A 48592-nucleotide genomic window follows, 5' to 3' on the forward strand; every position below is an offset into this window, starting at 1 on the left:
GTTCAGGGGCGGGGAGGGGACAGGTCATGAGGTGGGATGAGATGGGCGAGTCGCCCGGATGGGACAGGTCGGTGTCGCGGGACGCGAGCGTGGACGGTGGGACGGCTCGCGGTGGGCGGGGCTCCGTCCTCGCGGTGGTGGCGGAGAAGCCCGCCGTGGCGCGCGACATCGCCCGGGTGCTCGGTGCCACCGAGCGCGGCGAGGGCTTCCTTCGCGGCAACGGCTACGTCGTGACGTGGGCCATTGGCCACCTGGTGGGCCTGGCCCAGCCGCATGAAATTCGCCCCGAGTGGAAGAAGTGGCACCGCTCGCAGCTGCCCATGCTGCCGGGGGACTGGCCGCTGGTGGTGTCGGACTCCACGAAGGGGCAGTTCGAGGTCGTCCGTCGCGTGATGAACGCGCCGGAGGTGTCCGCCGTGGTGTGCGCCACGGACGCCGGGCGCGAGGGCGAGCTCATCTTCCGGTACATCTACGACGCCGCCGGATGCCGCAAGCCGGTGCGGCGGCTGTGGGTGTCGTCGCTCACCGAGCGCGCCATCCGCGACGGCTTCCAGCACCTCAAGGACGGCAAGGCCTACGCGCCGCTGGCCGCCGCCGCCATGGGACGCAGCCGCGCGGACTGGCTCGTGGGCATGAACCTGTCGCGCCTCTACACGCTGGCGAGCGGGACCTACGGCAACATGCTGTCCGTGGGGCGCGTGCAGACGCCCACGCTGGCCATGGTGGTGGAGCGCGAGCTGGCCATCCGCGACTTCGTGCCCCGGGACTACCTGGAGGTCGTGGCTACCTTCTCGCCTCGCGGCAAGGGCGCGCCCGTGGGGGCCCGCTACCAGGGCACGTGGTTCCGCTCGGGGCCGGACGGCAAGCCGGTGATTCCGCCGGGCTACGACTCCGTGCGCGAGGCGCGCCGGCTGGACGCGGACGGCGTGGAGGCGGGCCGGGTCATCGACCGCGTGCGCGGCGGCAACGCGGTGGTGGAGTCGCTGGACGCGGAGACGAAGCGGATGCCTCCGCCGCTGCTCTACGACCTCACGGAGCTGCAGCGCCACGCGAACCGGCTCTACGGCTTCAGCGCGCAGCGCACGTTGGAGGTCGCGCAGGCGCTCTATGAGAAGCACAAGCTGCTGAGCTACCCGCGCACCGCGAGCCGGCACCTGTCGGAGACGGTGGCGGACACGCTGCCGGAGGTGGTGCGCGCCATCGCCACGCCCTACCAGGAGGACCTGGCGCCGGGCACGGGCGAGCGCCCGCTGGGCAAGCGCTACGTGGATGACTCGAAGGTGACGGACCACCACGCCATCATCCCCACGCCCATGCCGGCGTCGGGCGTGCGGCTGTCTCCGGACGAGCAGCGCCTCTATGACCTGGTGTGCCGGCGGCTGCTCCAGGCGTGGCACGAGGACCACGTCTGGAAGGTGACCACGGTCATCACCGCGGTGACGTCCAAGGGGGACGCGGGGCCCGTGGTGGACCGCTTCCACAGCGCGGGCACGCAGGTGGAGAAGGTGGGCTGGAAGGTCCTGGACGTGGGGGGCGGGCAGAAGGCGCCGCGCCTCAAGCCAGAGGGCAAGAAGGGCGGAGACAAGGACAAGGAAGAGGAGCCGGACGACGAGCCGCAGGACCTGCCTTCGGGGCTCGCGCGCGGACAGGCGCAGACGGTGGAGGACGTGGAGGCGGTGAAGAAGCGCACGCGTCCGCCGCCGCGCTTCACGGAGGCCACGCTCCTGACGGCGATGGAGTCCGCGGGGCGCACGCTGGATGAGAAGGAGCTGGTGGACGCGATGCGCGACACGGGGCTGGGCACGCCCGCCACGCGCGCCGCGACCATCGAGTTGCTGCTCGAGCGCGAGTACCTGACCCGCGAGGGCAAGCGCCTGGTGGCCACGGACAAGGGCATCCACCTCATCCAGGTGGTGCACCCGGACGTGAAGTCCCCCGTGATGACGGGGCAGTGGGAGGCGTGGCTCCAGCGCATCGAGCGCGGGCAGGGCGCGCTGGATGCGTTCATGAGTGGAATCGAGGCGTATGTGCGGGAGGTCGTGGGCCAGGCGCCCACGTCGCTGCCGCCCACGCCGGTGGCCGGCTCCGCGCCCCGGAACGAAGCCTCGGCTGCGAGCGGGCGATTTGAATCATCCCGTCCCCATCCCGCGCAGGGGCCTGCCGAGGAACTCTTCCGGACCCGTGAGGCCGCGACCGCCACCGTCCGAAGCGCCGCCCGTGCCAACTCCGCGCGCAATGAGGTCGGTGCCTCCGCGAGCATGGCGGGAGATGGCCCCCGCGCTTTCGGCCACGGCGCTGCCGGCGACGCACGTCACATAGCGAGCCCTTCCGCCAATGGTGCCTCCGGCGGAGCTGCCCACGTCGGTGACGCACGTCACGCAGGGACATCCGCCCACGGTGGCGCCGACGTCCACGGTTCCTCGCGGTTCGCGGCGGGCGCTCCGGGGCACGGCCTCCACGGTGGAGCCGATGGCCATGCGGGAGCCGCCGCACAGGCCGCGTTTCCCCGCGTGCAGGAGCGTCCTCCCACGATTCCCTCCGCGGAGGTGCGCACCGCCTTCGTGCAGGCCTCCTCCGAGGGCTTCGGCCGGGCCAAACGACAGCCTCAAACCGTGAACATGGGCAGCACCCGACCGGAGCGCGTGCACCGCGCGCCCACGCCTCCGGACAAGCTGCGCGGCCTCCTCAAGGAGGCCTTCGGCTTCAACGACTTCCGTCCCTACCAGGAAGAGGTCTGCCGCGCGGCCACGTCCGGCGAGGACCTGCTGCTGGTGATGCCCACGGGCGCGGGCAAGTCGCTCTGCTACCAGCTGCCGGGCCTGGCTCGCGCGGGCACCACCGTGGTCGTCAGCCCGCTCATCGCGCTGATGGAGGACCAGGTGCTGCGGCTCCAGTCGCTGGGCTTCGCCGCGGACCGCATCCACTCCGGCCGCGACCGGGCCACCTCCCGGCAGGTCTGCGCCGAGTACCTCGAAGGGCGCCTGGACTTCCTCTTCATCGCCCCGGAGCGCCTGGGCGTCCCCGGCTTCGTGGAGCTGCTGGCCCGCCGCACGCCCTCGCTCATCGCCATCGACGAGGCGCACTGCATCTCGCAGTGGGGCCACGACTTCCGTCCGGACTACCGGCTCCTGGGCTCGCGCCTGCCGCTGCTGCGTCCCGCCCCCGTGGTGGCGCTCACCGCCACCGCCACGCCGGACGTGCAGAAGGACATCGTCCAGCAGCTGGGCCTGCGCGGCTCACGCGGCGGCGCCGCGCACACCTTCATCCACGGCTTCCGTCGCACCAACATCGCCATCGAGGTGCGCGAGCTCAACCCGGGTGCCCGCGGCGACGCCATCCTGTCCCTGCTCCGCAACCCGGAGCACCGGCCCGCCATCGTCTACGCGTCCACGCGCAAGCACGCGGAGCAGTACGCGGACCTGCTCGCGCACGACTTCCACACCGCGCCGTACCACGCGGGACTCCAGCCGTCGGAGCGCGACCGCATCCAGGCCGCCTTCCTCAAGGGCCACCTGGAGGTCATCGTCGCCACGACCGCGTTCGGCATGGGCATCGACAAGCCGGACGTGCGCACCGTCATCCACGCGGCGCTGCCGGCCAGCCTGGAGGGCTACTACCAGGAGCTGGGCCGCGCGGGCCGCGACGGGAAGGACTCGCGCGCGGTGCTGCTCCACGCCTTCGTGGACCGGCGCACCCACGAGTTCTTCCACCGCCGCGACTACCCGGACCCCTCCCTCCTGGAACGCATCTACCAGGCCACCTCCAACGAGCTGGAGCCCAAGGCCTCCATCCAGGCCCGCGTGCGCGGCGACCCGGAGATCTTCGACAAGGCCCTGGAGCAACTGTGGATCCACGGCGGCGTGGAGATGACCCCGGACGAGGACGTGCGGCGCGGCCGCGCGGGCTGGGCCGTGGCGTACATCGCGCAGCGCGAGCGCAAGCAGCTCCACCTGGAACAGATGGGCCGGTACGCGGAGGCGCATGACTGCCGCATGCGCCACCTGGTCGCGCACTTCGGCGACGTGCAGGACTCCGGCGCCGCCTGCGGCCTGTGCGACGTCTGCGCCCCTGAGTCCTGCGAGGTGGTCCGCTTCGAGGAGCCCTCCGCCCTGGAGGCCCACGCGCTGGGCCGCATCCTGGAGGCCCTCCACGCCCGCGACGGCCAGGCCACCGGACGGCTCCACCGGGAGCTCTTCGGGGAACAGCTCCACCGCCGCGACTTCGAACGGCTCGTGGGCGGACTGGTGCGCTCGGGGCTGGTGCGCCTGGACTCGGACTCGTTCGACAAGGACGGCCAGGTCATCCTCTTCCAGCGCCTGTCCCTCACGGACACCGGCCGCCGCGCCCGCGTCATCGCCCCCGGACAGGTGGTGCTCCCCCAGGCGCGTGAGGTGCCCGCCAAGAAGCGCAAGGGCCGCACGGCCGCCGGCACCACGAAGCGCACGCCCCGCAAGCGCGCCGCCTCCACCGCGGCGGCCTCGCCCCGGGGACGCGGCAAGAGCCGCCGGGGGGGCTCGGAGTCCTGGGCCCCGCGCGGCGCCTCCAACGACGCGGACTTCAGCCAGGAGTCCTTCCCCGCCGAAGCCCCTCCGGCCCGCGGCTGGAAGGCGCGCGCCACGCCGGAGGCGTCGCCGGGCCTGGGGGGCCGGGCCTCCTGGAACGCGTCCCGCAACGCGGCGCCGGACTTCGACCTGCCTGCTGCGTCCCCCGCCTTGGTGGCCACCCTCAAGGAGTGGCGCCTCACCGAGGCCCGCAAGCGCAAGGTGCCTGCCTTCCGCATCCTCACCGACCGCGTGCTGGACGCCATCGCCAGCGCAAGGCCCTCCAGCGGGGCGGAGCTGATGTCCATCCACGGCGTGGGCCCCACCCTCGCGGAGCGCTACGGCCCGCAGATCCTCTCGCTCGTGTCCCGCAGACGCTGACCGCGGGCGGATCCGCGTGTCGCCCGGTGGACAGGTGCGCGTGGATCCGCTCCTCCAGGGCAGCGGCGTGCCCCCAGAGGCGCTGCCCGGGGGACAGCGTGGATCCGCCGCGGGGCATGCCGTCCGCCTCGAACCGCCTGACAAGGGAAAGCCCTTTCCTGGGCCGCAGGCGCGGGGGGCTACCGGCCAGGCGTGAAGCTTGTTTCCCAAGCTTGTAGGCAAAAGTCCGGGTGCCACCTTCTCGTCCACACGCGCATTGGGAGCGGCGTGAGGGGTTCAAGGGGGCGCGCAATGGAGCTGGGTTTCGAGACGATTGGCAACGCCACACTCATCTGTCACGACAACGGACCGGTGCTGGTGACGGACCCCTGGACGGACGGGGACGCGTACTTCGGCAGCTGGACGCTGTCCCACGAGATTCCGGAAGAGCAGCGCCAGTCCATCCGGGACTGCCCCTACGTGTGGCTGTCTCACGGCCACCCGGACCACCTGAGCATGGCCTCGCTGGAGAAGCTGCGCGAGCGCACGCTGCTCGTTCCCAACCACGTGGGCGGCCGCATCCGCGACGACCTGCTCGAGGCGGGCTTCAAGGTCCAGGTGCTCCAGGACCGTGAATGGACGCGCCTGTCCCCGCGCATCCGCGTGCTGTGCATCCCGGACGTGAACCAGGACGCGGTGCTGCTGGTGGAGGTGGGCGGCCGGCTCATCGTCAACCTCAACGACTCGGGTGACCGCGGCCAGGGCCGCTTCGTGCGCCGGGTCATCAAGGAGTACAGCGAGACGTACCTGCTGGCCCTGTCCGGCTACGGCGACGCGGACATGATGAACTTCTTCACCGAGGACGGGCGGCGCATCCTCCCGTACGCGGCGGCGAAGACGCCCGTGGGACAGACGATTGCGCGCATGGCGGAGACGTACGGCGTCCGCTACTTCGTCCCCTTCAGCTCCATGCACAAGTACCAGCGCGCCGACAGCGTCTGGTGCTCCGAGTACACCACCACGCTGCCGGACTACGCGCGGGGCTTCGCCTCCAACACCTGCGAGATGCTCCCGGCCTTCCTGCGCCACGACTTCACCAACGACTCCTCCGTCTCCATCAACCCCAAGGAGCGCACCATCCGGCCGCTGGACCCCAAGGACTTCGGGGACGACTGGAGCGAGCGCCTGGAGGCGGACGAGGTGAAGCAGCTGGAGCAGTACTTCCGCGCCGTCGAGCACCTGGGCACGGTGATGGACTTCCTGCGCTTCCGCGTGGGCGGCCAGGAGCACGTCATCGAGTTCAACAAGCGCCGCTTCCTCAAGGGCATCACCTTCGAGGCGCCCCGCAACTCGCTGATGACCGCCGTGAAGTACCAGGTGTTCGACGACCTGCTCATCGGCAACTTCATGAAGACCACCGTGCACGGCGGCTTCGGCAAGGGCAGCCTCTACCCGGACTTCAGCCCCTACGTGGCCAAGTACGCGGACAACGGCAAGGCCCGCACGGAGGCGCAGCTGCGCAACTACTTCAACGAGTACCGCAGCCGCGACATGGTGGGCTACCTGCGCCACCAACTGGATGCCCACTGCGTGCGCCCCCTCCAGATCCAGTCCGCGGAGCTGCTGCGCGCCCTGCTGCCCCCGGGCTCCAACACCTTCCGCATGGCCAAGGAGACCTATTGGAAGATGCGCCGCGCCATCCTCTAGGGATTCCCTGAAAAGCCACGGTCAAACCTGACCGAAATCAGGACACCTCGCTGTCTCCTTCTCAGACAGCAAGAGCTGCCCGAGGAAACCCCAGTCTTTCTCAGGACTTGGGGATGTAAACGTCACGGGAAGTGACGGTTGACGTGGGGAGGGCTGGAGCGGGAGCGCTCCAGCTATCCCCGCGTTTCCTGTTTTTCTCCTGGGGAGCGCCGTTGGCCCGGCAGTTGCTCAATGGCCCGGCGCGCGGCGGACCGCGACTGGCGGGAAGGCCAGGCGGTGGCCGCGCATCCCTCGAAGCACCCAGGAAGAATCTCCCCAATGCTCAAGTTCCGCTCTGTTGCGATGCTGGCCGGCGTTTCGCTGATGCTCGGTGCGTGCGGTGGCCCCGAGTCCGCGCAGGAGTCCGAGGTGAAGCAGACGTGGGAGGAGTTCCAGGCGAACGCCTACCGCGAGCCGTGGGAGGGCGGGAAGATCATCGTCAACGGTGACGAGGCGCTGGAGTCCGAGGAGGAGCTCAAGGCCTACTTCCACAACGTCGTCGAGGCGCAGCTGGGCAAGTCGCAGGACGGCCTGGCCGTGTACTACATCGGCGGCGACATCAAGTGGAGCAGCACGCAGAAGACGAACCTCACCTACTGCATCAGCAACAACTTCGGCTCGAACAAGACGAAGATGGTGAACGCGATGGCCAGCGCGACGGCGGCCTGGCAGGCCACGGCGAACGTGAAGTTCGTCTACCTGTCCCAGTACGACGCGTCCTGCACCGCGTCCCAGACGGGCGTGCTGTTCGACATCCGCCCGGTGTCGGGCCAGTCCTACGTGGCGCGCGCGTTCTTCCCGAACTCCAGCCGCTCCGGCCGCAACGTGCTGGTGGACAGCAGCGCCTTCGGCAACCTGTCGCCCTGGACCCTGACGGGCATCCTGCGCCACGAGCTGGGCCACACGCTGGGCTTCCGTCACGAGCACACCCGCTCCACGTCGAGCGGCTGCTACGAGGACAGCCAGTGGCGCGCGCTGACCTCCACCTACGACCGCTCCTCCGTCATGCACTACCCGCAGTGCAACGGCACCCAGACGGGCGACCTCGTGCTGACGACCCTGGACAAGCAGGGCGCCCGCGCGCTGTACCCGTGAGCTGAGCTTCACGCTTGAGGGGGCAGGGGCCGGTGGGAGCGTCTTCGCGGACGCGCCCGTCGGCCTCGTGCCGTTTCTGGCGGCGGCTAGAAGCGGGCGGAGACCTCGTCGGCCTCCGAGGGGCGTTCGAAGAAGATGAGCGTCTTGCCGCCGCGCTCGCCAATCTCCAGGCACTCCAGCGCGCCCGTGTCTCCGTCCAGCTCCGCGTAGACGTGGTCCGGTTCGAGGATGCGGTGGGTGATGCGCCCGTCCTCGCGGCCCACGATGATCTGCACCGCGCCGGAGTCGCTCCCCTTCCTCTCCAGGGAGATGTCCACCAGGGGCAGGCGGTCGGCCAGGGGCTGGTCGCCCGTCTCCGCGTCGATGGACTCCACGCGCACCCACTGGGTGGCGTCCTGCTTGCTGATGCCGGCGAGGTAGCTCGCCCACTGCTCCCGGGGGATTTCCTGGTTGATGTGTGCCATGGGTCCGCCTCCGCGCGGCTGTCGTGTGCCTCAACCGTAAGGCGTCCGACTCCCGGGTGAAGGACAGGCCCGGCTGAACGACACTCCGGGGGCCCCGCGGACCGGGCCCCGGCGTGTCGGCTGCTTCAGCCGCGCTCGGCGTGCACGGCGTCGTCCTTGAGCACCAGGCGCACGGTGGCGGCCTTGCCATGGCCGAAGTGCTCGTAGGCGGCCTGCTCCAGCACGGGCGCCAGGGTGGTGCGCAGACCGCGGGCGCCCGTCTCGCGCTTGAGGGCGCGGGCGACAATCCACTCGCGCACGCCAGCGTCCACGGTGAGCTCCAGGCCCTCGTGGGCGAACTCGCGCTCCCAGGTGCGCAGCACGTTGTCCTGGAGGATGTCCCCCAGCGTGGCCGCGTCCAGCGGGTTGAAGGACACCAGCCGGTTGAAGCGGCCAATCAGCTCCGGGATGAAGCCGTAGCGGGAGAACGCGGTGGTGTTCTCCAGGTGCTCTTCCGTGATGCGCGTGGCGATGGACTCCAGGTCCTTCTGGCCGCCCTTGCCGGGCTCGCGGCCGAAGCCCATGCGCTCCACGTGGGCCATGGTCGCCGCCGTGCCCCGGAAGCCGCTGAAGGCGCCGCAGGCGATGAAGGTGATGCAGCCCATGTCCAGGGATTCGGAGCGGATCCGGCTGGTGAAGCCGAAGTCCGGCGGGAACGTGGCCTGCGCCGCGGAGAGCAGGTGCAAGAGGCTGCGCTGCACGCCGAAGCCGCTCACGTCCTTGGTGGTCTGCTGGCCGGAGAAGCGGCTGTCGGAGCGGCTGGTGGCGAGCTTGTCGAACTCGTCCATGCAGATGACGCCGCAGGCCGCCCACGACACGTCGCGCTCCGCGGCTTCGTAGAGGCGGGACAGCAGGGTGCTGACGTCGTCGCCCACGTAGCCCGTTTCGGAGAACTGGGTGGCGTCCGCGAGCACGGTGGGCACGCCCAGGATCTCCCGGAACATCAGCTCCACGAGGAACGTCTTGCCGGAGCCGGTGGGGCCCAGGAAGAGGGCGTTCTCGCGGGTGCCGGGCTCGGGCTCCAGCCCCTCCAGGTACAGCCGGCGGATGCGGCGCAGGTGGCGGTAGGCGAGCACGGAGGCGGCGCGGCGGGCCTCGGGCTGGCCCCGGTAGCCCAGGTCGCCCAGGCGCGCGTCGATCTCCTGGGGAGACAGCACCTCCAGCGCGGCCACGCGCTCCTGGATGGGCGGGCCTTCGGGGAAGGCGGAGGGTTCGGCGCCGGAACGGGGAGACATCGCGGTGGGCTCCAGAAGGGGCGGGCTCGGCGCCGCCCATCATCCGGGACGTGCCCGGGCGCCACAAGCCATCCCCTCTGGCGCAAGGGCGTGCGCTCCTCCGTCCGCCGGTCCGCACTCGTGGGCCCCGAGAGGTCGGCCCGTGAACAGCGGTGGGCCTTGGGGGCGAGGGGTGCTCCCCGGAGCCGCGCATGCGCATTAACACGGGCGCACATGGCTCAATCGATTGAAGCACGGTCCCAAGCGCCCCGGCTGGGTGCGTGGGTGGAGGGGTCCTCGGTGCGCTGGCGCGTCTGGGCGCCCGGCCACAAGGGCGTGGACGTCGTCCTCTACGACGCGGAGGACCGCGTCCTGCGCAAGGTGCCGCTCACCCCCGAAGCGGACGGCTGCTTCGGCGGCGCGCTGCCGGACCTGGCCGAGGGCACGCGCTACAAGCTCAGCGTGGACGGTGGCGACCCGTTCCCCGACCCCTGGTCCCGCTCGCAGCCGAAGGGCGTGCACGGCCCGTCGGAGGTGGTGGTCTCCGACCACGGCTGGACGGACTCGCACTGGAAGGGGCCGGATCCGCGGGCGATGGTCATCTACGAGGTGCACGTGGGCACCGCCACGCCGGAGGGCACCTTCGAGGCGTTCATCCCGAAGCTCGCCCACCTGCGCGAGCTGGGCGTGAACACGCTGGAGCTGTTGCCGGTGGCCAGCTTCCCGGGGGCCCGCAACTGGGGCTACGACGGCGTGGACCTCTTCGCGCCGCAGGCCACGTACGGCGGGCCCAGGGGCTTGCGCAAGCTCATCGACGCGGCGCACGCGCACGGGCTCGCGGTGCTCATCGACGCCGTCTACAACCACTTCGGACCGGACGGGAACTACCTGCGCGCGTACTCGCCGCACTACTTCACCGGCAAGCACCACACGCCCTGGGGCGACGCGGTGAACTACGACAGCGAGGGCAGCCGCTTCGTGCGCTCGCTGGTGCTCTCCAACGTGGAGATGTGGATCCGCGACTACCACGCGGACGGCCTGCGCCTGGACGCGGCGCACGCCCTGGTGGATGAAGGCCAGCCGCACCTGCTGGCCGAAATCGTGGAGCGCGCCCACGCCTCCGCCTCCGGCCGCCGCGTGGTCGTCATCGCCGAGGACGAGCGCAACGAGCGCAAGCTCGTCACGCCCGCGTCCGAAGGCGGCTATGGCCTGGACGGCGTCTGGGCGGATGACCTGCACCACCAGCTGCGGCGCGCCTTCGCGGGCGACCACGAGGGCTACTACCAGGACTACACGGGCAGCGCGGAGGACCTGGCCGCGACGCTGCGGCAGGGCTGGTTCTACACGGGCCAGAAGTCGAAGAACCTGGGCCACGCGCGCGGCACGGACCCGAAGGGGCTGGGGCCGTGGCACTTCGTCCACTGCATCCAGAACCATGATCAGGTGGGCAACCGGCCCTTGGGCAACCGCCTGTCGGAGGACGTGTCGCCGGCCGCCTACCGCGCCATGAGCACGCTGCTGTTGATGTCGCCCTTCACGCCGCTGCTCTTCATGGGGCAGGAGTGGAACGCGCGCACGCCGTTCCTCTACTTCACGGACCACAACGCGGAGCTGGGCAAGCTCGTCACGGAAGGGCGCCGCAAGGAGTTCGCCGGCTTCTCGCGCTTCAAGGGCGAAGAGGTGCCGGACCCGCAGGCCCGCGACACCTTCACCCGCTCCACGCTGGACTGGGGCGAGCTGGACAGCGCGGAGGCCGCGGGCGTGCACACGCTCTACAAGGAACTCCTGCGCCTGCGCGCCACGGAGCCCGTGCTCACCAGCCGTCAGGGCACGCACGACGCCCGGGCGCTGGGGCCGGACGCGGTCGTGCTGGAGCGCCGCGCGGAAGGGGACACGTTCCTCATCTTCGTGAACCTCAAGGGCTCGCTGGTGCACACGCTGAATCCGCACGCGAGCGCGGGCATCGTCATGTGGAGTGAGAACCCGCGCTACGGCGGCACCGTGGAGGCGTCTCCGCTCACCGGCAACGTCGTGCGCCTGGAAGGCCCCTCCGCGGCGGTGGTGAGGCTGCGCGAGTAGCTCGCACGCGAAGACAGACACGGCTTCACGCGCGGCCCGTCTCCCGGAAGCAGGGGGGCGGGCCGCCGCTTCTTCCCTCCGTGAAACAGGCAACGACAAGGAATGCCCTCGGGGCCGGGCCGGTACTCGGCCGCCAGGAGGAAGCACCTTGTCTCAATCTCATCCATCGCCGTGGAAGCGGCACGTCACCACCGCGAGCGCGCTCCTGCTGCTCGGGGCCTCGGCACCGGCGCTCGCCGCGTCGGGCTTCACCGCTGTCACCGCCAGTGGGAATGACGGCAACCTTCCGTCCGCGACCATCGACGGCAACCTCACCACGCGCTGGTCCAGCGACGGCGTGGGGCAGTGGCTCCGGGGCGACCTGGGCAGCGTGAAGTCGCTGTCCGCGGTGGACATCGCCTGGCACCGGGGCAACGAGCGGACCAACACGTTCGTCCTCGCCACGTCCACGGACGGCACCACCTGGTCCACGGCCGTGTCCACGAAGTCGTCCGGCACCACCGCGAACTTCGAGCGCTACAGCTTCACCGCGCGCAACGCCCGCTACGTGCGCGTCACCGTCAACGGCAACTCCGTCAACACCTGGGCCAGCATCGCGGAGTGGGCCGCCATCACCGGCGCCGCCACGCCCACGTCCGGCAAGGACCGCTTCGGCGTCACCATGCTCTACGCCTCGAAGTCCGGGGGCGAGGCGTGGACGCTGGCGGACAACGCGCTGGCGGACTCGCGCTTCGACCCGCGGGACACGATTACCCGCAACAGCGACGGCTCCTGGAAGATGAAGGACAAGCAGGTGCGGATGAGCGTCTTCACGTCCACGGGCTACGACGACCGGAAGATTCCCACCTACGACCGGGACGTGCTCGCGAGCCGTGGCTACATGCAGGCGCCGAACGACTGGAAGAACATCGAGATGACCGGCTTCGTGAAGGTCAACGCGGTGGCGGACGTGAAGGACAACTTCGCGTGGTACGCGCGCGGCGGGAAGCACAACGACAAGTACTCCGGCTGCGAGGGCAGCAGCTACAAGGCGGGCCTGCACTACGACGGCCGCGCCCGCTGGGAGAAGGAGACCTGGCACGTCTCCTACGACCAGACGCCCTACGTCACCGCCACCTCCGCGCTGAAGGGCCGCTGGGTGGGCTTCAAGGCCGTCATGCGCAACGTCACCGTCAGCAGCCAGACGGCCGTGAAGCTGGAGCTGTACGTCAACGAGAACGCGGACAAGGTGACGTGGAAGAAGGTCTACGACCACACGGACGCGGGTAGGTGGGGCGGTGACGCCCAGCACTGCGGTGGCGCCGTGCCGGCCGCGCCCATTACGTGGGGTGGCCCCATCGCGGTGTTCCGCTGGGACAACGCGACGGACGTGGACTTCAAGTGGCTGAGTGTTCGCGAAATCCAGCCCTGAACCCCGCGTGAAGACGGGCTCGCGCCCGGTCTGACGCAGGATGGCAGGCCGCGCGCAGGGCGGGCGGGGAGGCCCGGGATGGCGTGTCCTGGCCCTCGGGAGGCGGGGCTTTCCATCGACAGGGGGCGCCGGGGTGGGCAGCATGGCGCCGCCATGAACGTCGACCAAGCCCTCGCCTCGTCCGAGCGCATCTGGGAGCAGGAAATCCTCCCGGCGCTGGAGCGCTACATCCGCATCCCCAACAAGTCGCCTGCCTTCGACCCGGACTGGGTGAAGTCCGGCCACATGGAGCAGGCCGTCCAGCTCATCGCGGACTGGTGCCGCGCGCAGGCCACGCACCTGCCGGGGCTGACGGTGGAGGTGGTGCGGCTGAAGACGGCGGACGGCAAGGACCGCACGCCGGTCATCTACATGGAGGTGCCGGGCACGCGCGGTGACGACACCGTGCTCTTGTATGGCCACCTGGACAAGCAGCCGGAGATGACCGGCTGGCGTGAAGGCCTGACGCCGTGGACCCCCGTGCGAGAGGGCGACAAGCTCTTCGGGCGCGGCGGCGCGGATGACGGCTACTCCGCGTTCGCGTCGCTGTCCGCGCTGCGGCTGCTGAAGGAGCAGGGCGTGCCGCACGCGCGCTGCGCCATCGTCATCGAGGCGTGCGAGGAGAGCGGCAGCTACGACCTGCCCGCGTACATCGAGGCGCTGGCGCCGCGCATCGGCAAGCCGTCGCTGGTGGTGTGCCTGGACTCGGGCTGCGCGAACTATGAGCAGCTCTGGATGACCACCAGCCTGCGCGGAATGATCGCCGGCAACCTGCGCGTGGACATCCTCACGGAGGGCGTGCACTCCGGTGACGCGACGGGCGTGGTGGCGTCTTCCATGCGCATCATGCGGATGCTGCTGTCGCGCGTGGAGGACGAGGCCACGGGCCACATCAAGGTGCAGGCCCTGCACACGGAGATTCCCGAGGGCCGGCGCCAGCAGGCGAAGGCCGCCGCCCAGACGATGGGCGACGAGCTGTTCTCGAAGTTCCCCTGGGTGGAGGGCGCGCGCCCGGTGACGACGGACGGCGAGGAGCTGGTGCTCAACCGCACCTGGCGGCCGGCGCTGGCGCTGACGGGCGTGGAGGGCGTGCCGGGCCTGGCGAGCGCGGGCAACGTGCTGCGCCCCTTCACGACGTGGAAGCTGTCCATGCGCATCCCGCCGCGCGTGGACCCCAAGGCGGCCGCGAAGGCGCTGAAGGAGACGCTGGAGAAGGATCCGCCGTACGGCGCGAAGGTGTCGTTCGAAGGGGACAAGGCGTCGGTGGGCTGGGACGCGCCGCCCCTGGCCGGCTGGCTGTCGAGCGCGGTGGAGTCCGCCTCGAAGGCGTGCTTCGGCAAACCCGCGATGGCGATGGGCGAGGGCGGCACCATCCCGTTCATGGGCATGCTGGGCGAGCGCTTCCCGGAGGCGCAGTTCCTCATCACGGGCCTGCTGGGGCCGGGCAGCAACGCGCACGGGCCCAATGAGTTCCTGCACATCCCCACGGGCAAGAAGCTGACCGCCGCGGTGGCGAGCGTCGTCGCGGACCACTTCAAGCGGTAGTGCCTCACCGGAGGGACGGGGCCGCCTACGCCCCGTCCTTCTTTCCGAGCCTGGCCCTCTGGAGCGCCCCATGCCGAGCAAGCCCCGCCGCACCGGCCACGTCCGTTCGCAGCCCCTCATCGCGGTGCGCGACGTGGAGGCGAGCAGCCGGTGGTACCAGGCGGTGCTCGGCTGCGAGAGCGGTCACGGCGGGCCCGAGTACGAGATGCTGCTGAACAACGGCGAGCTCGTGCTCCAGCTCCACGCGTGGGACCTGGATGAGCACGCGAACCTGATGGGGCCGGACTCCGCGCCCAGGGGCCACGGCGTGCTGCTGTGGTTCGAGACCACGGACTTCGACGCGTGCGAGGAGGCAGCTCGGGCGCTGAAGGCCGAGTGGGTGGAGGAGCCGCACGTGAACCCGAACTCGCGCCGCTGGGAATTCTGGGCGAAGGACCCGGACGGCTACGTCGTCGTGGTGTCCGCGGAGTCGCGAGCGAAGCGCTCCTGACGCGCCTCAGCGCCCCGTCTTGATGCCCAGTGTCGACCCGGACGGCGGCTTCTTGGGCTGGGGCGCTGGCCGGGCCGCACGCTTCTGGAGCGCCACCGCCACCCCGGGCGCATCCGCCGCGGACACCTGCCGCGTCACCGGCTCGTAGCCGTTGAGCGCGAGCGTCAGCGCCACCGACGGCTCCCCGGGCACCAGCGGCAGCGCCACCGGCGTGATGCCGCGCTCCTCGCCCGCCACCTGCACCGTGGCGCCGGGCGGCTCGCTCGTCACCATCAGGCGCACCGGCTGGGGCGCCGTGTTCTGCTCGGGCGTCTCCGGCGGCGTGGGGCGCGAGGGCGTCTCCGGCGTGCGGCCCTGCACGTCCTCCGCGGGCCGCGTGGCCACGACCGGGGGCGGCGTCACCGGCTCGGAGCCGCGCCCCAGCACCACCGCCGCGCCGCCCACCACCAGCGCCACGCCGCCCACCACGAAGGGCAGCCATGCGCGCCGCTTCGGAGGCTCCGGCATCAGGGCCGCGGTGTTCCGCGTCTTCTCCGGCTCCACGCGCGTGGGCGGACGGGACGGCGGCCCCACCAGCTTCGACGCGCGTGACGAACTCTGCCCTCGCGCACCCGACGTGGGCATCCCGTCCCGCGACGAGTTGGACTGCGAGTCCAGGTCCACGTCCTCGGCCAGCTGATCCAACTTCGCCGGATCCGCTTCCGTGGCGATGCGGTCCGCGTACAGCTCCCGCAGGTACGCCGCCAGGTGCGCGCTGCTGGACGGCAGCCGCAGGTTGAGCGCCCAGTCCTCCAACGCCAGCCGGAACGCGGCGCAGTCCGCGTAGCGGCCCTCCGGCGTGGGCGCCAGGGCCTTGAGGACAATCTCATCCAGGCCCGGCGGCAGCTTCGGGTTGAGCTGCGACGGCGGCGGCACCTGGCAGTCGCGCACCAGCCGCAGCGTCATCAGGTCCGTGTCGCCCTTGAAGAGGCGCTTGCCGGTGAGCAGCTCCCACATCACGACCCCGAGCGCGAACTGGTCGCTCCGGCCGTCCACCGCCATCCCGTTGGCCTGCTCCGGCGACATGTACGGGTACTTGCCCTTGAGCACGCCCGTCGCCGTCTGCTGACCGCTGGTGGCCGCCTTCGCCACGCCGAAGTCGATGACCTTCACGCCCCCGTCGAACCCGACGAGCACGTTCTGCGGAGACACGTCCCGGTGCACCAGCTTCAGCGGCTGGCCATGACCGTCACCCGCACCGTGCGCGTAGGACAGCCCCGCCGCCGCGTCCGCGATGATGCGCACCACCAGACCCACCGGCAGCGGGCGCTCCTGCTTGCGCGCGAAGCGATCCAACCGGCGCACGTCCTCGCCCTGCACGTACTCCATGGCCAGGCAGTGCCGGCCCTCAATCTCCGAGAGGTCGAGGATGGTGATGAGGTTCGGGTGCGACAGCCGCGCCACCAGCCGCGCCTCGTCCAGGAACATCTCCAGGAACTCTTCGTCCTCGGCGAGGTGCGGAAGGATGAGCTTGAGGACGACCAGTCGCTCGAACCCCGTCCCGTGCTCGCGGGCGAGGAACACCTGTCCCATTCCGCCCGACGCGATTTTTCGAAGCAGCTCGTATTTCCCGAAGACCACCGCCATGGGTGTCCGAGAGGATACCGCGCTTTCTCATTGGGCGGGAAACAGCCGACCTCCAAAAAGACCAGGGCTCTGTCCAGCAGGGAGGGGCTCGCCTTCCTACCCGTGAAGGAGGCAGGCGAGCTACTGACGTCTAGGCCTTCATCTTGTAGCCAGAGCGCAGCACCGCGTAGGTGACGCCTGTCGCGACCGCCGCCGTCACCGCGAGGATGGCCCCACCCACCAGCGGTGAAAACAGGCCGCTGCCGAGCATGCCGTAACGCAGCCCCTCCACCATGTAGACCATGGGGTTGAAGAGGCTGATGTGGTTCCACGGCGAGGGCAGCTCGCGCACCGAGTAGAAGACGCCGCCCAGGAACGTGAGGGGCAGCATCACGAAGGTGGGGAAGAAGTTGATCTGCTCGAACTTCTCCGCCCACACGGCGGCGAGCATGCCCAGCACGCTGAACACGTAGCTGGACAGCAGGAGGAAGTAGAGCGTCGCCAGCGGGTGCTCCAGGCTGAAGCCGGAGAACACCGCCGCGACAATCCAGGTGAGCAGGCCCACCACCAGGCCGCGCACCATGGCGCCGCCGATGAAGCCCACCATCAGCTCACCGGGCCCCAGCGGCGCCACCAGCAGGTCCACCACCGTGCCTTGAATCTTGGTGATGAACAGCGACGAGGAGCTGTTGAGGAACGCGTTGTTCGCGATGCCCAGGAACACGAGGCCCGGCACGATGAAGTGCAGGTACGGGTGGCCCTCCACCTCGTGGATGCGGCCCGAAATCGAATAGCCGAAGACGATGAAGTACAGCGTGGTGCTGATGAGGGGCGATAGGACGGTCTGGCCCGGCACGCGCATGAAGCGCCGGACCTCCTTCGCGAACAGCGTCTGCATCCCGAGGACGTTCATGGGGTGTTTTTCGAAAGGGGCTGGGTTTCAGGCGGCCTGCGAGGGGCGGCCACGGAGGATTTCGATGAGCACGTCTTCCAGGCGCGACCGCCGCGTCTCCACCTCCGCGATGGGCAGCCCGTCCGCGTAGAGCGAGCGGAGCAGCTCACCGGAGGGCGCGCAGTTGTCGCGCTCCACGTAGGTGAGCGTGCGGCCATCGGCGGAGAGGCTCGCGGCGAAGCGCGTGCCCGCGGCGGGCAGGGCGGCCTGCGGTTCAGAGAACGTCACGACGAGGCGCTTCTCCCCGAAGCGGCGCAGGAGCGCGGCCTTGTCCTCGGTCATGAGGAGGCGGCCCTCGTTGATGATGCCCACGCGGTCCGCCAGCTCCTCGGCCTCTTCCAGGTAGTGCGTGGTGAGGACGATGGTGGTGCCCTCGCTGGCGATCTTCTTCACGTACGTCCACAGGTCGCGGCGCAGCTCCACGTCCACGCCCGCGGTGGGCTCGTCCAGGAACACGAGCTTGGGCTTGTGGACCAGCGCCTTGGCGATGAGCAGCCGGCGCTTCATGCCGCCGGACAGGGCGCGCGTGAGCGAGTCCTTCTTGGCCTGGAGGTTCAAGGCGGTGAGGACTTCGTCGATGCGCGCGTCGTCGCGGGGCTGGCCGTAGTAGCCCTGCTGGATGCGCAGGGACTCCGCGACGGAGAAGAACGGGTCGAAGTTGATCTCCTGCGGGACGAGGCCGACCTGGTAGCGGGGCCCGGTGGGGTCCTGGTCCAGGTCCTTGCCGAAGACCTTCATGGTGCCAGCGGACTTCTTCACCAGGCCGCACACACTGCCGATGAGGGTCGTCTTGCCGGCGCCGTTGGGGCCCAGGAGGGCGAAGATTTCACCGGGGCGGATGGTGAGGTCCACGGCGTGGAGGGCGGTGAACTTTCCGTAGGCCTTGGAGAGGCCCTTCAGCTCCAGGGCAGGGGTCGTGGGCTCGGACATGGGGCGCTTCCTCTAACACCTTCGAATTGGGTTCGCTGGTCAGCGAGCAGGCGTTTTCGCTCCTGGACGCGTGACGCGCCCCGTCCAACCGGACACGGCGCTGACGCAGGCGCCTTGAGCCGGATGGGGCTCCCTGCTATCCGCTGGCCCCGCTCACGTCTTTTCGGCGAATCCCAGGAGGCCTTCCGCCATGGCCCAGAATTTCATCTTCACGATGCAGGACCTGCGCAAGGTCAAGAACGGCAAGGACATCCTCAAAGGCATCTACCTGTCCTTCTTCCCGGGCGCGAAGATTGGCGTGATTGGCCCCAACGGCTCCGGCAAGTCCACGCTCCTGCGCATCATGGCGGGGGTGGACACGGAGTTCTTCGGCATCGCGAAGCCGGACCCCACGGTGAAGGTGGGCTACCTGGCGCAGGAGCCCCAGCTGGACACGACCCTGGACGTGAAGGGGAACGTGGAGCTGGGCCTGAAGGAGATCCGCCAGGCGCTGGACCGCTTCAATGAAGTGAGCGCGAAGTTCGCGGAGCCCATGGACGACGCGGCCATGGAGAAGCTGCTCGCCGAGCAGGGCAAGCTGCAGGACTTCATCGACGCGAACAACGGCTGGGAGCTGGACCGCACGCTGGAGATGGCGATGGACGCCCTGCGGCTGCCTCCGGGCGACGCGGACGTGACGAAGCTGTCCGGCGGTGAGAAGCGCCGCGTGGCGCTCTGCCGCATCCTGCTGGAGAAGCCGGACCTGCTGCTCCTGGACGAGCCCACCAACCACCTGGACGCGGAGAGCGTGGCGTGGCTGGAGCAGGCGCTGAAGGCATACACGGGGACCATCGTGTGCATCACGCACGACCGGTACTTCCTGGACAACGTGGCGGAGTGGATCCTGGAGCTGGACCGCGGCGAGGGGGTGCCCTGGAAGGGCAACTACTCCAGCTGGCTGGACCAGAAGCAGAAGCGGCTGGAGCTGGAGGAGAAGTCGGAGAGCCACCGTCAGAAGACGCTCAAGCGCGAGCTGGAGTGGGTGCGCGCTTCTCCGAAGGCGCGTCAGGCGAAGAGCAAGGCGCGCATCGCGGCGTACGAGGACCTGCTCAACCAGTCGCAGGAGAAGCGCGAGCCGACGGGCGAGGTGGTGATTCCGCCGGGCGAGAAGCTGGGCGGTCTGGTGGTGGAGGCGAAGGGGCTGCGCAAGGCGTACGGGGACCGGCTGCTCATCGACGACCTGAACTTCAAGTTGCCGCCGGGTGGCATCGTGGGCGTGATTGGTCCGAACGGCGCGGGCAAGACGACGCTGTTCCGGATGCTGACGGGCGCGGAGAAGCCGGACGCGGGCGAGTTGCGCGTGGGCGAGACCGTGAAGATGGCCTACGTGGACCAGAGCCGCGACGCGCTGAACGGTGAGCATACGGTGTTCCAGGAGGTGAGTGGCGGCCTGGATCACCTGGACCTGGGCCGCGCGGGCCAGATGCCCAGCCGCGCGTACCTGGCGGGCTTCGCGTTCAAGGGGCAGGACCAGCAGAAGCGGGTGAAGGACCTGTCGGGCGGCGAGCGCAACCGGGTGCACCTGGCGAAGATGCTGAAGGAGGGCGGCAACCTGCTCTTGTTGGACGAGCCCACGAACGACCTGGACGTGGAGACGCTGCGCAGCCTGGAGGACGCGCTGCTCAACTTCGCGGGCTGCGCGGTGGTCATCAGCCACGACCGCTGGTTCCTGGACCGCATCGCCACGCACATCCTGGCGTTCGAGGGTGACAGCAAGGCGTTCTTCTTCGAGGGCAACTTCGAGGACTACGAAGCGGACAAGAAGAAGCGCCTGGGCCCGGACGCGCTGGAGCCGCACCGGATCCGCTACCGTCCGCTGACGAAGAACTGAGATTGCGGTGTGCCGTGCTCCGCCCTGTGAGTGATTCCGGGGCGGAGGTGTCGTCGGGAGGAGGGTGCACGCGTGATCGAGAAGGTGCAGTTCCGCAACTTCAAGGCGTACCGCTCACTCGACCTGGAGCTGGAGCCCTTCACCGTGCTGGTGGGGCCGAATGCTTCGGGGAAGACGACGCTGCTGGAGGGACTGCGGATGCCAGCCATGCTTCATTCCCTCCAAATGCACCGTATTCCAGAAAGCTTTCGCTCGTTTGGAGCGAGCAAGCCATCCACCTTGCGTTTTCAAAGCCGCATTGACGGTTTCCCAGCTGAAGTGCTGGTTGAAGGCCCTGGTTCAACAGCGGTCCGGAATTTTGTTTACTCGGCTGTAGATGAATCGGCTCGCCAGGGAATCTTGAAAGTCAGTGAGGAGCTGCGTTGGATTCTGGCTTCAGCCGTCTTGTTGAGGCTTGATTCAAAAAAGCTGGCAGAGGCTTCGTATAGTGATGATCAGGAACCTGGGCTGAGTAGTGACGGCTTGGGTTTGGCATCTGCGCTAGCGTTCCTCAAACTGAGTCATGAGGATCTCTTTGAGGAGATTGAGTCGGCGTTGAAGCAGATCGTCCCGACTGTCCGGAAAATTCGAGTCGAACGTGCTGCTGTAGAGCGAAGCAGTCTGCGGACATTGGCCCTTGATGCGCAAACAACGCATGTAGCTGAGACGCGCACGCTCTGGGGAAACCGGATCGTGCTGGATATGCAAGGGGCGAAGGCCGTACCTGCCGATTCTGTTGGAGAAGGAACCCTGATGGCATTGGGGTTGTTGACCGTCCTTCTCGGAAAGCGGAGGCCTCGCTTTCTTCTCCTTGATGATATCGAGTTGGCACTCCATCCGGTGGCGCAGGGCAAGCTGATTGACTTGCTACGTGCCATTCAAAAGAACAGCCCCGGACTGCAAATCGTCGCTACTAGCCACTCGCCCTTCATCCTGAACTATCTGAAGCCGGAAGAGATTCGGATGACCTTCCTGGAGGAGAACGGGTTCGCTCGCTGCGAGAAGCTCACGGCTCATCCCGAATTCGAGAAGTGGAAAGACCTGATGAGCCCCGGCGAGTTCTGGAGCACCGTGGGCGAGAGCTGGATTGGCAAGGTGCCTGCGTCCGCGACTCATGAGTGAGCCCGCATACGACTTCGGTGTGGTCTGCGAGGCCCGTGCGGACAGGGACACGGCCTGCATGCTTGCCGACCGTGTGCTGGTAGATGACATCGATTGGCTCGACGAGGACTTGCTGGACACCCAGCGCCGTTGGCGAGGGCTGACGCCTTCAGAGCCCTTCCTTCGGTGGGCATCTGTACGAGAAGAAGCCAAGAAGGCCGGGATCAAAGGCCTCTTTGGGCACTTCGGAAACAAGCCTGCTGAGCCTGATGCCCTTGTAGCTCGGCGCGCCCTCTTGCTGTTCGTGGATTCGGACAAGAAGCCGCAATCAGTCATGTTGATTCGTGACAGCGATGCGGATGAAGGCCGACGCCTTGGACTGGAGCAGGCTCGCGGAGACAAGCCCTGGCCCTTCGCAGTCGTCATCGGAGTCGCAGAGCCCAAACGGGAGTGCTGGGTTCTTGCTGGCTTCGACGCCAAGAAGGAAGAAGAAGGCTCCCTGCGGAAGGTGGAACAGCGGCTCTCGTTCCATCCTGTTCGCGAGGCACACCGGCTGACAGCGAGTGAGCACGGTGCGAAGAACGACGCCAAGAAGGCACTGGAAGAGCTCACGTCCGGAAACCTGGAGCGTGAGCGTGAATGCCTGCGCGACACTCCGTTGGAGACGCTGAGGCAACGCGGCGAACGGGTCGGACTTATGCAGTTCCTGTCCGAAGTCAGTGAACGACTGGTTCCCCTGATGAAAGGTTCCCAGCGCGGTGCGAGGTAGACTTCAGATCTCTTCTTCGGCTGTCCCTATGAGTGGAACATATGGACCTTCACCCCAGTCTCATGAGCACTGTTGCCCTGATCAAGAGGGCCTTCCCTCAAGGCGTGACTGAGGCGGATTACCTGCCTCTGCTCACTGTGCTGTACCCGCATATGTCGGACAGGAATCTTGCGATTGTTGTCGGCCACTTCGTGGGGCAGCACTATCCGCTCGTCCTGAATGACATCTATGGCGTAGGCGGTGGCTCCAAGCCTGCAAGCCCGGACGCAGTGGACGCGGTTCAGGCCCGGCTTATCGCCGCGGGTCTTGAGGAATGGATCCGGGAAGAATGAGCCAGGAGGGCTCCCACAAAGATACGGGACACGACCTCCCGACTGCGTGGCCTTCAGGAGCAGTCATGACGACCGCCATGTTCCGAGTACTCCATATCCATTGGCTGCCCACCCTGGTTCGACGATTGCAGCGGTGGACATCTTGTCTGGAGTGGTAGTGCCTGGTGCGCGTGCCTGCGGGGTGGTGTCTGGCAGGCCTGTGGAGATGCTTGTTCGCTCCGTTGTGTTTGAGGGCGGACGCACGCAGGTGGATAGAACGGGAACGCTTCAAATCGAGTGGATTGGAGTGGCGCCGCTTGATGCTGTGGAATGAGCGGTCTTTGAAGTTCGCTAGCGGCGTCCGGAAGAGAAAGCCATGCGAGGGCGTTTACTCATCCGTGCAGTGGTCAGGCTCTTGACGCCTGGAGAGGGAGGCACCCAGGGACCGGTGGGAAAAGAGTTCAGGCCCAATTGGAACATTGGAAGCCGAACCGACGATGGCCAGATGGCATTGGATGGTGCTCTGGTCACGTTGGATGACGCCGGACCTCTTGTGCCGGGACAGGAGAAAGAAGCCGTCGTCGAGCCGCTTCTGTCCGAGCCTTGGCAGCACGTGGCTCAGGGGATGGAAATCCCAATGCATGCCGGGGCTCGAGTCATCGGTTCTGCTCGAATCCTGGAGATTGTGCGGATCCTCTGAGGGGCCTGCCGCGCGAGCCCGGGATATCCTGGGTTCAAATGACACTTCATTCCCTGCTTGTTAGTCATGCCCTGGCGCTCCTGTCCGGAGCGTCCCCCCTGGTCCACTCCGACGGCTGTGCAGCCCCGGAGCCTGGGCCTTCCTGGATGGTGAAGTACTCCTCTTCCGCCTCCGACTGTTCCATGGACTCGACCGTCCCTGGCCCTCAGTGGCTGCCTTTGGCGGTGCGGCGCATCCCGGTGGTGGTCCATGTCGTCGCGGACAGTGCGTGCACGAATGGCAATGTCTCGGACGCGCTGGTCCACAGTCAGATCGCGGTCCTCAACGAGGACTTCCGCGCGATGGCTGGCACCCCTGGGAGCGGTGGGGTGGACAGCAAGATTGAGTTCTTCCTGGCCACCGTGGATCCCTCGGGCAACCCGACCACGGGCATCCAGCGCTATTGCAACACGACCTGGTACCAGGACACCGGTAGCTACTGGCTCAGCACCGCCTGGGATCCGACGCGCTACGTGAACATCTACACCAACAGCGCTGGCGGCTCGCGCGGGTACGTGCCCTTCCTCCCTGCGGAGCCCACGGGCGCTGTCGGTCTGCCGCAGGACCGCGTGGTCATCAACTGGCTGGCATTCGGACGGGTGGGGCCCGTCGTGCCGTACCACAACGGGCGGACCGTCACGCACGAGGTGGGCCACTACCTGGGCCTGTTCCACACGTACTACTCGGGGTGCGGCACGGCCACCGCGCCGGACTGCTACACCACCGGCGACCGCATCTGCGACACCCCGCCCAACGCCACCTCCCACAAGGGGTGCACTGCGGGAATCACCAGCTGCGGCGGCGTGCCGGTCCCCATCCAGAACTACATGGAGCTGACGGACGACGCCTGCATGACGGGCTTCAGCGCGGAACAGGTGCAACGCATGCGCTGCACCCTGGCCACCTACCGCCCGGACCTGGCGCAGTAGCTTCGAGCCGAGGAGAGGCGTTCGGGCGCCTCTGTCTCACGGCAGGCATCGCGTCTTCAACCCAGAACCCGTTTTGGTAGACGAGGTTGGCGATGAGCCTTTCAGAGAGAACCTTCCGTGTCTGGGAGTTCCGGGTCAGCCATGAGCAGCTCCTTCTCCGGAGCCCACGGACTGCGCAGCATCCTCAAAACCTGGATGTCATCTTCGTAGGGGGGACTACCTCGAACTTCCAACCAAGCTCGGGGAGATCGAGATCACCAGCCCGATGGTGGATGATCTTCGTCGAGTTCATGCAGCGTTTCGCGAGGGCGTCGCCGAGCGGGATGTTCATGTCATCGTCAGCGGTGGACGGCGCTTCGTTGTCGTCGCGGCCGGGATGAAGATCATCAAGAATGACCTCGACCTCTTCGAGTCGAGCCTGGAGTCCTGATGAGCAACATCATTCTGGAGTTCCCTCCCGGCTTCGAGGACTCCGCTTGGGAGGTTGAGGCCAAAGGCTGGCTCCCCGGAGTCGTCGCGGTGATTCAGGAGCGTCGATACACGCTCACCGTGTACGACCCGGTTCGCTTGACCCAGGATGTTGGCGATGCGCTGAAGGGAGGCAGCGTGTTTCTTGAGAGGAATCTCGTGGTCGTCGCTTCCGTCACGAGGGAGCGCATCGCGTCCGCCCTCCAGGAAATCGTTCAGACAGGCAGGGTCGGCGGCCTTCGGCCCGACCAGGGGTAGGCCATCAGCTGCCGCTCCGGTCGCCCCAGTGCTTCTTGAACGGGTCCCGGTGCGCGGCCCACCCGTCGATCCCGCGATGCACACGTGGACGCACTGCGCGCATCCCTGGGCTTCACCGTGCCCCCGGCGGCATGACCCTGTAGGCCCGCTGCGCCCCCCTGGCTGAACACAGCTCGGTGAAGGGCCGCTCGGCCGCTCGACGTTCGGCTCCTGGAGCGGGGGCGTCCATGGGCGGGATGGGGCATCCCGAATCGCGACGCTGGGACCCGCTCGGCGCTTGGAACGAGACGGGCCGCGGCATTGGCCTGTGTCTTGCTGACAACCTTCCGTGTTCCTAGAGGCGCCGGGAGGGGGGCTCCTTGTAGCAATCCCCATTGCGAATCGGTTGAGCCCTGCCTGACCCAGGCGCACGCCGCGCGACCTCCGTTCCGTTCAAGAGCGAAAGAAAATCAATGACACGAAAACCACGCATCCGCGTGAGTGGGCGGAGCCTTGGCCTGTATGCGGCCATGCTGTCCACCTGCCTGTTCCTGACCGCAACCCTCGCCTCCTCGATTGGTTTTGCCGCGAATCCCACGAAACCGCCCCCGGATCAGGTCAGCGGCTGCCCGGACTGTCCGCCGCCGTCGGAGTGCGAGCCGGAGATTTGTGACGGCTTCGACAATGACTGCGATGGAAAGATCGACGAGGGATTGGTGCGCACCCTCTACCGGGACGCGGATGGGGACGGCTATGGCGCGGGTGCCAGCATTCAGGGGTGCCCCCTCGGCCTCGGCTGGGTGCCCAACAACCTCGACTGCAACGACTCCAACGCGTCCGTCTGGCAGGCCGGCAGGTTCTACCGGGACGCGGACGGGGACGGGGACGGGGCGCCGAACAACTGGATCGACAGCTGTGGACGCCCCGCCGGTTACGTGACGAACGGAACCGACTGCAATGACAACAACGCAGCCGTCAAGCCGGGCGTCATCAAGCAGTGCGGCGTGGGCGCTTGCGCCAGATCCGTCCAGGCGTGCGTCAACGGCGTGGAGCAGACCTGCACCCCAGGCACCCCCAGTCAGGAGGTGTGCGACCGCGTTGACAATAATTGCAACGGACAGGTGGACGACCTTCCGCCCATCACCTGCGGCACGGGCGCCTGTTTCCGCAGCGTTCCGGCGTGCACCAACGTCTGCGAGATGGTGGATGTCCGGGATGGAAAGCCACCCAAGGAGGTGTGTGAGTGGACCGGAAACGCTTGTACCCCCGGCACCCCAAGCGCCGAAACCTGCAACAACGTGGATGACAACTGCAATGGCTCGGTCGACGAAGGCGTCAAGCTGACCTACTACCGGGACGGGGACGGCGATGGCTATGGCGCGGGTCCTTCGACGGGCAGCGCCTGCAGTGTCCCCGCGGGGGCATCCATCAACAACCAGGACTGCAACGATTCGAACGCGGCGGTGAAGCCCGGGGCCCTGAAGACGTGCGGTGTGGGGGCCTGTGCCGCCAGCGTCCAGGCGTGCGTCAACGGCGTGGAGCAGACCTGCACGCCCAGGCCTCCCCATCCGGAGACCTGTGATCGCGAGGACAACGATTGCAATGGGAAGGTGGATGACGTCCCGCCCATCACCTGCGGCCTGGGCGTCTGCAAGCGCGAGGCTCCGGCCTGTGGCGAGGTTTGCGAGACCGTGGAGGTCGAGGATGGCAAGCCGCCCAAGGTGGTCTGCGAATGGGGCAACTACGGTCTGTGCACCCCAGGCAACCCTTCCAAGGAGCTGTGCGCCAACGACCTGGACGATGACTGCAACGGCTCCGTGGACGATGCGAGCAACCAGGCGGATTGGATCACCTTCTATCCCGACCAGGACCGTGATGGCTCCGGCGCCAGCTGGGGTGCGGTCCTGACGTGCCGACAGCCGCCGAATACCACCCGGGACAACAGGGACTGTGACGACACCCGGCGCGACATGAACCCGAACGCCGTCGAGGTCTGTGACGGCATCGACAACAACTGCTCCGGTGACGTGGACGAGTCCGGCGTCTGCGAGCAGTCCGTCTGCCAATAGCAATCCCTCATTCCATTCCAGCACCGGTATTTCCCTATGAGCCACTCCTCACGACCTCCAGAGCGCCGCAAGCGGTTCGCGGCCAGACTCACGCTGTTCTTCTACGGTGCCCAGCTCCTCGGGGGCTGTCTTCCCGCGCCGCCCTCCGCGGATGGCCCTGACGGCCTGGCCAGGACACGCTCGCGAGTCACGTCAGAGAGCATTCCCTTCGAACTGGGGCCGGACACCATCCTCGACACGGGGACCGACGGCGCGAACGCGCCGGGCATCACCCCCTTCGTGGCGGATGTGACGCAGAATGGCTCCGCTTCCGTGACGGTGCCCCTCTGGGTTCCGGCGGGGCGCGCGGGCATCCAGCCTTCGCTTTCCATCGTCTATGACAGCCAGGGAAGCGACGGGCTCCTGGGCCCGGGCTTCAACCTGTCCGGACTGTCGCAGATCAGCCTGTGCCCGAACTCATTCGCGCGAGACGGGAAGACCGTCGCCATCGACTTCTTCCCGGACATGGAACTGCACGTGAAGGACCGCTACACCCGGACGTACTGCCTGGACGGCGTCCGGCTCGTTCCGTCCGACAACGAAGACGAGGACAATCCGCGCTCCTTCAAGACCGAGCATGACAGCTACGCCTCCATCCGCATCCCCGCGGACTCGGATCCCCAGGATCCGACGACCTTCGAGGTCCGGGGACGCGACGGACTCATCCGGACCTACGGGAAGACGTTGTCGCGTGACGACGCCCTCATCCAGGGCGTCTACGAAAAGCTGGACGAGGGGCCGGATGGCACCATCCAGGTGAAGGAGCGCGAGACGGTCAAGCTCGCCTGGGCGCTCGCGACCGTGGAAGACCATCCCGGCAACCGGATGGACGTGTTCTACGATCACGCGCCCTTGGGCGCCGAGTCCGGGGCCTGGCATCGGCCTGACCGGATTGTCTACACGCAGTTTCGCAACGATTCTGGAACCCTCGAGCCCGGCACGCGTGAGGTCAAGTTCAACTACGGGCCGAGGACGGATGTCTTCAAGGGATATCTGGCGGGCGTGAAGGTCGGCAGGGATTTCCGTCTCACGGGCATCGACATGAAGGGACCTGGAATCGCCGCCGGTTCGGAGAAGCCTCCCACCGTGGTGCTGCGCTCCTACAACCTGACCTACTCCCCGAGCATGACGAGCAACCGGAGCCTGCTGACGGAACTTCGGGAGTGCGACGGGAAGAACGTGTGCAAGGCGCCGGTGCGCTTCGAATGGGAGCAGGGCTCCTGGGAGTTCGAGTACCCGCCGGCCCAGAACGTCAGCGACGCGGCCCAGGGGGTGGGCGTGCATGCCTTCGGGCTGGGCGCGGGCCGCCAGGGCCTCGCGTACTTCGTGAAGTCCGAGAAGCGGCTTGAGGAAGACCTCGTTCGGCAGGACTCGGTCGGCATGACGACAGACTTCACGTTGCAGATCTGGGAAGACACGATGCGCCTGCTGCAGTTCCCGGACGCCGCATCACCCACGCTGGTGGCCTCCAGCGAGACCGGCATGGCTCTCTGGTACCCCTACTTCAATATCGAGGGGACGATCTGGCTCGACGACGTCTGGGATGCCATCTTCGGAGGCAGTGACCCGGGGGCGTTCTGCGGAAACCGCGCTCAGCGCAATCTCTTCCCATTGGTGACGGATTGGGATGGCGCGGGTCGTTCCACGGTCACGTCGCTGTCGTGCATGTGGGACAAGCCGAAGGGGGGCCCCAATCTGGCGCCCATGTATGGCCATAGCCGCGTGGGTTCGGACGAATTCCTGGCCGTCGGCTCCGAGCCGAACTTCCAGTACTGGCTCGATGTCGACGGTGACGGCCGCAACGATCGCGTGTGGATGGGACAGCACCACATCGATTTGACGGGGGATGCCGATTCGATGGTCCCGGCCAAGCGTCGCGTGGTCGCCGAGCCGGCGTCCGGCAAGAAGACCAAGGAGTCCCCCACCGGTTTCTTCCAGCCGTCTCGGTTCGGCCTGCGCGCAGTGGACCTGGATGGGAGCGGGAAGATGAGCCTGTTGGGCGTGGGCCCCAATGGGAACACCTTCCTGGAGGGACTCGCCTACCACGAGGTGGAGCGCGGGAGCGAGGGGCTGCCTCCGGCGATGGACGTGTTCACGACCACCATCCGCAAGCCTCCGGCGCTTCCCCTGTGGGTGCCCTCCTTCTATGCGTCGACCTTCGACTTCGTGGATGTCAATGGCGATGGGCTCGCGGATGCGGTGATGCTGGGCCTGATGAGTCTTTCCGATACGACCCCTCGGCTCACGGTGCAGCTCAACACCGGGGCGGGGTTCACTGAAGCCCGCGAGCTTCCCTTGCCTGGAAATACCGTCACGAGCCTGCTGGCGGCCAAGACGGAGCATGGAGACTTCGACGGAGATGGCCGTGTGGACTTCGCCATCTTCAAGGAGGGGGAACCGGTTCGGCTTCTGCTCGCAGGGGCGCAAGGAAACTTCGGCACCCTGTCGACTCTGTCGGCATCGCCGGTGTCCAGTGGTGACAATGCGGAATGGGCCCAGGTCATTGACGTCAACAACGATGGGTTGCTCGATTTCACCTGGCGCCAGGGGAACTCGCTGAAGGTCGCGCGGCGCACCAAGGCCATTGATGTGCTCAAGCGGGTGCACGGCAACACCCAGGTCATGAATTATCAGCTTTATTCGGGCCTGAACTATTCGTTCGAGTACGCTCCGCTCTCTCAAGCGAATCCCCACGGCAACGTCACACCCAGCGAGCCGTTCTACACGACGGAACTGGTGAATACCACCGCCAGGCCCTGGCTGCGATTGGCTCCCGTGTCGATGCGCGTGGTTTCCCGGATGTCGCTCAACTCCAATGAGCAGCAGCAGCGGAGCTGGCGCTATCTCTATCGGGACGGACGCTCCGATACGCAGGGGCTGGGGTGGCTTGGCTTTGGCGAGCGGATCATCGTGGATGAGCTGACGGGGGCTCGGACGACGACGGCCTATGGCAACACTTCCTTCGTGGGCGAGCCGGTTGGCTACCAGTACAACTCGAGCATTGTCTATCCCAGGAGGACTGTGGCTCCCCAGGCGCATCTTCCGCTCAAGGAGACCGTCGAGGTGCCCCTGGATGGGGGCGCGAAGCAGCAGACGCAGCGGACGTGGAGCTACAGCTGGAATCCGGCGACGTATGCACCGACCTACCAGCAGTACGCCAGCCGGGTCGTGGAGACGGTGAAGGAGATCGAGGGCGGCACCGTCACGGTGGTTTCTGAAACAGAGACCCTCACGGAGCTTGATGAGTACGGCACGCCCGTCAAGAGCACCCAGCTTGTCCATGGCGCCAACAAGACCGAACAGGTGCAGCAGGTGACCACCGTGGGCGCCCTCGGTTTCGATCCGGAGATGTGGGGGCCCCAGGGCACCTGGTCCGTGACCAGCTCCTGGACGTCTTGCGCCAGGTCGCCAGCGGTCGGCTGCGTGGGCGGAGCGGACGCGGCCAACGTGCGGACGCAGACGTTCACGTTCGACGGCCGCGGACAGGTTGAAATCGTGGAACTGGAGCCTTCGCGCAGCGGCGAGGGCAGCCTGCCGCCGGAGACCTCCGAGACCTACCTCAAGACGACCTTCCTGCGGGATTCGCGCGGACTCGTCCACCGCGTCGAGCGCGAGGGTGGCGGCGTCAATCGCTTTGAGTCGGTCACGTATGACGACGTCGACCAGACGCAGGTGGTCTCCTCCACCGATGCGGAAGGGGCGACCTGGAAATACTTGTACCATCTGGGGTTGGGAGTGCTCGCGCAGGCCTCGGATCCCAACGGTGTGCACACGCGCTTCCAGTACGACGGCTTCGGCCGTCCGCGCGTGGTGACCCCGCTCTACCGTGGACCTTCTGTCGCGCCGGGTGACCAGTCCGTCGTCCGGACGTTCTACGAGCGCTACGGGGCCCTGTTGCAGCAGCGCACTCAGGTGGCGACGGGTGTGGGAACGCTGACGGAAACCATCACCCGGTTCGACGCGATGGGCCGGCCGGTTTCGAGCCAGGGGCCACGGTTTGACGGTGAGACGGTGGTCTCCAGCGTCAAATACGATGCGCACGGACGCGTTGGGAAGCTGGAGGCTCCGCGGACCAGCACCGAGAGCCCGACCTGGGAATCCTACGAGTACGACGCCCTGAATCGTCTCACCGCGCGTCGAGTGGGCGAGGGAATCTCCTCCCCGACGGGGACGCTCGTCGAGCGCTTCACCTACACGGTTCCGGCCGCCTACACCACCCAGACGTCCGTGACGGATGCGCTGGAGTTGGTGAAGAAGAGTGTCTTCGACTTCCGGGGCCTGATGGTGACGGTGACCGAGGCCGTGGGGACGCCCAAGGAAGCGACCATGGCGTACGGCTATGGCCCCTTTGGCCGGTTGGAGACCACGGACGATCCTCAAGGCAACCGCAGCCTGAACATCTACGACGCCCAGGGACGGCTGGAGCGGTCGGTGGATCCGGGGTCCGGGACGCGCACCTACCGGTACAACGCCTTCGGTGAGGTGAAGCGTGAAGCGGACGGCCTGGACGGCATGGCGGGGCTGCTTGCCACCACGTACGAGCGGGACCGGCTGGGACGCGTCTTGAGCGCGAAGAACAACCAGGAGGAGCTGGCGTACGAGTACGACTCCGGGATGGGAGCGATGCGGCGCCTGACGAAGGCGACCCGCACGGTCCTGGGTGGGCCGCCCGAGGTCGTCACCACTCAGCATTTCTACGACGAGTTCGGTCGTGAGACGGACACCCAGCAGGACGCGGCGGGGACCTCGCTGACGATGAGCCGGCAGTTCGATGACTACGGCCGGCTGAGCCGCCTCACCTATCCCGTCACGCTCAACGGGCAGCCGGTGTCCATCAGCTATGCCTACAACGCACGTGGCGCGCTCTCGGGCATCTATCGGACGGGTGCCTTCTTCATGAACTACTGGTCCGCGCTCGAGCGGGACAGCGTCGGACGTCTGAAGAAGACGCGGTACGGCAACGGTGTCGAACGGGAGTCTCGCTACGACAGCCGGGGGCGTCTGCGCTTCCTGGAAGCGAAGCGCAATGGCGCCAATGTCCAGCGGCTCGCCTACGAGTACACGGCCAATGACAACCTGGCCGCGCGACATGACCTGATGGTGGGGGTGACGGAGAAGTTCTCCTACGACGTGCTCGACCGGTTGGAGTGGTGGCGGGTGCTTCAGAACTGCCAGCGTTTGGAGACCCAGTTCCAGTACGACGGCCTTGGCAACCTGCTCAGCCGTTCGCCGATCGCCGGTTGGGAGCCGTCCGCGCTGCTGAACTACAGCGGCGGCACGAGCGGCGGGCCCCACGCCGTCAAGCAGGCGCAGCTCGGGAGCGACGCGTTCACCTATGAGTACGACCAACGGGGCAACCAGGTTGCGTCTCGGGATGCGACGGGTGCTCTCGTCCGGACGGTCGAATTCAACTCGTTCGACCTGCCGAAGACCCTCACCGCCGCGGGTGACACGGTGGCCTTCGGCTACGACGCGTCGGGTGCTCGCGTTTGGAAGAAGAGTGCGCAGGAGGACGTGCTCTATGTGGGGGGCCTCTACCAGCGCCGCACGCAGGGCCTGACGAGGACGCACGTCCTCAGCATTCCCAGCCCCGAGGGTGTCATTGGAGAGCTGTCCTGGGATGAGGGGGCGAGCACGGAGAACGTGCGCTACTTCCTCAACGACCGCCAGGGCAGCCCGGACACGGTCACCGACGCATCAGGCGCGGTGGTGGAGCGCATCAAGTACGACCCCTTCGGCGCACGTCGAAATGCCAGCAACCTGGCGCAGGCTCCCAATGCCTTCCATTCGGGCGCGCGGAAGGGTTACACGGGGCATGAGCATGACGACGAGCTGGGGCTCATCAACATGCGCGGGCGCATCTACGACCCGCGGCTGATGAAGTTCCTCAGCGTGGATCCGGTCGTCGCGGATCCGGGCTCGGTCCAGGCGTACAACGCGTACTCCTACGTCCTGAACAACCCGACCCGCTACACCGACCCCAGCGGCTTCATCCCCTACGGTGGCACGCTGGTGAGCCGGTGGGACGGAGCTTCGGGAGGTTCCACGTCGATGCAGAGCCCGGCGATGAGCTTGGTGGAGCGCTACATGCTCGCGCCGGGGGCCACGCTCTTCCTTCCCAGCGTGGACCTCCGGGTGCCCAGTGTGGCGGCCCTGGACGACGCGAAGGTGGCGCCGGCGGGGCATTACACGAATGACGTGGGCCAGAGCTCCGCGCCCTACCGTTCCAGCGCGACGTCCGTGCTGACGACGGTTTCCAAGGCGTTGAGCCCTCCCGGGTCGGACAGCTTTGCCTGCAGCCTGTTCATTGCCTGCTCTGGCATGAGCGGTCTCAGGGGGCAGGTCGACACCATGCTCAAGGCCTCGCAGGCCTACGACCACTACGCGCCCGTCAGTCAGTTCGCGGCGGTCAGCTACGCCGTCAACGAGGTCATCCCATTTGTCTCGGCTGGAGAGAGCGTCAAATCAACATGGGCGGCATGCAATGCTCCTGGTGCAACCGGTTGCGCAATGGGCATTGGAAAATCTGCCTTCAATGTCGCCATGGCTGGCGCCGCGATTTATGGAGCGGGTGAGGGTGTTGCCAGTGGTGCCTCCTCCCTATCGCGCAGTGCCAGCGGGGTGTCAGGGCACCTCAAGGCGATGATGGGGCCCCATTCCACGGGAGGTGGCATACTGGCAGCGGCGGGAGACCTGTCCGTCACCAACGTCGCAAATAAGGGGCTGAACGTCGCGCTTGGCCTTGGGGACTATCTGGACGACTTCGCGAGGTTTGTGGACGGCAGCACCTGGAAGCAGTGGGCGCGCGCGGCTCCCATGCGGTGGAAGTTGGCGTTCACGGATGTCGTCAGCAATCCCTCGAACCGAGTCAGCTTCAATCTGACTGGCGTCGATAGTCCGTGGCAAGCTGTGACTCGTGCCGCATCAGGGCGTGGCGGCGCCACCGACTGGGAGTTGCTCCAGATCAAGTCGAATCCCCAGTGGTGGGACCGAATCACGTTCTTCCTTGACGGTAAGACCGTCCCGAACCCGTTTCAGTAGGCGAGGCCATCAATGAACCTTTCAGGGCGGACCTTCCGTGTCTGGGAATTCCGGGTCAGTCACGACCAGCTTCTGATCCGAAGCGCACGGACTGCGCAGCACCCTCAAAACCTGGATGTCATCTTCGCAGGGGTGGACTACCTCGAACTGCCCACCAAGCTCGGGGAGATCGAGATCACCAGCCCGATGGGTGAGGACCTGCGCAGAGTCCAGGCTGCGTTTCGCGAGGGCGTCACCGAACGGGATGTGCATGTCATCATCAGCGGTGGACGGCGCTTCGTTGTCGTCGCGGCCGAGATGACGGTCATCACGAATGACCTCGACATCTTTGAGTCGAGCCTGGAGTCCTTCTGACGAGGCGACGCGCTGCCGCGTTGTGCTCAGCCTTCACCTTCCTCCCCTCTTACCTTTCCAGAGGGGCGGAAGGCGGCCTGAGCACAACGCGGGCAGGCTCCGAGACAGGGTGCAGAAGCGCGGCCGACAGACGTCTCGCCGTTCAGCGTGTACCACCCTGAGGTGAGCAAATCGCATCCCCAGTGGTTTGGCCTCGCGTGGCGATTGCTCTGGGGAATTCAATGAAAACTCTGCAAATAGGTCGTTTTGGGGGCGTACGCGTGTGGCTCGGTGATTGTTCGGACGCGACCTACGCCCCGGCGGGCTTGGTCGACCGGAATGTGGCCTCGGGACTGGAGATGCCGATGCTCACCAGCATTGGCATTGAGGCACTGATTCCACGGGGTGCTTACTCGGAGTACGGGCTCCTTGGGCTAACGGGGACGTATGTGCGGGAGCAACCCGTGCTTCGGCTCGAAGTCCCGTGGACCCAGGCGGACGGTGCGCCTTGGAGTCCCGCTCCTGGATACGCGACCGCATCGCCACGAGTCGGATTGCCGCAGGAGTTCGCTCACATTGTCCTCGAAGGACTCGATGCAGCGTCAAGGGCCCGAATGGCAGGGGGCGTCCTCGCGGTCCGTGCGGCAGCCCACAGTCCAGTAGGATCCAGCCCGAACATCATGGGGCGTCTGGCACGTGCTTGTGTCGGCCTGATGTTGCGCGGGGACATGAGTGACGATGAGTTGAAGACGTTCCTCGAATCCGTCCTGCTACGCTGAGGGCGCAGGTAATCGCTCACGGGGGCCGTCAGGCGCCGCTCCGGTCGCCCCAGCGCTTCTTGAACGTGTCCCTGCGCGCGGCCCACCAGTCGCGCCACTCCTTCACCGCTGCCTCCCTTTCGGCCCGCGGACCCGCGGGCTGGAAGTGGAGTCAGGTGGAGGTCGCGTCCCTCAGACACATCTCCGCCAGGAAGCGCGTGCGGACGTCCTCGCTCTCCAGCAGGTCGATGAGCTCCGGGATGGTGTGCCTTCCCATCGCTTCCCGCGCCTGTGCGAACGCCTTGGAATCCTCCGCCATGCCGCGAGTGTTCCCGGTGCAAGCCCTCCGCGCGAGTGCCGCTGGTGGACACTGTTCCCCAGCGGGCTTCTAGGGCGCGGGCGGGGCCGCTATGGTCCACCCCAGCGGAGGACTCGCCCGCCAGGAGCCATGAACTTCGTCTTCATCTCCCCTCACTTCCCCTCCCAGTACTTCCACTTCGCCACCGCGCTGCGCGAGCGCGGCGTGACCGTGCTGGGCATCGGCGACACACCCTACGAGTCCCTGCGCCCGGAGCTTCGCGAGTCCCTGCGCGAATACTTCTTCGTCCCCAGCCTCAACGACTCCGATGCCCTCCTGCGCGCCACCGGCTACCTCACCTGGCGCCACGGCCGCATCGACCGCATCGAGTCCCTCAACGAGTCCTGGCTCGAAGTCGAAGCCCGCCTGCGCGAGGACTTCCATGTCCCCGGCCTCCAGCCCCCGGACATCCACAAGCTGCGCTCCAAGTCCGGCATGGCCGAGGTCTTCCACGCCTCCGGCGTCCCCCACCCGGACCTCCTTCGCGTGCGCGACGCGGACCAGGTGAAGGAGTTCGCCGCCCGCGTGGGCTACCCGCTCGTGCTCAAGCCCGACGTGGGCGTGGGCGCCGCCCACACCTTCAAGGTCGCCAGCGACGCGGAGGTGGACGCCGCGCTCGCCCACCCGCTGCCCACGTCCTATGTCGCGCAGCCCTTCGTGCGCGGCACCATCGTCACCTACGACGGCATCGTGGACCGCCACGGCGTCATCGTCTTCAACCTCAGCCACGAATACAGCGACGGCGGCATGGAGACCGTCACCGAACGGCGTGACATCTCCTTCTGGAGCCTCCAGAACATCCCCGCCGCGCTCGACGTGCTGGGCCGCCAGGTCGTCGCCGCGTTCGGCCTTCGCGAGCGCTGGTTCCACCTGGAGTTCTTCCGCCTGCCGGATGGCCGCTTCGTCGTGCTGGAGGCCAACCTGCGCCCGCCCGGCGGCTTCATGACCGACATGATGAACTACACGTGTGACATCGACGTGTACCGGCTCTATGCCCGCGTGGTGACGGGCGACCCGGTGGCGGACTTCCAGTACATCCCCCGCCACCACGTCTGCCACAGCGCCCGCCGTCACGGCCGGCGCTACAAGCACTCCCACGCGCAGATCGTCGAACGGCTGGGCAAGTCGCTGCTCGTGCACCGCGAGCTGCCGCCCATCTACCACTCGCTCCTGGGCGAAGAGATGTACCTCACGCGCCACCCGGACCTGGAGTCCATGCAGGACGCGGTGCGCTTCATCCAGGCGACGTGAGGCTCAGGGCTCCAGCGTCCAGGTGAGCGCGTACGTGGAGCTGTCCCCGTCGTCGTGCACCTTCGTCACGCGAGGCGCCTTCGCGCCGCCCGCGGCCAGCAGCCCCTCGAAGAGGGCCTCCACATAGCCGGGCGCGCCGAGGCTGGAGTTGAGGTGCAGCTCGAAGTGCGTGGGGCCTCGCTCCACGAGCGTCGCCTCCGTGTAGTTGTCCGTACCGCGCAGCACCTCCGGCAGCCGATGCACCACGCGCCGGGGCCCCAGCACGCGCATCACGCCCATCACCGCGCGCCCCAGCAGCGTGGCCCCGTAGCCCTCCACGTGCGCCCGGGCGAGCCGGGCGTAGCCTTCCGCGCGGGGCACGTCCGGGTAGACCTCCTCCACGACGATCTCCAGACATCTCGTCCAGAGCGGCACGGGATAGAGCGGCAACAGCGGCCGGTCCAGGTCCACACCCGCCTGGCGCAGCCGTTCCCGCAGGCGGGGGGACACCTGGCCCTTCAAGCCATGCTGGAGCAGGCCTTCCACGACCTGCACGTAGACCTGCCGCTGTTCGGGCGGCACCGAGCGGGGCCTTCGTGTCACGAGAGCGGGCTCACCCGAGCAACCACTGCATCGCGCCCGGCAGCCGGCGCTGCCAGTCCTTCTCGTGGTGCTCGCCGCCGGGCTCCAGCACGAGCGACACCTCGTGGTCGCCGTAGCCCAGGCCCTTGAGATGCTGGAAGAAGTCGTGCGTGCCCCGGCCGTAGTCCAGGGGGATGCCGCCCGCGTGGATGTACTCCGTGGCGCCCGCGTCCAGGTAGATGCGCGTCCAGCGATGGCTGTGCTCGCGCCACGCGTCGAACAAGCGGCCCTGGCTCCACATCACCGTGGGCGACAGCGCGCCGATGCGCCCGAACACCCGCGGGAACTTCCATCCCAGATACAGCGAGATGAGCCCGCCCAGCGACGAACCCATCAGGCCGGTCCACTCACTGCCCTGGCGCGTGCGGTACGTCCGGTCGATGTATGGCTTGAGCTCCTCCACCAGGAAGCGTCCGTAGGCCTCGCCGCGCGCGGACACGCCGTTGCGCGGCTCGTCCCACGGCGAATACTCCTGGAAGCGGCCGGGGCCCGAGTCCACCGCGACGATGATCCACGGCTCCATCCGCCCCGCCTGGACGTTCTCCTCCGCGACGCGATTGGCGCACCACGTGTCGAAGACGGCGGACTCCGGATGCGCGAAGACGTTCTGCCCGTCGTGCATGTAGAGCACCGGGAAGCGGTGGTCCTGCCAGGCGTCGTAGGTGTCCGGCGTGTAGATGCGGACGGTGCGGTTGAACCCCTCCTGGGGAGAGGGGAAGTGGCGAAGGATATGGACGTAGCCCATGCGCTGTTTCTGGGGCCGGATGGGACCGGCCTCGCGAGGATGTCACCGCAGCATAGCCGCACCGCCCCACGCCTACGTGGAGACGCATGGACCGCCGTCCCTGGCCTGGACGGCGGGTCCGGGGAAGGGATGGACCGCGCGTCGCGCCTTCTCTGTAGGGAAGAGTGGTCCCGCTCGTGCAGAGGGCCGGCCGCGTGCGCTCCGTCCGTGTCTGCGTGTGGCTGTTCTTCCTGCTGGGTCTGCCCCTCACGGCGCTCGCCGCGACCTATGAGGTAGACCCCGAGGACACGGGAGAGCAGGCGCTGTTCGCGCTGAGAGAGGACGGCGCCATCACGGCGGAGACGCTGTCCGCGCTGCTGGTGCTACGGCGCTCGGGCGTGGATGTGTCGCATGCGTCCCGCGCCGCGCTCTATGCGTTGCCGGGACTGACGTACGCGCGCGTGGATGGGGTCACGGCTTCCGGGGGACTGACGCCGGAGGAGCGGCGACGGCTGGCGCCCTTCCTGACGAGCTCGAAGCCAGAGCGGGTGACGGGCGATGCGCGGCTGCTGACGGCGTTCGCCGCGTCGGATCCGGTGCTTCCTCCCCTGGCGCTCCAGGTGCGCGTGGCGGGGCCGGAGGGCTGGCGCGTGGGATTGCTCACGTCGCTCACGCGGCGACGGCTGGGCTCGGTGCGCCGGGATGTGAACCGGCGCGCGCTGGTGACGGAGGCGCCCGGCGTATCGGTGGTCGTGCCCAAGCTCCACGGTCAGTGGGCAGGCGAGCGGGCTTCCGTGCTGGTGGGATCGTACCGGCTGGGCTTCGGTCAGCGGCTCACGTTGGACACCACCGGACTGCCCACTCCGGATGGCTTCCTGCCTGACGACACCGTGCGCGTGCCGGGCGACGTGGAGCGCTGGTGCTTCCTGGGAGAAGGCGCCTGCACCCCCGAGGAGCGCGACGCGGACGTGACGCCGGACTTCCAGTGGGACGAAGGCTTCCGCGGCGTGGTGGGCACGGTGCGGACTTCCTCGGGCGTGTCGGTGACGGGCTTCGGTTCGTACCAGTCCCGCTCGCTGCTCTCGCATGCCCTGATGGAACGGACGTCCTGCACAGGCACTGCCTGCAAGGCGCCCGCGGTGTGGCTCGCTGGGACGGGCGCGCCCACCGGACGCGTGGTGTCGCGCACGCTGTCCGGCGTGTTCCACGAGTGGGCGGGAGGCGGCCACGCGGCGATGGCGTGGACCCGGCGGGCACAGGTCGGAGTGACAGCCTGGGGCGCGCGGCCCGTGTGGAACGTGGAGGGCGCGGTGCTCGATTTCCGCTCCACGGCGGGCTACCCGGCGGGCGGAGCTTTCGGCGCGGTGGGCGTGGATGGTGCGTGGGGCCTGGGACCCGTGGACCTCTTCGTGGAAGCGGCGCGCACGTTCGATTCGGCAATGGGCGGAGGCGGTGGCTACGGCGCGCTTCAGCGCACGGTGGTGGCGGACACATCGAAGGAACTGGAGCTGGCGCTGCGCGCCTACGGACGCGGCTTCGCCAATCCCTACACGGGCGCGATGTCCGGCCCGGACGAACTGGAGGGCTCACGGGCGCGCAATGAAGTGGGCGCGCGCGTGCGCTACCTGCACCGCGTGGAGGGCGCGCTGCGGCTGCGCGGTGAGGTGGATGCGTGGACGCTGCCCGCCGACGGCGCGGCGGTGGGCAGTGCCGGCACTGTGAACCTGCGGGCCTCGGCCCGGGTGGACTGGCGGGCGCATGCGCTGTTCCAACCGTCGCTGTGGGCCGAGTACCGGGACAAGGACGTCGGCGTGGCCGGGGACTGCTTCGACGGTTCGGGCGAGGACCCCTGTTCAGGGTCACTCCTGCGCATCACGGCCCGGGTGAAGGCGGAGCTTCATGACGCCGTGTCCGTGGCCGCGCAGTACGCGCATGCCCGCGTGGATGATCCGGTGAGCCGGGGCGTGCGTGAGGACGCGCATGCGGTGGTGGAGGCGCAGGTGCGGCCCTGTGACGCCGTGAGGCTGCGGGGCCGCGCGGTGTGGAGGGACGAGGACCTGTCGACGCGCAACCGGCTGGAGCAGGCCGTCAGGGCCACGCTCGATGCGAGCTGGACGGCGGACGCCGTGACGACACGGGCCCGGTACGCGTGGGTCGTGGACTTGAAGGACGCGAGAGGGGCCCGGACGCCGCCGGATGCGCCCCGGCACCTGTTCGCGCTGGAAGTGGAGACGCGGTTCTGAAGGGAGCGGAGTGTGGTGGCTTGGGCAGTGCGGGGATGGGGCGTGCGGTTGGGATTGGGATGGGTGCTGGGATGGATGGGGGCGTGCGGACTGCCCACGTGGGAGGAGGAGCCAGCGGCCTGTGATGCGCTGGTGCCGGGGGACCTGGTCATCACGGAGTACCTCAACGACCCCGCGGGCGCGGACACGGGGAAGGAGTACGTGGAACTCCACAACCCCACCGGGCAGACCGTGGACCTGCTGGGCGTCACGCTCTTCACCGCGCGCGACGAGGCGGCACAGGAGCGGGTCTACACGTTCACCACGGGCCTGCCGGTGGATGCGGGTGCCTTCGTCGTGCTGGGCGACGTTCGCGAGGACGCACTGCCCGAGCATGTCGACCAGACCTATGGGGATGCGCTCGGCGCGCTGGGGAACAGCGCGGGGCTGTTGGGGCTGCGGTGCGGGACGCGCATGCTCGACTCGGTGGTGCTCGAAGCGCCTGCGAAGTCGGGCTCGGCCCGGACCCAGGACGGCCTGTCGCGCTGGTGCGATGCGCCGGGCAGTCCAGGCAGCGCGAACGCGCCGTGTCCCGAGGTGGCGGATGGCGGAGTGACATCCCGAGCGACGTGCCTGCCACCGGGCGCGGTCGGTCCCCGGGAGGTCCAGTCCCCGCGACCCGGAGAGCTGATCATCACCGAGGTGATGGCCAACCCGCGAGGCGACGACACGGTGGGCGAGTGGCTGGAGGTCCGCGCCACCGTGCCGGTGGATCTCAATGGGCTGACGGTGGGAACGGACACGTCCGGCACCCGCCTGGAGTCGGAGCGCTGCCTGTCCCTCGCCGCTGGAGAGTCCGCGCTGCTCGCGCGAAGGCGGGAGCCGGAGGTGAACGGTGGTCTGCCGGAGCCACTGGCCACGTTCTCCGTGGACCTGCGCAACGCGGGCGGCGTGGTCGCCGTGCGTGCGGGAGGCGTGCTCATCGACAGCGCACTGTATGGCCCGGCCCAGGACGGCGTGGCCACCCAGGTGTCCGCGCCGCTCACCGTCGATGCGAAGAACAACGACGTCACGGCGTCCTGGTGCGCGGCCACCGAGGCCTACGGTGACAGGGGCAACCTGGGCACGCCGGGACGGACCAACCGCGCGTGCACCGGAACGGATGCGGGCACGGCGCAGGCGGGCTGTATCGACCGGACCACGGGGCAGCCCCGTGCGCTCCGAGCTCCCACCGTGGGCTCCCTGGTGCTCACCGAGTTCATGGCCGACCCCGCCGCCGTCCCGGATGCGCAGGGGGAATGGGTGGAGGTGCTCGCGCTGCGCGAGGTGGACCTCAACGGGGTGACGCTCGCCAATGAGTCGGGCAGCTCCGTCCTGGAGTCCCCGCTGTGCCTGTCGATGAAGGCCGGAAGCTTCGCGGTCCTCGCTCGCGGCGACGACGCTTCACTCAATGGCGGATTGCCCATGGTGCTCGGCACGTTCGCGTTCGGCCTGGGCAACGGCGCGGGGGCCCATGTCCTCAAGCTGTCGGCGCAGGGCACCGTCCTGGACTCGGTGGCCTTCACGAACGCCGCGAGCCCCGGCGTGTCGTCGCAGCTGGACGCGCGCGTGCGGGACGCCACCGGCAACGACGCGGCCGGGGCCTTCTGTCCCACGCCCGCCGGTGTGACCTACGGCGTGGGCGACCGGGGCACCCCGGGCCGGGAGAACCGGACGTGCGCGCGATGAGGATGCGGGGACTGGAGTGGCTGCTGTGGCTCACCCTCCTGTGCGCCTGTGGTGGCGGGGAAGGGGAGTGCGGCCCGAGCACGGGCGTGGTGACGAAGGTCATCGACGGGGACACGGTGGTGCTCCAGGACGGCGAGCGCATCCGCTACCTGCTGGCCGACACCCCGGAGACGACGCAGGGGCACGACGACTGCTTCGGCGAGGAGGCCGCGGCGTTCAACCGCTCGCTCGTGGAGGGCCGCACGGTGCGGCTGCGGGACGCGGAGGCGTGCACGGACCGCTTCGGGCGGCGGCTCGCCTACGTGTCCGTGGACGGCGAGGACGTGAACGCGCTGCTCGTGCGGCGCGGCTACGCGTGCACGCTGTTCATCCCGCCGGCCGGGGCCTCCCGGCGCGGCGAGTTCGAGGCCTTGGAGCTGGAGGCCCGGCGCGCCCGCCGGGGCCTGTGGGGCCGCTGCCCGGCGCCGTGTCCCCGGGGACGGCGCCCTCCCGCGTCCACCCTACGGCAGCGTGTCCTTCACCGCTCGGGCCAGCTCCGACTCCAGCGGCCAGGCGGCCGGGCGGCGCGACGTGGTGAGGTCCAGCGTGCCGTCCGAGAGCCTCGCCCCGAAGGCGTCCCCCACGCTCAGCCGCACCCTGCGCACCCGCTCCCGGAGCACGTCGCCCACGTCGGGCGTCGCGGCCAGCTTGCGCAGCACCTCGCCGGCCTGCTCGACGAGCCACGCCAGGGGCTGGATGTGGGCCTCCTGCTCCAGCTCCGTGGCCGTGCCGAACTCCGCCGCCACCTTCGTGCCCCAGGCGCTGGACAGCTTGTCGGCCATCGCGGGCAGGTGGCGGCGCAGGTGCATGGGCGAGGACTCGGGCATCGACTTCGCGGGCGTGTCCAGCACCGTGGCGTCGTGCAGCGTGAGCGCCTCGATGACGCCGTCCGGGACGAACGTCACGTCCAGGCCCTCCCCATGCGAACCATAGCCGCCGGAGGTGATGAGCAGCACGCCGCGGCCCTGGCGGAACTCGCCGTACTCCCGGACGAGCCCCGTGATTTCACGCCCGCTGCGCAGGAACAGCGTCACCTGCGGCAGGTTCAGCGGCAGGCCCTCGTTGCGGCGGCGCATGAGGGTGCTCATCGCATCCAGCACCTCCCAGACGCTGCGCACGTGGCCCCGGGCCAGCGACTCCAGCGGGTCGACCTTCTGGGGAGCGCTCATGACCGGCCCTCGCCCACCTGGACGTGTACCTGGGACCACGTCCCCGGGGGCAACCGCCCCGTCGCCAGCGCGTGCGCGCCCTGCCCGCCGGTCCTGCGTTCCGCGAATGCCATGGCCTGCTGCCTCCCGTGTTCTTGGGCGTCAGTCTCCCCCAGGTCCCTGACGGGGCCCAGCGGTTCACGGAGGCCTCCCATGGCCGCCCGCCATGTCCCCGGGTTCAATCCCAGAGGTGGGCAACCCACCCCACCCCGTCCCGCGGGCCCCATCCATTTCGTGACGCGGGATGTCCATCTTCTCTCCACTCCAGCCATGTCCCGGGAGCAGGGGTTCAGTGCCATTCACTCTTCCCACAGCAGGCGGCCTGCCTTGTCCGACCGGTGCCTCCGGAGTGCCGGCATGAACCCCGTCGCCTCCACGACGGACTCGCTCGCGGACCTGGTGGAGGCGCGGCGCGAGGACATCCTCCGGCGCTGGGGCGCTCGGCTGGAGCCTCACCCCCCCCGGGGCAGGGACTCGGAGCTCCAGGACCGGCTGGAGGGGATGCTCAAGCTGGTGGACGCGCTGGTGCTCGTCCTCCGTCAGGGCGCCGTGGAGACGTGGTCCACGGGGGAGGTCTGGGCCCATGCCCGGGAGCTGGGGCTGCGGCGCTTCCGGGCCGGCGCCCGCGTGGAGACGCTGGTGGAGGAGTACGGCCTCCTGCGCGAGGCCATCCTCGAGGTGCTGGATGCGTCCCACCAGCCGCTCGGCACGGACGAGCTGCGCACGCTGTGGCGCGCGCTGGACCGGAGCCTGACGGAGGCCGTGGCCCACTACGTCCATGAACACGAACAGGCCCTGCGCTCCCGCGAACGGCGGCTGCAGGAGATCCTCGACCACGCCCCGGCCGCCATCTACGCGAAGGACGCCGGCGGACGGTACCTCTTCATCAACCGCCCCTTCGAGGCCATCTCCGGCCACGAGCGCCAGTCGGTGCTGGGGCGCTCGGACCTGGAGCTGTTCCCCCGGGAGACGGCGGAGCGCTTCCGCTACAACGACCGCCGGGTGCTGTCGGCGAAGACGCCGCTCGTCTTCGACGAGGAGGTGCTCCAGCCCGACGGGACGCACCTCTACCACACGATGAAGTTCCCCCTGCCCAGCGTCGTGCCGGGCGAGCCGTGGGCCCTGTGCGGCGTGTCCACGGACATCACCACCACGCGCACGCTGCGCCAGGAGCGCGACGAGGCCCGCGAGCAGCTCCACCGCGTGCTCACGCAGCTGCCCGTCGTGCTCTGGGCCTTCGACGCGCAGGGCGTGTTCACCCTCTTCGAGGGCGAGGGCGTGACGTCCACGTCCGTGCCCTCCCGGGTGATGCACGGGCGCTCCGTCTTCGACGTGTTCCGGGACCGCCGGGACGTGCTGGAGGTCATCCTGCGCGCGCTGGCCGGGGAGCGGCTGGCCACGGAGCTGTACCTCATGGGCGTCTGGTTCGAGGTCCGCCTCCTGCCGGTGTTCGACGCGGGCGGGCGCGTGGTGAGCGTGTCGGGCGTGTCGCTGGACATCACCGAGCGGCGCCGGGCGGAGCAGGAGCTGCGTGCGTCGGAGACGCGCTACCGGCTGGCCACCCTGGCCACCCGCGACATCATCTGGGACTGGGACCTGGTGACGGATGAAATCCACTGGAGCGAATCGGCGCCCCGCGTCCTCCGGCTGGACACGTCCCGGGGGCCGCCCGTCATGGACATGGCGTGGTGGACGGACAGCATGCACCCCGACGAGCGTGAGCAGGTGATGCGGGGGCTGCAGGCGGCGCTCGACAGCCACGAAGGCCACTGGGAGGCCGAGTACCGGATGCGCCGGGGCGACGGGACGTGGGCCTTCATCGAGGACCGGGGCCGCGTGGTGAAGGACCTCCAGGGCCGCCCGGTGCGCATGGTGGGCGCCATGCAGGACGTCACCGGCCGGCACGAGGCGGAAGCCGAGGCGAAGCGCCGCGCGGAGTTCGAACAGCTGCTCATCGGCATCGTCGGCCACGACCTGCGCAACCCCATCTCCGCCATCACCATGGCCGCCACGTCGCTGGCGAAGCGCGAGGACCCCGACCCGCGCGACCAGAAGGCCGTGGCCCGCATCCTCTCCAGCGCCGAGCGCGCGCACCGCATGCTGCGCGACGTGCTGGACTTCACCCAGGCCCGGCTGGGCGGCGGCATCCCCATGGACCCGCGCGAGGTGGACCTCCTGGACCTGGTGCGCCAGGTGGTGGACGAGGTGCAGCAGGCCCACCCGGACCGGCGCCTGGAGGTGGCGGGGCGGGGCGGGGCCCGGCTGTGGTGCGACCCGGACCGGCTGGCGCAGGTCATCACCAACCTGGTGAACAACGCGCTCGCCTATGGAGACGCCCACTGCCCGGTGCGCGTGCGGCTGCGCGGCCAGCCGGAGGCGGTGACGCTCGCGGTGAAGAACCAGGGGCGCCCCATTCCCCAGCACCTGATGCCGCACCTGTTCGAACCCCTCAAGCGCGCGGAGGCCCGGGACGGCCACCGCAACTCCCACGGGCTGGGGCTGGGGCTGTTCATCGTGAAGCACATCGTGGATGCGCACGGCGGCCGGCTGCGCGTGCGCTCCACCGTCCAGGACGGCACCACCTTCCTCGTGCAGCTGCCGCGACGGCCGCCCGCCCGGGACTGAAGGGGCCGCCCTTCCGGGGCGCGCTTGCCCTCCAGGGACGGCCCGGGTAGCAAAGGGGCTCCGGCGGCGGGCGGGCCCCGCTCTTTCCGGAAGGAGAGCGGAGCAGCGCCATGAACAAGAAGTGGATCCTCGGGCTGGGGCTGGGTGTCGGCGGGCTGCTCCTCGTGGGCGGAGGCCTGGTCGCGACCGGGTACTGGGCGGACCGCCAGATGGACGGTGCCGGCGTGGCCACGCTGATGCAGTCCCAGGAGCGCGCCCAGAAGGTCGCCGAGCTCAACGCCCGCTACCCCTTCCAGCCGCCTGCCACGGGCAAGGTGCTGAAGCTGGAGGAGGCGCGGCTGGAGGCCTACCTCGCGGCGCGCGAGGCGACCCTGCCCGCCTACGCCGTGCTGCAGAAGGAGACCCTGGCGTTCGTCCAGGAGCACGGCAGCGCGCTCAGCAGTGGAAGCCGCCGCGCGCAGCTCCGGGCCGCGGGCGCCTCCCTGCGCATGATGGGCAAGGCCCAGACCGCCCTCCTCCTGAACCTGGAGGCGCAGGGCATGTCGCCCCAGGAGTTCGGCCGCCTCACCGCCGTGGTGTATCCGGAGCCCGAGGCCGCGCCGGACGCGGGCGCCCCGGGGGTGTCCCAGGCGTCCGACCCGGCGAACATCGCGCTGTTGGAGGAGCAGCTCGCCGCGATTTCGCCGCAACTGGAGGACCCGAAGCTCGGCGAGGCGGAGCGGCTGCAGCTGGAGCAGCGCCGCGCCGGGCTGCGCAAGTACATCACCCAACTGGAGCTGGCCTCGGGCAAGGACGTGAAGGAGGCCAACGCCGCCCTGCTGAAGAAGCACGCGGCGCGCATCGCGAAGGCGGCGAACCCCACGTTCGACCAGCTCCTGACGAAGCCCCTGACTCCCGGCGGCACCGCGGGCCTGCCCACGCCCTGAGCGTCAGGCCTCCACCTGGCGCACGGACCTCCGGTGCGCCAGGCTCGCGCCCACCGCCCCGCCAATCACCGCCACGATGATGGCCACGGACAGGAGCGGCGGGATGTGCACCCACGTCTCCACCACCATCTTCACGCCCGCGAACGCCAGCACCCCCGCCAGCCCGTAGTGCAGGTACTTCAGCTGCCCCACGGCCCCGGCGATGACGAGGTAGAGCGCGCGCAGCCCCAGGATGGCGAAGGCGTTGGAGCTGTAGAGGATGAACGTGTCGGTGGTGACGGAGAACGCCGCCGGCACCGAGTCCACCGCGAACAGGATGTCCGTCACCTCCAGGCCCACGAGCGCCAGCAGCAGCGGCGTGGCCACCCTGCGGCCATGGTGCTTCACCACGAAGTGCGGCCCCTCCACCTGGTCCGTCACCGGCAGCTTCCGGGACAGCCAGCCCACGACCCGGTTGTCCTCCTGCTTCGACGGGTCCTCGCGGAGGACGCGCCACGCGGTGATGAGCAGGATGGCGCCGAAGACGTACGACACCCAGCCCCAGCGCTGCAGCGCCGCCGCCCCCACGAAGATGAACAGGGCCCGGAACACCAGCGCGCCGAAGATGCCCAGGAAGAGCACCTCGTGCTGGTAGCGCTGGGGCACGTTCAGGCTGCGGAAGATGACGAGGAAGACGAAGACGTTGTCCAGGCTCAGGCTCTTCTCGATGAGCCACGCCGCCAGGTACTCGTGGCCGCGCTCAGTGCCCAGCGTCACCCACACGAAGCCGCAGAAGCCCAGGCCCAGGCCCACCCACGCCAGGCTCCAGAGCACCGCCGCGCGGCGCGACTGCCCCCGCCCTCCCCGGTGCGCCAGCAGGTCCACCACCAGCAGCGCCAGGAGCAGCGCCCAGAAGACGACCCAGGCCCAGGAAGGGGTGCTTTGCATGACCCCACCAACCTAGGCATCCCCCCGGCTTCCGCCCGAGCGAAGGGTTCGCGCGGAGTCAAATCCTACCCATATCCGTCGTCATGACACCCCCCTGGTCAGGGAGACATGATGGGTGGGGGGCGAGCGTTGTCCTCTTCCCCGCTCAGGATGTGATACTTCCCAGGAAGCCCAGGAACATCATGATTCTCAACACTCCAAAGGCGGTGCGATGAACACGGTCATCTTCGCTTGTACGCACAACGCGGGTCGCTCGCAGATCGCGGCGACCTTCTTCAACCTGCTGGCGGACCCGGCGAAGGCGCGCGCGATTTCAGCGGGAACGCAGCCGGCCGAGCGTCTGCATCCCGAGGTGCTCGCCACCATGAAGGAGATGGGCGTGGATCTGGGCGATGCGAAGCCGCAGCGCCTGACGCCGGAGCTGGCCCAGAGCGCGCAGATCCTGGTGACGCTGGGCGGGCTTCCGGACGCGCCGACGGTGGCGGACCAGAAGCGCGAGGACTGGCCCATGGAGGACACGGTGGGTAAGTCCGCGGCGGACGTGGAGAAGATCCGCGACGCGACGGCCGCCATGGTGTCGGACTTCGTGACCCGCCACGGCTGGGAGCGCCCGCAGTAGGCGGGTGCGGCGCAGGCAGGGCCCTTCTGACGCGTGACCGTGGGTGTCCGGGCCGAATGGCGGACGGACGGGCTCGCGAGGAGGGGAGGCGAAGGCCGCGACGTCCAGCGTCGCGGCGGGGGGGCTTCCCG

33 protein-coding genes and 2 pseudogenes are annotated in these 48592 nt (G+C 68.5%); 25 read left to right on the forward strand and 10 right to left on the reverse strand.

The genetic code is table 11. From position 1 onward, the window contains the following. Positions 1–26 precede the first annotated feature (26 nt). The 3 genes from D7V80_RS15655 (at position 27) to D7V80_RS15665 (ending at position 7742) form a co-directional block, all read left to right on the forward strand. The gene (locus D7V80_RS15655; protein WP_199738658.1) at positions 27–4922 is read left to right on the forward strand and encodes a DNA topoisomerase 3; all 4896 of its coding nucleotides are present in this window, start codon (positions 27–29) and stop codon (positions 4920–4922) included. A gap of 291 nt (positions 4923–5213) precedes the next feature. Beyond that, the gene (locus D7V80_RS15660; protein WP_120588924.1) at positions 5214–6608 is read left to right on the forward strand and encodes an MBL fold metallo-hydrolase; all 1395 of its coding nucleotides are present in this window, start codon (positions 5214–5216) and stop codon (positions 6606–6608) included. 318 nt (positions 6609–6926) lie between these two features. Beyond that, positions 6927–7742, forward strand: coding sequence for a matrixin family metalloprotease (locus tag D7V80_RS15665; protein ID WP_120588925.1), 816 nt, complete (start codon positions 6927–6929; stop codon positions 7740–7742). Positions 7743–7828: 86 nt separating this feature from the next. Here D7V80_RS15665 and D7V80_RS15670 read toward each other — a convergent pair whose 3' ends face one another. Continuing rightward, complete coding sequence (locus tag D7V80_RS15670; RefSeq protein WP_120588926.1) at positions 7829–8206, reverse strand: DUF5335 family protein; 378 nt, start codon at positions 8204–8206, stop codon at positions 7829–7831. Between the two features lie 125 nt (positions 8207–8331). Then, a complete protein-coding gene (locus tag D7V80_RS15675) occupies positions 8332–9480 on the reverse strand; it encodes an AAA family ATPase (protein WP_120588927.1) in 1149 nt (382 codons plus the stop codon). 279 nt (positions 9481–9759) lie between these two features. Here D7V80_RS15675 and treZ point away from each other — a divergent pair, with 279 nt between their 5' ends. From treZ to D7V80_RS15695, 4 genes are all read left to right on the forward strand, one after another. Further along, positions 9760–11538: a malto-oligosyltrehalose trehalohydrolase gene (gene treZ / locus D7V80_RS15680; RefSeq protein ID WP_233585378.1), complete on the forward strand. Its 1779-nt coding sequence runs from the start codon at positions 9760–9762 to the stop codon at positions 11536–11538. A 148-nt stretch (positions 11539–11686) separates the two neighbouring features. Then, positions 11687–12949, forward strand: coding sequence for a discoidin domain-containing protein (locus D7V80_RS15685; protein WP_120588929.1), 1263 nt, complete (start codon positions 11687–11689; stop codon positions 12947–12949). Positions 12950–13102: 153 nt separating this feature from the next. Further along, positions 13103–14533 carry a M20 family metallopeptidase gene (locus D7V80_RS15690; protein ID WP_120588930.1) on the forward strand — a complete coding sequence of 477 codons (1431 nt, stop codon included), beginning with the start codon at positions 13103–13105 and terminating at the stop codon, positions 14531–14533. Between the two features lie 70 nt (positions 14534–14603). After that, positions 14604–15023 (forward strand): VOC family protein, encoded by a 420-nt coding sequence (locus tag D7V80_RS15695; protein ID WP_120588931.1) that lies wholly within the window; start codon positions 14604–14606, stop codon positions 15021–15023. Between the two features lie 6 nt (positions 15024–15029). Here D7V80_RS15695 and D7V80_RS15700 read toward each other — a convergent pair whose 3' ends face one another. The 3 genes from D7V80_RS15700 to D7V80_RS15710 form a co-directional block, all read right to left on the reverse strand. Next, positions 15030–16649, reverse strand: coding sequence for a serine/threonine-protein kinase (locus tag D7V80_RS15700; protein ID WP_120588932.1), 1620 nt, complete (start codon positions 16647–16649; stop codon positions 15030–15032). A 130-nt stretch (positions 16650–16779) separates the two neighbouring features. Beyond that, positions 16780–17541 carry an ABC transporter permease gene (locus D7V80_RS15705; protein WP_120588933.1) on the reverse strand — a complete coding sequence of 254 codons (762 nt, stop codon included), beginning with the start codon at positions 17539–17541 and terminating at the stop codon, positions 16780–16782. Positions 17542–17568: 27 nt separating this feature from the next. Then, the gene (locus tag D7V80_RS15710; RefSeq protein ID WP_120588934.1) at positions 17569–18510 is read right to left on the reverse strand and encodes an ABC transporter ATP-binding protein; all 942 of its coding nucleotides are present in this window, start codon (positions 18508–18510) and stop codon (positions 17569–17571) included. Between the two features lie 190 nt (positions 18511–18700). On the opposite strand from D7V80_RS15710, the gene ettA reads away from it, so the two are divergent. The 11 genes and pseudogenes from ettA (at position 18701) to D7V80_RS41435 (ending at position 34476) form a co-directional block, all read left to right on the forward strand. After that, positions 18701–20380, forward strand: coding sequence for an energy-dependent translational throttle protein EttA (gene ettA / locus D7V80_RS15715; RefSeq protein WP_120588935.1), 1680 nt, complete (start codon positions 18701–18703; stop codon positions 20378–20380). Between the two features lie 72 nt (positions 20381–20452). Continuing rightward, positions 20453–21541, forward strand: a complete 1089-nt coding sequence (locus tag D7V80_RS15720) for an AAA family ATPase (RefSeq protein WP_158616636.1) — start codon at positions 20453–20455, stop codon at positions 21539–21541. A gap of 58 nt (positions 21542–21599) precedes the next feature. Continuing rightward, on the forward strand, positions 21600–22289 hold the full coding sequence (locus D7V80_RS15725) for a hypothetical protein (RefSeq protein ID WP_233585380.1): 690 nt from the start codon (positions 21600–21602) through the stop codon (positions 22287–22289). Between the two features lie 62 nt (positions 22290–22351). Next, positions 22352–22621: a DUF3349 domain-containing protein gene (locus D7V80_RS15730; RefSeq protein WP_158616637.1), complete on the forward strand. Its 270-nt coding sequence runs from the start codon at positions 22352–22354 to the stop codon at positions 22619–22621. Between the two features lie 861 nt (positions 22622–23482). Continuing rightward, on the forward strand, positions 23483–24268 hold the full coding sequence (locus D7V80_RS15740; RefSeq protein ID WP_233585381.1) for a zinc metalloprotease: 786 nt from the start codon (positions 23483–23485) through the stop codon (positions 24266–24268). A 265-nt stretch (positions 24269–24533) separates the two neighbouring features. After that, positions 24534–24698: a hypothetical protein gene (locus D7V80_RS41795; protein WP_158616638.1), complete on the forward strand. Its 165-nt coding sequence runs from the start codon at positions 24534–24536 to the stop codon at positions 24696–24698. Then, complete coding sequence (locus D7V80_RS15745) at positions 24698–24994, forward strand: hypothetical protein (protein ID WP_120588940.1); 297 nt, start codon at positions 24698–24700, stop codon at positions 24992–24994. Before D7V80_RS41795 ends, D7V80_RS15745 begins: the two co-directional genes overlap by 1 nt. Positions 24995–25503: 509 nt before the next feature. Then, positions 25504–27042: a putative metal-binding motif-containing protein gene (locus D7V80_RS15750; RefSeq protein ID WP_158616639.1), complete on the forward strand. Its 1539-nt coding sequence runs from the start codon at positions 25504–25506 to the stop codon at positions 27040–27042. A 36-nt stretch (positions 27043–27078) separates the two neighbouring features. Beyond that, positions 27079–27471: pseudogene (locus D7V80_RS43925) on the forward strand (SpvB/TcaC N-terminal domain-containing protein); the annotation flags it as partial. A gap of 87 nt (positions 27472–27558) precedes the next feature. After that, positions 27559–34122, forward strand: coding sequence for an RHS repeat-associated core domain-containing protein (locus D7V80_RS15755; protein WP_233585383.1), 6564 nt, complete (start codon positions 27559–27561; stop codon positions 34120–34122). A gap of 132 nt (positions 34123–34254) precedes the next feature. After that, positions 34255–34476, forward strand: a complete 222-nt coding sequence (locus D7V80_RS41435) for a hypothetical protein (protein ID WP_147447113.1) — start codon at positions 34255–34257, stop codon at positions 34474–34476. Positions 34477–35385: 909 nt separating this feature from the next. On the opposite strand, the gene D7V80_RS41800 is transcribed toward D7V80_RS41435, so the two are convergent. Continuing rightward, positions 35386–35532 (reverse strand): hypothetical protein, encoded by a 147-nt coding sequence (locus D7V80_RS41800; protein ID WP_158616640.1) that lies wholly within the window; start codon positions 35530–35532, stop codon positions 35386–35388. Positions 35533–35661: 129 nt separating this feature from the next. On the opposite strand from D7V80_RS41800, the gene D7V80_RS15765 reads away from it, so the two are divergent. Then, positions 35662–36822 carry an acetyl-CoA carboxylase biotin carboxylase subunit family protein gene (locus D7V80_RS15765; RefSeq protein WP_120588944.1) on the forward strand — a complete coding sequence of 387 codons (1161 nt, stop codon included), beginning with the start codon at positions 35662–35664 and terminating at the stop codon, positions 36820–36822. Positions 36823–36825: 3 nt separating this feature from the next. Here D7V80_RS15765 and D7V80_RS15770 read toward each other — a convergent pair whose 3' ends face one another. Together D7V80_RS15770 and D7V80_RS15775 are read right to left on the reverse strand one after the other, a co-directional pair. Then, positions 36826–37404 (reverse strand): DUF2378 family protein, encoded by a 579-nt coding sequence (locus D7V80_RS15770; protein WP_233585385.1) that lies wholly within the window; start codon positions 37402–37404, stop codon positions 36826–36828. Between the two features lie 10 nt (positions 37405–37414). Continuing rightward, positions 37415–38188, reverse strand: a complete 774-nt coding sequence (locus D7V80_RS15775) for an alpha/beta hydrolase (protein ID WP_120588946.1) — start codon at positions 38186–38188, stop codon at positions 37415–37417. A gap of 194 nt (positions 38189–38382) precedes the next feature. Here D7V80_RS15775 and D7V80_RS15780 point away from each other — a divergent pair, with 194 nt between their 5' ends. From D7V80_RS15780 to D7V80_RS15790, 3 genes and pseudogenes are all read left to right on the forward strand, one after another. Beyond that, positions 38383–40410: a hypothetical protein gene (locus D7V80_RS15780; protein WP_120588947.1), complete on the forward strand. Its 2028-nt coding sequence runs from the start codon at positions 38383–38385 to the stop codon at positions 40408–40410. Between the two features lie 15 nt (positions 40411–40425). Further along, positions 40426–42117, forward strand: a complete 1692-nt coding sequence (locus D7V80_RS15785; RefSeq protein WP_370452498.1) for a lamin tail domain-containing protein — start codon at positions 40426–40428, stop codon at positions 42115–42117. Positions 42118–42119: 2 nt separating this feature from the next. Beyond that, positions 42120–42554 (forward strand): annotated as a pseudogene (locus D7V80_RS15790) (thermonuclease family protein); the annotation flags it as partial. A 63-nt stretch (positions 42555–42617) separates the two neighbouring features. Here D7V80_RS15790 and D7V80_RS42255 read toward each other — a convergent pair. Then, positions 42618–43325, reverse strand: a complete 708-nt coding sequence (locus tag D7V80_RS42255; RefSeq protein ID WP_199738662.1) for a hypothetical protein — start codon at positions 43323–43325, stop codon at positions 42618–42620. A 396-nt stretch (positions 43326–43721) separates the two neighbouring features. On the opposite strand from D7V80_RS42255, the gene D7V80_RS15795 reads away from it, so the two are divergent. Both D7V80_RS15795 and D7V80_RS15800 read left to right on the forward strand, forming a co-directional pair. Then, positions 43722–45989 (forward strand): PAS domain-containing sensor histidine kinase, encoded by a 2268-nt coding sequence (locus tag D7V80_RS15795; protein ID WP_120588953.1) that lies wholly within the window; start codon positions 43722–43724, stop codon positions 45987–45989. 110 nt (positions 45990–46099) lie between these two features. Continuing rightward, positions 46100–46915 (forward strand): hypothetical protein, encoded by an 816-nt coding sequence (locus D7V80_RS15800; RefSeq protein WP_120588949.1) that lies wholly within the window; start codon positions 46100–46102, stop codon positions 46913–46915. A gap of 3 nt (positions 46916–46918) precedes the next feature. Here D7V80_RS15800 and D7V80_RS15805 read toward each other — a convergent pair whose 3' ends face one another. Then, positions 46919–47842 carry a TerC/Alx family metal homeostasis membrane protein gene (locus D7V80_RS15805; protein WP_120588950.1) on the reverse strand — a complete coding sequence of 308 codons (924 nt, stop codon included), beginning with the start codon at positions 47840–47842 and terminating at the stop codon, positions 46919–46921. Positions 47843–48053: 211 nt separating this feature from the next. On the opposite strand from D7V80_RS15805, the gene D7V80_RS15810 reads away from it, so the two are divergent. Further along, a complete protein-coding gene (locus D7V80_RS15810; RefSeq protein ID WP_120588951.1) occupies positions 48054–48461 on the forward strand; it encodes a low molecular weight phosphatase family protein in 408 nt (135 codons plus the stop codon). Positions 48462–48592 lie beyond the last annotated feature (131 nt).

It is taken from the genome of Corallococcus sp. CA054B (assembly GCF_003611625.1).
Lineage (GTDB): Bacteria > Myxococcota > Myxococcia > Myxococcales > Myxococcaceae > Corallococcus > Corallococcus coralloides.

What these genes read in the sequence shown, in the direction of transcription:
- D7V80_RS15655 (WP_199738658.1), top strand. Translation starts at nt 27, where the DNA reads ATGAGGTGGGATGAGATGGGCGAGTCGCCCGGATGGGACAGGTCGGTG.
- D7V80_RS15660 (WP_120588924.1), top strand. Translation starts at nt 5,214, where the DNA reads ATGGAGCTGGGTTTCGAGACGATTGGCAACGCCACACTCATCTGTCAC.
- D7V80_RS15665 (WP_120588925.1), top strand. Translation starts at nt 6,927, where the DNA reads ATGCTCAAGTTCCGCTCTGTTGCGATGCTGGCCGGCGTTTCGCTGATG.
- D7V80_RS15670 (WP_120588926.1), bottom strand. Translation starts at nt 8,206, where the DNA reads ATGGCACACATCAACCAGGAAATCCCCCGGGAGCAGTGGGCGAGCTAC.
- D7V80_RS15675 (WP_120588927.1), bottom strand. Translation starts at nt 9,480, where the DNA reads ATGTCTCCCCGTTCCGGCGCCGAACCCTCCGCCTTCCCCGAAGGCCCG.
- D7V80_RS15690 (WP_120588930.1), top strand. Translation starts at nt 13,103, where the DNA reads ATGAACGTCGACCAAGCCCTCGCCTCGTCCGAGCGCATCTGGGAGCAG.
- D7V80_RS15695 (WP_120588931.1), top strand. Translation starts at nt 14,604, where the DNA reads ATGCCGAGCAAGCCCCGCCGCACCGGCCACGTCCGTTCGCAGCCCCTC.
- D7V80_RS15700 (WP_120588932.1), bottom strand. Translation starts at nt 16,649, where the DNA reads ATGGCGGTGGTCTTCGGGAAATACGAGCTGCTTCGAAAAATCGCGTCG.
- D7V80_RS15705 (WP_120588933.1), bottom strand. Translation starts at nt 17,541, where the DNA reads ATGAACGTCCTCGGGATGCAGACGCTGTTCGCGAAGGAGGTCCGGCGC.
- D7V80_RS15710 (WP_120588934.1), bottom strand. Translation starts at nt 18,510, where the DNA reads ATGTCCGAGCCCACGACCCCTGCCCTGGAGCTGAAGGGCCTCTCCAAG.
- ettA (WP_120588935.1), top strand. Translation starts at nt 18,701, where the DNA reads ATGGCCCAGAATTTCATCTTCACGATGCAGGACCTGCGCAAGGTCAAG.
- D7V80_RS15725 (WP_233585380.1), top strand. Translation starts at nt 21,600, where the DNA reads ATGCTTGCCGACCGTGTGCTGGTAGATGACATCGATTGGCTCGACGAG.
- D7V80_RS15730 (WP_158616637.1), top strand. Translation starts at nt 22,352, where the DNA reads ATGAGCACTGTTGCCCTGATCAAGAGGGCCTTCCCTCAAGGCGTGACT.
- D7V80_RS15740 (WP_233585381.1), top strand. Translation starts at nt 23,483, where the DNA reads ATGGACTCGACCGTCCCTGGCCCTCAGTGGCTGCCTTTGGCGGTGCGG.
- D7V80_RS41795 (WP_158616638.1), top strand. Translation starts at nt 24,534, where the DNA reads ATGGTGGATGATCTTCGTCGAGTTCATGCAGCGTTTCGCGAGGGCGTC.
- D7V80_RS15745 (WP_120588940.1), top strand. Translation starts at nt 24,698, where the DNA reads ATGAGCAACATCATTCTGGAGTTCCCTCCCGGCTTCGAGGACTCCGCT.
- D7V80_RS15750 (WP_158616639.1), top strand. Translation starts at nt 25,504, where the DNA reads ATGCTGTCCACCTGCCTGTTCCTGACCGCAACCCTCGCCTCCTCGATT.
- D7V80_RS41800 (WP_158616640.1), bottom strand. Translation starts at nt 35,532, where the DNA reads ATGGCGGAGGATTCCAAGGCGTTCGCACAGGCGCGGGAAGCGATGGGA.
- D7V80_RS15765 (WP_120588944.1), top strand. Translation starts at nt 35,662, where the DNA reads ATGAACTTCGTCTTCATCTCCCCTCACTTCCCCTCCCAGTACTTCCAC.
- D7V80_RS15775 (WP_120588946.1), bottom strand. Translation starts at nt 38,188, where the DNA reads ATGGGCTACGTCCATATCCTTCGCCACTTCCCCTCTCCCCAGGAGGGG.
- D7V80_RS42255 (WP_199738662.1), bottom strand. Translation starts at nt 43,325, where the DNA reads ATGAGCGCTCCCCAGAAGGTCGACCCGCTGGAGTCGCTGGCCCGGGGC.
- D7V80_RS15795 (WP_120588953.1), top strand. Translation starts at nt 43,722, where the DNA reads ATGAACCCCGTCGCCTCCACGACGGACTCGCTCGCGGACCTGGTGGAG.
- D7V80_RS15800 (WP_120588949.1), top strand. Translation starts at nt 46,100, where the DNA reads ATGAACAAGAAGTGGATCCTCGGGCTGGGGCTGGGTGTCGGCGGGCTG.
- D7V80_RS15805 (WP_120588950.1), bottom strand. Translation starts at nt 47,842, where the DNA reads ATGCAAAGCACCCCTTCCTGGGCCTGGGTCGTCTTCTGGGCGCTGCTC.
- D7V80_RS15810 (WP_120588951.1), top strand. Translation starts at nt 48,054, where the DNA reads ATGAACACGGTCATCTTCGCTTGTACGCACAACGCGGGTCGCTCGCAG.